Source organism: Halomonas sp. AOP30-A1-24 (genome assembly GCF_052378165.1).
Classification (GTDB): Bacteria; Pseudomonadota; Gammaproteobacteria; order Pseudomonadales; family Halomonadaceae; genus Vreelandella; species Vreelandella citrativorans.
The window spans coordinates 56,278-113,948 of the sequence record NZ_JBQSXL010000008.1 but is presented as its reverse complement, the minus strand read 5'-3'; the positions used below and the strand labels follow the sequence as shown (position 1 = coordinate 113,948).

The following is a 57,671-nucleotide window of genomic DNA, read 5'->3' as shown; positions in this document are numbered from 1 at the left end:
CGTAGATAAGGATCGTTCATGAAAGAAATCAGACTGCTATCATAACGCAGCCTGAGGTGACTTTCATCGCATCCGCGTCAGGTACTGCATGAATACCGTTCATCACGGGTTGCCCGATTTTGTGCGCTATAGACACCCCATAGCACAGCGAGCCAGAACGCATAGAACATGGCGCCACTGTTATGCGCAAAAAAAGTTTGTGAGAGGCCAAAATCTATATAAGCAACGGACAATAACGTGCCCGCTACGGCCAACGCCCGAATTTCAAGGTTGGAATGCTGCAAACCGGAGGCAAACATGCGCAGTGGCACTAAATACAAACATAGTAATGCGGCCACCCCGAATACCCCACGCTTAGCAAACGCATCAATAAGGTCATTGTGTGCATGATCAAACGTAGAAGCAGCTAATGAAATATCACCTTCCTCGCTCAGTTTGTGCATAGCGGCCTGGTACCCGGCCTCCCCCCAGCCTAATAAAGGACGCTCTGCGATCAACTGCGCTGCCCCTTGCCACATTTCAAAACGAAGCCCAAGCGAGGTATCCCTTTCTTCTCCCGTGACATAACTGCTGATATCACTGACAGCCTCGTGTACTCGCTTCTGCAAACCGGCCTCAGGCAACATATAAAGCGTTGCAAGAAGCAGTGTTACAAAACCGGCCACGCTGAGTTTAACGCGCACAGAAAAACAGTGGCCATAGCTGCGGTACAGCACCAGGCCTATAATGGGCAAGCCGACCCACCCTCCTCGGCTACCCGAAAATAACGACCCCAACATGCCGCAAAGCGCGCCGGTTAATAAGAGCGCCATCCACGTATAACGAAAGCGCTGCACAGTAGCCCAGCCCAGGCCTGCCAGGCACAACACTCCCATTAGCATACTTAGATTGCCAAACTGTATGGGATGCAGAAACCCATCCGCCCGCCCAACGCCTTCAATGAATTTTTGCCAAGCAGCCAATGCCCCGGCGCCCATTGCACCGACTGCAATACCCGACCATAGCCACGACAAGCGCGGAGGTACACGTAGAATCAACAGCAATACGGGGACCGCCAATAAAAAACGCACCGGGCGGTCAAGCTCGCGCATACTCAGCTCAAGCAGAGAAAACATGCCCACGACAAGGCCATAACCACTCAATGCAGCTATCACCCATAGGTCTCGCCGCGCAAGCTTGTATGGTAGAGGCTTAACCAACAGTAGCCCGCTGAGCAACAATAGCATTGCAGGGCCAATTGAATAGCCCGAGGGCACAATTAGCGCCAAAGCACCCATTAAAAACACGATGCCACTTGCCACTTGGTACAGAGGCTTTGTAACGACCATTTAACGCTTCCAGCAGACAATAAACAGCGAAGATAGTAGCACAACTCTCCAAGAGGGCTCGGAGGCGCCCATATTGCCCAAGCCCCATCTAATGCCTCCTTGTTGGGTAACTCTCCGACAGAAGCTGGGCCAGTGTGCACATACGCGGCAAGGTTCCAGGAATGAAAAACGCCCTCACTGTTCAATGAGGGCGTTTCAGTCAGGTAGAAGCTACAACACCTGCTATGCGGCTAGAAATTCCGATGATAGCGGCTCAGCAACGCCGGTCACCGGCACTGCGTCAAGGTCGAGCATGTTTTGCGTGTTATTGACAGCAGCGACATCGACTTCCCCCTCGACCTCTTCGGCATAAAGCTCATCAAAGGGCGTGCGCTCACCCCGCTCTGGGAGCAATAGCGCTAGCTCTGGGTCAATGGTTTCAAAACCATCCTTACCAAGCGCCTGCATGACGCCGACCATGCTCAGAACCCCCTCAAGGGTTAACGCGCTTGCTACGGCATCAAAATCAAGCGCTAATCCTTCCAGCGCTTTTAGCTCAAACTCTTCAAGCCCACGCTGTTCTATTAAAAGCGCCGGCGTACCATCCATCGCTATACCATTACGGCCTATATTCGCCGCATCGCCGCCAGGAAATAAAGAGAGATAGCCGTAATCGAACAGTTCAACGCCCTGGGAAAGTGCTATAGCCGCCTGCTGAGCGGTGCCCGTGACAGAAGGCTCGACACCGTCATTGGTTGGCCAAAGAATCGACATTGTCTCCAGCTCGCCCGTCTCATTGAGGTAGTTATTCTGGTTGTGATAATCAAGGATCAAGTCTGGCTGAAACGCTTCCAGTACGTTGCGTACGGCCAGGGTTTCAGGAATTAACGCCGGATCGAATGCTTCATCCGAATCCCAGGTACGGTTGAGATCAATATCCGCTGAGTTACGACGCGGGTCCAGGGTTGTCTCTGGGTCGCTGTTACCAGCAACCAACTGTTCCCAACGCTCAAAACCGTCGGGATTAACCCTGGGCATAACGGTCAATGTGACCTGCTCTCGCAACGATTGCGCTGCCTCACTGTCGCCACTCATCCACTCTAGCAGATGCATCGCCGACTCCGTTCCCACAGGCTCGTCACCGTGCTGCTGGGTCACAACCATTAACTTATGCGAGCCTTCGCCTACCGTTGCGCTATATAACGGACGCCCCTCTACAGACTCGCCTGCCTGCGCCAAGCTTAACGTATCATACGTCGCCGCCAACGCTTCCAGGTCCTGATAAAGCTGCTGGTTTGACCTGAAGCCCTCCTGGACTAACGTTTGCTGGGGGTCGTAGTCTTCACTTGAAACGCTTGAGGAGTAGAACTCTGCCACCGAGGCGTAGGCGTTTAATGCCTCGGCATCGGTGTCTTTCGCAAAGCTAATCATATCAAGCAAAATCGCCTGAGCAGAGTGACCATTTTGAGCCTGCTCAGACCAATAGGACACCCCTTCAGCTTCTGCCTCACGTGCGAACAAGCGCTGGTATACCTCATTGACCCAGCCGTTATCCTCAAGTTGAACAAGTACTTCACGCTGTGAAGCAAACTCTTCAGACTGCAGCATCTGCTCGGCGATGCCTTCAAGCGTTAACGTATCGGTATTCAACTTATCGAACCAGTAAGCAAACCCTTCCGGATCGGCGGCCCGGCCAAACATTGCCAAATAGTACGATTGCAACTGCTGTGATGGCGTTAGCATTTTTGTCTCCTGACATCATCCATTACATTCCCTGTCGCCTGTCAGCCACAACGCTACTTAAATGGCAGTCTCTTCGTACCGCTCACTCAAAGCCGTGCTTGCGTATCGTCGCTTAACCAACAGCTGATTCAGCTATAGCTTAGTTCTTGTGGCTGTGTCAATGAATTACCCCGTGGGCGCTACCAATATAGAAAGGTTATAACATTCCACTTGTCTCGCCATAAAAAGCACGGCTAAAAAGCCGTGCTCACATCAACCCTGCTGCTTCTTTACAAACACACTCACCTTTAGTGCGTTTTTTTCTCAGGCAGCTCATCCTTCAGCGCATTCGCATAAGCAGTGCGTGCTGTTTGAGCAATCGCTAACAGCTGGTTTAAACGCTGAATTTCCTGATCCGTTACACGAAGATTAATCAGTTGATTCCGCGCATTCTCAGATAGATCAGATAGAATATACTCATGCCCATCAATCGTGACATATTGAGTTTCATCTTTTGCCATACTAGGCTCCCTGTCAATTAATCATAAAATATCAGTTACATAGTGTAGCAGTTTTGGTGTCATCAAGCTGCCTTCACAACTATAATGCGCCCATACTACTTCGAGCTTCCAACGCACTTAACAAAGCTTCAACATTAGCATTTTCGGGTAAGCGCTGGGATGCCCGCGTAGGGTGACGTAATGCATATTCTTTTAACGTTTTGGCCGGTAACGCGTCAGATAATGCCTTGACCCTGCTCCGCCAGACAAACAGGTGTTGTGTCGAGTGGCTCTTCAAGCACACCTCTCCCCAGCCACAGAAGCCATAACCTTTTACATATATCAGTAGGCAGTCACCCTCGCGGCAACGTTCACTCGCGTCGAAGTCACGCATCAACAGTGGAACATTTTCGGCTGTCCATGACTGCTGCGCCCACTCAGGGGATGTCATCTGCCAGTAATAGCGCCGTACTGTGGGAGGCTGCCGAACTGGCAGTGCTTGGCTCAAACTACCCAGGCAATGCTTTCGAGCCACTGTGTAGTAGGCCAACTGATCTTTCAACTGCGCAATATGTGCATCCACCCGCTCTAAATTCATCAACTGCTGACGGGCCCCTGAGCTTAACGCCCAGGTAGGGTACCGGCGACCTCCCACTACAACGCTTTTGGGCAGCGTAGACATTATGCTCCACTCTCGTTGCGATAAATAAGCGCGCTATTCTACTGAATTCGCATCATGCGGTAAAAACTGTTTTGCTTAATTTGGCAGCTAACGCGAGCAACAGCTGAAGAATGCAACCTCATTCGCATGGGCTGAGTAGACAGCAATTAAAAATCAAACCGCAAATCATCGTCATTATCTGCAAATAGCTCATCAATAGACTCGGGCACACTTAGCTTGGCGTGTAACTCTGAACGTTGAGAAAGCTGCTCATGCTGAGCCATAGAAAACAGCTGTCCATACGCTAGAGCAAGAGGTACGCCCTGCAACTGATAAAAATCTGCCTCCGATAACTTATTCAGCATTTCTTCATTAATTTGATATAGGCCAATAGCGTTAGGCCCATCCTTACCAGTTTGCCACGGCTGCAAAACACCCGACTCGGCTAGCCGTTGGCATGCCTCATCTGTTTGCTGTCGGTTCTTTTCACACTCACCTAAAAAACTCAATTGTTGGGCTACCGCGTTATTAAGCTCGCCTGAATCATCAAATAAAGGCTCTCCTGCTTCATGCGACAAGTGATCGGTATGAACCTGTAAGACCATTTCTCCGGTTGTTTCTTGCTTGGCAAGCCCAAACGGATACCCACGAAACACGGCAGGAACATAGACCCCTAACCAGCGGCTGTCTTCAGGATGTATATAGTGATGTGAGGACTCACCTTGACCAAGCAGCGCAACCAAGGTAAACCGCTCCCCACGCTTGATAAAGCCCATCACGAACTGAGTGGCCGCTTGCCTCAGTTCGCCAGCCAGAATTGGCACAACTGCATGAGTGGCAGTAAAGCGATAGTTTTGGCGCGGCAAATAAAAGAGGTCTGAGTGCTGCTGGCGCGAAAGAGTAACCCATTTAGACATGCTGACTCCCCCTATTAAAAGAAAAACCCCAATCCGAAGATTGGGGTTTTGTTTTCCTAATAGACAATCTTAAAAAATCATCGATAGGAAGCTGGTTGTCAAAAAGAATCCAATGACAACCAGTATTTCTCAACGATTAAGCAAGGTCAACCGCAGATGCATCAACAGTGTTACCAAAATCAACGGTGCCAACCAGCTCTGCACCAGTGAACTCATTGGCGGTATTGGCGTCGTTGACACCAGAACCGGTCAGTTCGAACACTTTGTACTCACCAGCGTTGTTGTTATTTTCGATCATAACAATCGCATTGATGGAGTTACCAACAAGGCCAGTAATATCAGCAGAAACGTCGAGAGTGGTAGACTGCAGGCTACCGTAGTCAGCACTGTTTCCACCATTCTGGATAGCAGTCAGCAAGTTCTCAGCAGTCAGGTTACCCCAAGTCTGGCCAGAGTTATTACCAGTGCCGGCAACAAAGTCGTTCAGCGTAATCACGTTGTTAGCTGTAACAATACCGCCACCGTTAGAACCAACTGTTGCGAACGCGTCACGAGATTCAGCAGAAGTGCTGCCGCCTTGGAACTGCTCGTTAGTCAGGTAGGCAGTGAAGTCTAAAACATCAGCGCCAGCACTGGTGCCATCGGCGTCAAAGTTAACAATGGTGTTACGGCCAAAGTCATTTTCAAAAACAACGGTCTCATTGCTGTTAGCGTCGGTAGATAGAACGATGACATCCCGTCCAGCGCCCGCATTAACAATGTTGCCAGTGTTGTTGTTGGTAGAGGCCGAACCAGTCAGATCAGCACCATTGTCAGTAGCCAGAACACCACCACCTGTACCGATACCTTCAATAGTATCAACAGCGGTCCTGGAGCCAGTCAACACTGCTTGCAGATTGGCATCAGTACCGTCAAAGCTAGAGTCATTAGCTTCTTGGCGAATGGCAGTTTCCAGACGACCTTTATCGGAAGAGCTCATGCCACTTACACCGGCAGGAAGCATCGTGATTTGCAGGTCTTCAGCGGCAAACGTGCCATCAACCAGTGAGCGAATTACCAGACTGTTATCAGGACCGTTCTCAGCAACCAACAGTTTGCTCAGAACGTTGTGGTTGTTAACCACTTGCATGATGGCAGCATTAACGTCGTTCTGGTCACCGAAGATACGGTCTCCCAGAATGTCGTTCATGTTGATAACGCCTTCAAAACCATTTCCAAAGGCAGCAGCAGCACCACTAGTAACTTCACCACCGGTTTGTGCACCGGCTAAAGTAACAGTCAGCTGGGCACCAAACAGTACCGCAGGAATGTCATTACCAGCAGGCGTCGTTTGGCCGGAAGACAGGCCAGCGATAGTACCGCGCAGATCAGTGAACTCTGTATTAGCAGCATTCACCAGCCAAGTTGCGCCTAGATCACTATTCATCTGAGACAAGCCACTGTTATCAGTGTAGATAACGTCGTTGCCAGTACCGGTAGTGATAGATACACCACCTGCACCTTCAGTCCAGACAGTATTATTGTCGCTGCCTGCATTGATGGTAACGTTTGGCTGCAGATCTTGCTGGTTCAGCAAGTTGTTGCCTAAAGTGTTCTCGGAAATAGTGTGAATGGTGTCATCACCCGCACCCGTGTTAATTCCCAGCGAGAAACCGTTGAACTCAGCTGCTTTATCAAGTGAGTAGGTAACATTAATAGTATCGCTACTACCCGCTTCGTTAGCTGTGTTGTAAACGTGGGCACGCGCGTCAGCATTCGGTTCCCAGTCATCGCCAAAGTTATCGGAGCCAGCGTTATCGAGGCCAGCTAAACCGTTAACAGCCAAGTTGGCACCTTCAAATGCAGTCGCATCGAAGTTGTGGACATTGCCAACATTCGCGATGGATAGGTCGCCCTGGGCAGCGCCAGAAGTAACTTCAATTTGCTCGAAGGCAACTTTAGTTTCGGTGTTGTTAACGACTCCGTGGCCCATACCGTAGGCAGAGAACACATTGTCAACTTTGCTGCTACGGTCTACTTCCAGGTTCAGTTTTTCAATTACTGTGCCTGAATTAGACATACCACCAATGGTCACGTCACCAGCTTCGGAACCACGACCAGCGTTGTCAAGAACAAGGTTGGTTTCGATCAGGTTGCTGCTAACAGCAGGATCAACAGGCTGGGCATTACCTGCTACCAGGAAGCCGTCCGCTACCGGCTCAATAGCTGACTGAGTAAAGTTCACGTTACTGAACTCGTTACCGGCAGCATCAGTGATCAGGATTTCTTGTGCAGTGAACGGCAAGTTAACAGTGTTACCAGCCACCGTTACTTGCTCGTAAGGGGTTGACAAAGCAACTTCCACGTCGCTCTGGCCGGCTTCAGCTAACTCAGCGCGCAGCGCTTCTACCAGACCAGCATAAGTGCCGTCAGTAGAGCGAATGCCATCAAGTGTTACCGTCTCACCGCCAAGATCGAAGCTCAGGTTGAGGTCAACATTCGCTAGCGGCGTAGTGGGAGTTTCGGTGCTAACATCAGCAATACGAACCAGCAGCTGAGAGTTCAACTGGGTAGCCGGTGCACGAACCAGAGATTGGCTTTCGAACATGGCACGCAGGCCAGAGTCGAAATCCACGTCACGCATACCGAATGTCACGTCTTTGGTGATATTCAGATTGCTGCCGTTCAGATTGACGCCTGAGAACGTCATATCGCTGCGGCTAAAGTCGGACCAGTATTGCTCAACGTTTTCCATGCGAGTAACGTCGAGAGTGGCGTTACCACCATCGGTAGAGTTGCTTTGCAACGCCTCGATGTATACTTCCTGGATGTTTTGAGTAATAGGACGTGGGGCTTGTGTCGTACCGTCATCAACTTCATTGTCGTTGATCAAAGAAGCTTCAATCGTGTTGCGACCACCAGCACCGTCCAAACGGTCGCCAGTAGAAAGGGCGTTAGAAATCGCGCCGTTCTGGTTCTGGCCTACGTCACCTACGAAGGTGTCGTCGTTAGCAGTACCAGTCACGTTATCGCGACCTTCAGTCAGGACGAAAGTTTCGCCCGGAGTGGCCGGCACTTCAGGTTCAGTCGGCTCTTCGCCGCCCTGTGGGATACCCGCTACCGCGTCAGCAATCTGCTGTTCAGTAACGGCTGTTTCGCCAACGTTCGCCAAGAACTCAGCGGCATAATCAGCAGCATCGTTGCCTGCGTAATCGCTGCCAGCTGCTGCGGTAAACGCGTCAGCTGCCGCTACCTTATTGCTCAGTACAGTAGCGTCTTGAGCATCATCATTGGATGCATTTTCAACAATCGTTAATGCAATCGTCGCGAGGTCCAGCTCACCGCTTTCAAGCTTCTCGGCGTAGAAAACCAGACCGCCTTCATCGGCATCGCGATTGAATGCTTGCTGGTAAATGCTGTTAATCAGCTCTACCGAGCCAAGATCGCCAAAGCGAGCAACATACTCATCAGAGTTGCCGAATACGCTCACCACAGCTGCTGCGCCAGAAGCTTCAATTTCATCAGCCCAAAATTCGAGGCCTGCTTGATCGGCCGGACGACCGTAATAGGCTACGTAAAGCGTTTGAGCCAGATTTAAATTCTCTTGTGTTGCCATGGGACTATAGTCTCCTTGCTTAAAAAAGATACCACCCACAGTGGATGGTTCTTAGCGACCTTGAGCGCTCAAGGTAATCATTCTTGTTCCCTCGGTGCAATACAGTCGTTAGTTCGCATCAGGTGGCTAGCTAACAACACGTATTAACATTACCTAGCTGGAACAAGGGTAATGTAATAGCAGCGTTGATCATAAGTCAACATTCTTACCATCTATCAACATATTAAACATGATTAACAGAGGAAACAAAGAAGAATTGGCCTGTTTTTCTTCGCCCACTGCAATCCTTTTTTGAAGAAAACCTTTAAAAAACCTACAACTCAATGAGTTACAAAAAACGCCTTGTCAACCATGGCATGCTTTGTAAGAAATCTCTTACAAAGAAACGGGCGTTAACCATTATTCTATTGACCATAAATAAGCCGTTTTCCAAGACCAGAAATGGTTCGACCCAAGGGGGCATTTAAATAAGAACAACGCCGCAAAATGGAGCTTTTTACCCCTCATTACCCAGCCAGCCTGGCATCCATTGATTGACGTTCAGCCGCAGGTTGTGGCCAAAGCGTATAAAAGCCTTTACAGACTACTTGGCGCAAGCTTGCCCTCCTTGAGGGTTAGAAGGGGACCGTGTGATAAACGCCACTACCATTCATCGCTCTGGTTTACTACGCCATTTTGTCCTCAAACGCGCCCATGAGCTTTTCCACGACCCTGTTCCATGAGATATGTTGCTGCTGATAGTGTATACGGCCTGCCTGCCCCCACTGTTGTGCCTTTTTCCGGTTTGCATAAGCCGTATCCATTGCATCGGCCAATGCCTGTGCTTCTGGAGGTACGACCCATCCTGTTTGGTCTGGCTCAACAAAGGCCGTTGGACCGCCACTGTCGGTGCAGGTGATCACAGGTTTAGCCGCCAGCATCGCTTCCAAGGTAATATAACCGTAATCTTCATCAAAAGCAGGGAAAGCCACTGCAAGACTGTGAGCGTACAATGCCTGCTTCTCATTTTCGTTACAGTAGCCCAGCAGGCGCACACGGTCTTGCAAGCCATGCTGCTCAATTAGGGCAGCCAGCGCTTCGTGCTGGCTGCCCTCGCCAGCCAGCAGCAGGCTTACCGACGTGCGCGTGTAGCGCATTGCTTCAATCAGCAGTGCCTGGCGCTTTAGCGGCTCCAACCGGCTAGGGTAGAAAATGTATCCCCAATCATCGGCACAGGTAAAACACTCAGCCTGGTAAGGCGGATGATACAGCGGCTCGGCGTTTAGCTGATTATGGTGCTTCAGCCGCTCGGCTACCCGCGCAGAGTTGGCAAAGCACTTTTTTGCCTGGCGTAAATGCCGATTGTCGAAAGCCTCGATCTGGGCCTTCAACTCGGCTTGCGCGGGGCTGGCAGTGGCAGAGTCATATAGCTCATAGCTGGCGCGATGCTGGTGCATTAGCCACACAACATGCTCTGGGTGGGCGACGCCGTAAGTAGGAAACTGCAGACTGATAACTCGATCCACAGAAACATCATTAGGGTTTTGCACATTCAGCTGCTCAACGTAGCGCATTTGGTGAATAATATGCTGTTCGCCGTAATGGAAAGGCAAACGTATCAATTCAACCTGGTAGCCATGGTGACATAGCGCTTTCAATACCCCCTGCACATGATGGTCGGCCCCCCCCGCAATAAAGGGAGTTTGGTTGGCCGTTAGCAGTATTTTCATACCGCCACCTTCATGGGCGCTTTGGCCCCTATCACCGCGTAGTCCATGGGCGCGCATAGCATGTGGTTAAGACGCTCTGCAGTGGGTGTCTCCTCGGGGATGCGCGTTTCTTCAGGTGGTGGATTGAAGCGCTTTATTTCTACCGGCGCATACCCATGGAACTGGTATAGAAACTCAAGCGTGACCGGTGTCAGTGGGTTACGGTGGGTCAAATCGTGGTAGAAGCTATAGCTGGCCACAATCAGATTTTCCGGGTTTGGGGTTTCCAGTACTAAACGGCCACCGGGCGCCAATACTCGATAAGCTTCACCCACTAGCTCAAATAGAACGCTAAACGGTAGATGTTCAGCAATATGAAAGCCGGTAATCAGGGCATGGCTGTTATCAGGTTGTGCACGCAGCGCGGCCAGGGCATCCTGGTGGGTTACGTTAAACCCCTGCTCTTGGCAGTGCTCAACCATGGTAGAATTTAAGTCAATGCCGCAGGCTTGGTAGCCTGCTTGAGTCAGCATACGCAGCCATTCTCCTCGGCCGCAGCCCAAGTCCAGCGCTCTATCCCCCGCCTGACGCGCGCTTACCCACACTGAGCGGTAGCGTTCCAGATGAGCGCTAATTGTTGATTCCTCACCGCGAAAGGTGTCTTCAAATGCTAAATAATAAGCGTCCAACTGACCATGAATGGTCGATGTCATCGCTGGCAGAGCATCCCCTTGTTGCGCCAGCGATGACGCATCATTCACTGGGGCGCTAGCCGGTTGCGCTTGCTGGCGATGCAGATGGGCCAATTGCTGCCCTATACCTTGATGCCTAGTGAGCATCTGCTGTTGGCACTGTTGCAGCTGCATTTGCCGTTGGTCGAGTTCCGCCACGGCATCAATTAATAGGTGTTGGCGCATCGCCTGGCTGCGCTGTAGGGCAATAGCACGCCGGAATTCGGCATGGTGCGTGAATCGGTGCTGCCAACGGCGCTCCAATTTAGGAAGTAGTTTTTGCCATAGCCGGTTACACCACTTCATTCGATTAGCTCTTTTATGCAGGTTTGCCAATCGGTGCAGGCGCGGTGATATCTGAACCTTCTGCTCATTTAGATAGGCGCTAGCGGGTTCTGTGTTGAGCATATTAAGCAGCACAAAGAGACGCCCAAACTGCTGCGCTTCCTGAAGATAGTAGAGCTGCCCTTCGGGGTCGGCTTCGCGGCCTAGCAAGTGATGGTACAGCGCGGCTAGAAAGTGTTCGTCATCCTGGTCGTAGGCCAGCAGCTCAATCATACTGGGCGCACCAGGGTTTAAAAGTATGAGGTAGGGAGTATGCTGATACCTTACTTGATGCTTGAGCAGCCGGTGCCGCCAATCGCCCAGCGGTTCGCCTAACGGCTGTGAGCAGCCTTCGGCGGCCGCCTGGCGCAGCCGCGCTTCTAGTTCGGCAATATCACGCTCAGGGACATTATTCATGGGGTTTCCTTGCTTGCACTTGTTGGTACGCCAGGCTCGCATTGAATTGAATGAGGCGTAAGTGTGTAGGGAAGCTCGCAAATACCCGAGAACGTAGGCCCAATGAAACCAGCCACTTCAAACTGTAAAGCACCGTCCTGCCACCAATAGCAGGCATCAAGATGATCTTTGCCAGGGTGCATTGCTAACGTAACGGTATACTTTCCAGGTGCTATTACTGCATGAATAGCAACGTCAAATGTGCGGGTTTCCCCCTCATCCATTTGGATCGGGCCATGGCGTTCATAGGTATTAATGCCGAAAATATCTTGCCCGAACCGGTCGCGTATCAGCAGGCCTAGCGCCATGTCATCAACTGTTTCCTGGGCAGTTAACGTGATAGTGAGATACAGCATTTCGCCACTGGTAATCACTTCCGCTTGACTCAGCTCTCCTTTGGCCTGCGCATGAGCCACCACGACTTGATGCGTACCTGCAACATTGGCATGGCGGGCTAAATGACGGTTTTCTTCTTCTTCGGACTGCCTGGCCATGATGTGATTGTAAATGTTAACCGCATCTTCCGGTGAACCTTGTGTCACAACTTTACCACCGTCCAGTACGATGGCACGGTCACAGAGTATTTTCACAGCGTTAAGATCGTGGGAAACAAACAGGATTGCTCCACCCTGCTGTTTGAACTCGCGAATGCGCTGCATACATTTTTGCTGAAAGTAACCATCGCCTACCGACAGTGCTTCGTCTACCAGTAGGCAGGCGGGGTCTGCATGTATGGCAATGGCAAACCCCAAGCGCATCACCATTCCGGATGAGTAGGTACGCAGCGGTTCGTGAATATAATCGCCTAGCTCGGAAAACTCGATCATCGCCTTACGCCGCTGCTCGATTTCGGCGTGCGTCATGCCCAGCATCAGAGCATTGGCAGTTATGTTATCTGCGCCGCTTAGCTCAAGATTAAAACCAGTCCCGAGCTCCAGCAGCCCAGTGACCCGACCATTGATGACCATACTGCCGCTGTCAGGCATAATCACGCCTGTTAACAGCTTAAGCAGCGTGGATTTACCCGCTCCATTTTTACCCAGTACACCGAGCACTTCTCCTGGCGCAACGCTGAAACTGACATCACTTAATGCTTGGTAGGCCGTATGGCGATTTTTTCCGGTTAGGGCTTCACGTAGCCGATCAGCAGGCTTGGCAAAAAGCTTAAACGATTTACCAAGCCCCTGAACATCAATGGCAAGCGGCTGAGGCGACACAGCATCGCTACTTAATGCAGCAGGGTCCAACGCCGAAAGAGATGATGTAGATGCATTCGATTTCATTGGAAGCCTCCTTATAGCGCGTCACGCAGGTCTTTTTCAGTACGTAAAATTAACCAACGCGCTACCGCTAGCAGTATGACGCTGAGTAACATAACGCCAGCCAACCCTCCCAGGTCAGGCATACGCTGGTACAACACCAACTCACGGTATGCGTTGATGATCTGGAAGAGAGGGTTAAGCTGCATCCACGGGAGCACACTAGCTGGGATAATATCACTGACGTAGACTATTGGTGTTAACCAAAACCATACCGGCAACAACACTGCAACGCCCTCACGCACATCCTTGAGGTATACCGCTAATACGGCTAGCACCAATCCCAAGGCATAGGTAAACATCAGCTGTAGGGCAAAGATGAGGGGCAGAAATAGCCACCAGGTAGTAAGCGGAAACGCCACCAGTATTAGAAAAACGGCAAAAAACAGCATTCCAATGGCATAAATGACACCTTCAGCCAGCAATACCGAAAACGGCAATAGCGGCAGCGAAAGGCGTACTTTTGTTATTAACCAGGCGCGCTCAATAAACAGGTTAGTGATCGTACTGATGCTTTTTGCAAACGCTGTCCAGGCGAGTATGCCGCTGATAAGGTAAATGCTATAGGTATACTGATCGACCTCAACGCCGAAGCCCTCCAGACGGGCGCCCATGATGGTCGAGAAAATCAGCACAAACACCAGAATATTGATGAGCGGCGCTAACATGGTCCATAAGCGCCCCAGGATAGAGCCTTTATGCCGGTCAACCAGCTCTTGTCGGGTCAGTAGCAATATAAGCGGCAACTGTGCTTTGATTTTTTTTGGTAAATTACCCAACCTCATATAGTGTCCTTATCCATGGGGGCGTACGAATGGGCACCAGGCTGGTCTTCCAGTACACAGTTAAGCCATTGCTGAGCACTTTGCTGCCAGCTTAAATAAGGCATGCTGGCCGACGAGGCTATCTCTCCTTGCTCCCAAGCGGTCACCCACTCACGGATAGCAGTGGCGAGCTGTTCGGCCTTGTCGGCATGAAAGTAACGGGCATGTTGACCTGCCACTTCACGAAATACCGCCAAATCACGAGCCAGTATTGCTATTCCGTGATGTGCGGCTTCAATTAGCGGCAGTCCAAACCCTTCGCCTTGAGAAGCGGCGATTAACACATCACTATGCTGATAAAGCGTATTGAGTACTTCGTCACTAGCACCCTGCTTCCAAAACAGCTGCTTGCCAAACTGCGAGTGACGCTCTATTCGATGAGCCAGCTTCTCAACCTGCCACCCCTTCTTCCCAACGATCACCAATGTGATGCGTTCTCCGTTGGCCCAGCACTGTTCTAATGCATCAAGCACTTGCTGATGGCCTTTGCGGGGTTCTAGTGTGCCTACCATAAGTAGCGTTGGCGAAGCCTGCTTGACGATTTGCGGAGTACTATTATCCTTCGTGGGGGGGTGAGCACTCGCTGAATTGTCAGGTTTGAAATCAGCACCTAAATGAAAATGCTTTACCCAAGGGCGATGGGGCAAGCAAGCTTGCTGCGCCATGGCATCCAATTCGGCTTCTACTGTACTTGCGGTATAGCGTGATACGCAGGTAATCCCGTCCGCCAGAAGAGTGATGGCTTCAAACCATTCGCGCATGACCTGTGGTGTTTCCTGAGGAAAACACGCTGGTAAAGAAAGCGGCAATAAATCGTGTACCGTAAAGTAGAAGCGTACGCCTTGCGCCCGCATACGCTGCATAATATGGCCTGCTTGCTTCAGCAAGTTAGGTGCCCATTCAAGCGTTACATAGCAATCTCCTGCCCTTGCTTCTACTGGGCTGTCAGGCCCAGGAGAAGAAATATTCAGCTGCTGGCTAGCAAAGCCGCGCGCCAGATAGAAGTCATCACCTCCCCAACGAATCAACTCTACTCGCCACCCTTCAGGGGGATGACGTAATAAGTGGTCAGCAATACGTCTTGTCACTCTTTCAATGCCGGTTTTCAGGTCTTCCCAGGCGATCGTACTTACGTCTATTAGTAGCCTCGGAAGCTGCTCGGACGGAGTGTAGTCAGCATCAGCCAACGCCTTACTCAACGCATGGGATTGCGGCGTATCTTGCGCGGCCAAGATGTGCTTTAACGCAGGTATGCTGGCCAGCTGATCCAATAATCCTTCAAAGCGATAGCGCATTGACAGGGCTGGAGAGCGCGTAATTGCCTGAGCATACTGTTTTGCGATATGCGCAGGATTAAGCACCTGGCCGACATAATCGCGCCCCTCACGACTCAGTTTTTGACGACTGGCCGGGGAGCTGATGAGTTCACGCATTGCATCAAGCAGTTGCTCGTGAGTAAACCTGTCAGGTAGTAGCTGCAGCGTTTGCTTAGGTAGTTCAGCACTGCTGCCATGTGCATTGGCAATTACCGGTAAGCCGTAGGCCATCGTATCGAAAATAGCACCAGAGGTCTCCCCTCTGGATTGGGTGCGTAATTGCACTGCCAAGTCGGCAGCAGCCAGCCAATGTGTATAGGTGCTTCGATCAGCGTAGCCTGTAATAATAATGGCACGGCCATTTTGATGCTGTTTTATGTAGCGGTTTAGCTCACTCCCATAGTCACCTCCATGCTGAGCCCCCACTAAAACCAATTTGACATTTTGTGAGGCCAGCTCGCTTTCCAGAAAGGTTTCGACTAGCTTATGCGTCAGTTTTTTGGGGTTAATCCCACCAAAACTGGCCACAACATGGCTATGGGTATCCAGCTCTAGCGCATGACGTGCCACTTGTTTATTTGGCCATGGAGGCAATTCACGCAGGTGCGGAATAATACAGGTTGGTTCAAGCTTTCCCTTGTGCCACTGGCTAGCCAAGCTTCGTGCATACTCAGAATGATAAATGATCCCTCCGGCCAAGTCCGTTACCAAACCATTGACCGGATAGTACTCTGGTCCGCGCGAGTTTGGATCTGCATGTTCAAGCGCAATCAGCGCCGGGTAACCGTGGTCAGCATAAAGCCTTTTGGGTAGCGCTTCAGGCAGCAAGTTACTTTCCTGCAGCCACCAGACCGCGTCGAATAAGTAGTAATCATGCAGCACGACCGTGCCTGGGTAGCTGCGCAGTAGTGCGAACTGATAAGCATGATAAAGCGAATTACCAATTTGATAGAGCGTGAATTGGTATTGCTCAGCTTGCTGGCTAAACGTGGTGGCATCGATGACCTTAAAGTGCTCGGTAATGCCGGGCGCAACTATGGGCTGATCAACCACCACCGTAATATCAAAATATATGGCCAGATAAGGCAGCAACTCAGCGCTGTAACAGGCAATTCCAGTGGGCTGAGGCGGCATGGGCGATACAAAAGCAAGGGTGGGGCGCTCGCTTAAAACTACTTCTCTACATTCAATTTTTCGAGCCACCGAGCCATTACTTATTTCTACCATTGTGGCAGGTGCGTGAGCCTGGACAGCATGGTCAATAAGCAAGTCGACCAGTGTTGCATCGTACTCGGTCAACATTTGAGCAGTATGCGGCAGTACACTATAACAATGAGCTTCCGCTACTCCTTGCGTATGCAGAATGCGCCGCCACTCGATTAGTTCACATTCATTGAATCCAACCAATAGCACGTAGATATTGCTGAGCGCGTGTGACTTATCCTTCAATTGGTGAATTAGTCCCTCTCGCCATTGCTGTACGTCAGCAGGCAAGTGAGCATTACGCTTATCGATTAAATAAAGTGTGGTCATTGACTATCACGCTTCCAGCGTTGCTGGAGCCCATTCGTTATGCGCTGTTGGTGCTCACCATATCCCTCGACGGGGTTTTCAACGGTGAAATTGATGAACCGACCTGCCTGAAGCAAGCGGATAATACGCCCTTTGAGGTTTGGAAAAGGTGCCAGCACCTTATGCCCAAGCCGGCGAACGCTAGGGTAAACAACCAGTTTTTTAAGTACATAACGTAGCGTTTTTTTAATCAGGGCTTTGATCACCTTGCTTCTCCTTTACCAGTGGCTGGCCATCCTTGTTGAATTGCTTGTCTAGCTCATCAGCTAACGCGCACCAAAACTGTTGATAGCTAAACGTCTCAGCGTGTTGGCGACATGCCTCGGGTGAAAACGTGAGCAACTCGAAATGTTCGATAGCTGCTTGCAAGCTGGCGACAGTTTGCTCTTTAAACCATAGGCCTGTGGCATAAGGGCTGCCTGGATCGCCGCGCACAGTTTCAAGCGCACCGCCTTTTCCATAGGCAATGACGGGTGTTCCGCAGGCTTGGGCTTCCAAGGGAAGAATGCCGAAATCCTCATTGGCCGCAAATACAAAGCCTTTAGCTTTGGCCATTAGCTGCGTTAATTGAACATCAGTCTGGTAACCTAAAAGCTCAATATTGGGACATCCCACCGCCAGCTGGGCCAGCCGGGCTTTCTCAGGACCGTCACCAACGACTTTTAGCTTGCGCTGGGGCATGGCGGAAAAAGCGTTAATAATCAAGTCAAGGCGTTTGTAAGGCACAAGACGCGACGCTGCCAAATAGTAGTCTTCACGAGATTGTTTACTGAGCTGGTAGCGTTCTATATCCACGGGTGGATGAATAACACTGGCTTCACGCTGGTAATATTTCGCAATTCGTTTGGCCACATTATGCGAGTTAGCCATAAAGTGATCGACCTGAGTGGCGCTGAAATAATCCCATTGACGCAAGCGTTTGAGCATTACTCTGACACAGGTTTCCATGAACGGTATGCGAAAATTAGCATCTTCCAGGTATGACTCTTTCATGTCCCAGGCATAGCGCATCGGGGTGTGGCAGTAGCAAATATGTGTTTGATCTGGGTGTGTATGTACACCTTTGGCCACCGCATGACTTGAGGAAATTACCAGATCAAAACTACGCAGATCAAATTGCTCAATCGCGTAAGGCATCATCGGTAAATAGTGGCGATAATAACGACGCGCCCACGGCAAGCGCTGAAGAAAGCTGGTGTGTATGGGGTGCGATGTTAACCAGGGAGCTGCCTCCTTGGGCATAAAATTAACAGTCGTAAACAGCTCAGCCTGAGGAAACGCCTTTACCAGCGCATGCAGCACTTTCTCAGCGCCCCCGTTCACCACTAACCAGTCGTGAACAATGGCAACCCGCAGGGATTGATAGCGCGTGTGCAGCGCAGCAAGAGAATTTCCTGGCATCATCTTTTAAGACTCTAATAGAGAGCCAGCCGAAAGCATGATACACCTAATGATGTCCAGGCATTACGCACAGATACGTAAAATTATCTACCGGGCTTTTGGCTGGCACTTGTTGCATAAGACGGCATAGCTTAAAGCAACTGTTCCGCTGGCTCCAGTGAGTCAATCACCCGTGAATAAAGCCACGCGGGCACATCAACTGGCCTTACCTTGCTAACCATGCACGCTTACTGACGCCCATAATCGTCGCTATAACGGACAATATCGTCTTCGCCAAGATAGGCACCGGTTTGCACCTCAATTAGCTTAAGAGGGATAGCCCCGGGATTTTCCAAGCGGTGGATCGTGCCTAGCGGAATATAGGTCGATTGGTCTTCGGCTAGTATAAAACTGCGCAGATTGTCTGTATTGGCGTAACCGTCCCCTAGCGTTACCTGAGCCGTACCATTAACGACTACCCAATGTTCTGCACGATGGTGATGCATTTGCAGGGAGAGTTTACCGCCTGGCTTTACCACGATTTCTTTCACTTGAAAGCCATCGGTTAGCACCAGCGTACGATAGTGCCCCCAAGGGCGATAAACTTGCCGATGGCTCTGATACTCTTTGCGCCCCCCTGCTTTGAGGGCATTGACGATTTGCTTGGTAGCCTGCGCATGTTCCCGACTCGCAACCAGAACGGCATCCTCGGTTTCAATCACAACGAGATTTTCAACACCAACGGTAGCCACTAAACGCGATTCGCTATGGACAAGGCTATTATGCGTATCATGGAGAAGGACGTCGCCTCTTAACGCATTACCGTCGATGCTGGACCCTGCCGCCAGTTCGTGTAATGCGTCCCATGCACCAATGTCACTCCAACCTGGCGACATGGGAACCACTGCTGCTTGATCAGTATGCTCCATCACTGCATAGTCAATCGATTCGCTGCGACACCGACTGAAAGCCTCAACATCAACACGAATAAAATCAAGGTCTTCATTGCGATTGGCAAACGCTGTCTGGCACTCCTCTAGTATGTCGTTGGCATAGGTAGCTAACGCTTCCAGGTACACTTTTGCTTCTACTAGAAAAATACCGCTATTCCAGAGATACTGGCCAGTTGCCAGATACTCTTGGGCTTTGGTGAGGTCAGGCTTCTCGACAAAGCTATCTACGATAAACCCGGCAGCCAAAGGCTGGCCCCGTTTAATGTAACCGTAACCCGTATGCGCAACACCAGGCTCAATACCAAAAGTAACTAGCTTGCCTGAATCAGCCAGTTTGCTTCCATGAACAATGGCTTGAGAAAAGGCATAGGTATCTTTTATTACGTGATCAGCGGGCATAACGAGCAGTTGAGCGTTTGCACGACCATCCGCAACAGCAGCTAACGCTGCTAGAGCAAGGGCTGGCGCAGTATTACGACCGCAAGGCTCTAAAATAATACCAACCTTGTTAATGCCCACCTGCTGCATTTGCTCTGCAACGAGAAAGCGATGCTCTTCGTTGCAAATAATCAAAGGGGCCTGTACGTCAATATCAACATCAGATAACCTGAGCGCAGCCTCTTGAAGCAAGCTGAGTTTTTCATTATGCAAATTCAAAAATTGCTTTGGGTAGTGCTCACGAGATACCGGCCACAAACGCGAACCAGAACCTCCGGATAAAATAACCGGAATAATCATTCTTCCCCCAAAAGGGCTGCTAGATAAAAACTTATGCTCACTCATGCAGTGAACTTTTATTTGCTAAATACCCAAACGCGCGACAAAAGATAGCTGCTAGAAGCAGCCACCAGTACGGCTGGGATTATTGCCCACATACCGGCCAACCCACCCCATAATGCAATAACCAACACGCCATTATTCAGCGCGAAACCACACAAGGACATCGCCAAAAATCGTGACAATTGAGCACGACGGCGAAACGTAAAATACTGATGCCCCAGCAGTGAAGCTGTAAACGCTACACTATAGGCCGCTAAATTGGCCCAAAGTTCGGCTATTAATGGCCAAAATATGAGAAGTGCTGCTGCAGTGGCAATATGTAGCGCACTGGCTGCCACTCCAACGACCCCAAAACGTACGATTTGCCAAAACTCAGCGAACGTCAACATAGTCATCGCTAGTGTCAATGACAAAGTAGAGAGGCCTCTGTTTGCTTTCAATAAACAGCCGACCTACGTATTCTCCTAGAATGCCTATAGATAGCAACTGCATACCGCCAAAAAAAAGAATAGCGGACATCATAGAGGCGTAGCCTGGGGCATCGCGCCCAAAAAATATCACTTGAGCAATAATGACAATAATATATAGAAAGGAAATACCCGCAATAAGAGCACCAATATAGGACCAGACCCTCAGAGGCAAGGTGCTAAAGCTAAAAATGCCGTCTAGTGCGAAATTCCAGAGTCGCCAATAATTAAATTTTGAATCCCCTGCGACCCTGGCAGGCCGACTATAGGGAACGCTTAAGCTTGTGTAACCCACCCATGCGTACAGACCTTTCATAAAGCGATTTCTTTCGGGTAAGTGGCGCAGCGCTTCTATCATACGTCGGTCAATTAATCGAAAATCACCCGCATTTTCAGGAATAGGAGTTTCTGTAATTCGATTGAAAAGACGGTAAAACCAGCTGGCTGAACGGCGCTTGGCCGCCGTGTCCTCAGGGCGGGTAGTGCGCACACCATAGACCATATCAACCTGAGCCTCACGCCAACATTGAACAAAGGTCATGATTAGCTCTGGCGGGTCTTGCAAGTCCACATCCATGGGTACTGCTGCGTCTCCACGGGCATTTAGCAATCCTGCAGAGAGCGCCACCTCTTTACCAAAGTTACGGCTTAACGCTATATAGCCCACGCGGGGATAGCGCTCGACTATCTGCTTAAGGATCGTAAGCGTTTGGTCTGATGAACCATCGTCAACAAAAAGAATATTCCACTGCCATTCCACATCTGCCAACACTTGATGTACGTGCTGGACAAACAGTTCTATGGTCTGCTCTTCGTTGAACACCGGAACAACCAGTGCAAGCTCGACCTGAGCAATATCAGTTGGCGTTTTTTGTTTCACAGCTTACTCTCGTGAAGCGCGTTCAGATCATTCTGTGTATGGCTTTTCCCATCTTCTTGTGAGCTCGCCCCAATAAGGCTGCTATGCCAGACAATGGTGACGTCTTGGTGCCTCTTACATGACCACTCTTGCAATATACAGGCTTGCCGCCCCAATTCATTATCAGTAATTAAATAGGTATTACCTGGAAATAGCTGGCCTTGTTCGAGGGCGTGCTGATGTGCTGCCGTTACATTTTCAATCAACGCATCGTTAGCACGCGCTAAATATGCAACGTTCACCGGGATTTGATGCTTCGCAGCGATCCACAGGTAAGGCCTTAGCGGATTAAAATAATTTGCAGGAAATGCGATAAATCGTTGACTATCTTCCCAAACGGGTGTCAAAGCATCATCTCTAAGCACGCTGTAAGGAAGCGGCTCCTGATAGCTTATGGCCAGTCGGTCTGCCACCGTATCGTGTATAAATTCATACCATCCACGTAAATCTTCGCGCTGAAGTATCACGGTAAGCACTAACAGCGGCAACCAAACACCTGTCTTTAATCGTTTCGTGACTATTATTAAAGCGGCTATAATCAATACATATTGCAATGGCCAAACCATGCGTCCACTAGAGCGCAAGTAATCTCGAAATGGAGCAAATAGAATATCGTAATGTAGCGCTATCCCCTCACCTCCAAACGCTACCTGCCCTGCCAATGCAAATAGAAATAAACCTACTGATGCAATGACGACCGGGGTCCAATCAGGCCGTTGAACATTAGCATGAAATGGCCTTTCTGCCTGACGGGCCTCCTCAAACAGACCTTTGATATACAGCGCAGCGGCGACACTACAAAGCAGTAATAGACCTGCTCCCATGTAAGCCATGCCTTCATACTGCCCTTCAATAGCAGGCGCCCAACCGGCGAAAACTGATGACATCGAAGGGAAGTTATCGTCAAAAAACCATGCCGACGAACTGGGGTTCAAAAAGGTCAGTAGCTCAGCAGAATAATAACCGTATCCCCCCGATGCTGCACTTTGCTCGCCCAAGTGGAAATAACCGACACTCCACATACATAGCAGAACGATGCCTGGCGTAACTAGTGCATTTCCCCAGCCTAAAACATTTTCCTTTACGAGCAGCTCCAGACTGCTACTACGCTGCCATTGCCACCAGACCTGTCGCAACCACCATACCGCCCAAAACACCCCAACCATAAAAAACAGATAAAAATGCATTAAAACAGCAATTAGCAGTAGCGCAAGCCAGTTCAACGCCGAGCGAACGGTTGTATTTCTTATCAGTAAAGTATATTCAAGCGCGATAAAAATCAGCCAGTGGGCCGTTAGCGCTTCATGGCCATGAATCCCTAATCCTCTAGCGGTTATTATAGGTAAACAGCCCATTAGAACTGCGCCCATTACTGCTGCCACTGCAGGCACATTGAGCTTGAGCAGCAAACGGCATGCAAAATAACCGTTTAGGATATAGTTAATAAACAGCGCTAAGCCCAAGTACTGAAATAATGGAGGCAACCAACTATTAACTAACTTTAATGGTATCGCGTAAAGTGGAATTGAGTCTGTATAGACAATGCTGGTTGTCAGGTCTGTTGCCAGTGTGCTAATAGCGCCTAACGGCCACTGCCAAGCCTCTTGGCGATAAAAATGCCAACCTATAAAATGCTGAAAAGAATCACCCTCACGTAATAACCAATACGTGTTAAGTGGCTCAATCATTCCATTATGAAGATACCAGGCGAACCCTCCTAGCAATACTCCAGCGACAATCGCGGGAAAACACTCAGACACATGCGCCGAATGTTTCCAAGTCATCCTTTTCATATACTTCCTTTAGCGCTTGTCTTGTCAGGGCTGTGGATTCACGAAACCGCACACGACAGTCATCGCTAAAATTTTGAGATCAAACCCCAACGACCAGTTCTCAATATAATACAGGTCGTACTCAACACGCCTTTCCATCAGCTTGACTTCATCAGTAATGCCCCGCAGGCCATTTACCTGTGCCCAGCCTGTCATACCAGGCTTAACGCGATGTCGTTGCATATAGATATTGATATGGTCTTTATAATGGTCGTTATGATCCATAGCGTGTGGTCTTGGCCCTACCAGCGACATGCGGCCTTGAAGTACATTATAGAGCTGAGGCAGTTCATCCAGGCTAGTACGACGTAAAAAGCGGCCAACACGAGTCACACGGCTATCGAAGTGTGAAGCCTGCTTGGTGACCGAACTTTCATGCAGGTGCATCGTTCTAAATTTATAAATTCTAAAACGTTTACCATCCAGGCCATGACGCTCCTGCTTGAAAAGGATAGGCCCTCCCATGGTACAGCGAATAGCAATCGCCACAGCAAGCATGACAGGACTAAACATAATAAACAGCACGAACCCCAGCAAGCGGTCTTCCAGCGCTTTGAAAAGCCGCATGGGGCCGCTTAATGGAGTGTAGTTAAGCTCTAAGGAATAGAGTCCCGCGACTTGCGTGATCCGGTGATTTAATAATCGGATATCTGTTAAATCAGGAAAAAATCGTATACTGGCTGGGATCCCGGCAAGTAAACGCATTAGATGACGAACCCGATTGCTTTGAACCAGCGGATACCCAAGCCATATCTCATCAAATTCACGCTGAAAGATATTGGCCTTAGCAAACGCCGCTATTTTGTGAAAAAAGGCAGGGTCATTTTCGTCAACATAATGGCCCATTACGATGTATCCCGCATGAGGCGTTTTAACGATCATCTCTTCCAGCAGTGCAATATTGTCTTTTTTACCCACTAATAACACGCGCTTAAGGTTATGGCCCTTGGCACGCAGACGCTTTAAGTAGACGTAAAGCAAGGTACGCATTGTGCTGCCTACCGTGAGTATCGCCAAGGCCGAAACGCCCATCCATAACCGGGAGTAGCTTTGAGTTTCTTGAACAGCCACTAATAGCAGACTGAGCAGCCCTAAAGTGGCTACCCAAGCGGCCAAGTAAATACCCAGCATGTTGTAAAGACTGCGGCCGCGCCAAGGTTGATAGAGACCTATTAATTCCCCAACAGCGGGCAGCAGCAAGCTGCCCACCAGGATAAGAAACAGATAGTCGTTACCCTCTACAACAACATGCGGCATTAGCCGCAGAACGGCAAGAGCAACGCCTATAGCGATCGCAGCATCGAAGCAACGCATGGCACGTCGCAACCATTCGTTGCTTTGACTTGTTTTTATAACGGCCATAGTTGCTGACTACCGGGCTACCTGCACTGACGTAGACATCGAGGCCAGTAGCGCCATGATGCGATCCAGGTCTTGGCTCTCTAGACTGCCCACGGCTGATTGCAGCGCCAACATGTCCAGCGCATAATTACCTACCGTATCGACATACTGGATACGTTGGTCGTAGAAGCTTGCCCGTGCGTCTAGCACATCGACCAGGTCGCGCAGACCTAGTTGCTCGCCCCTTTCAGCCGCTTCCAGGAAGAGTTGACCTGAGGCAATTGCCTGATTCAGCGCCTCCAGCCGACGCTGCCCGCCGTTCAATGCTCGAATACGGCGGCGAACTTCCTGCATGGCCAGATTGCGTTCGTTATCAACCGTTGCCTGGCCTGCTTCGATGCGTCTTTCGCCTTGGCGCACGCTGGCATTGGTATAACCACCGCGATAAATAGGCACGCTTAGCTCAACACCGGCCCGGTAATCTTCACTTTCTCGCAAATCATCATCACTAATGCGGTCGGAGTAACTGAGGTTCAGGTTAAGCTCTGGGTAATAGCCCGCACGCCTGGCGCCAGTATCCGCTTGGGCAATTTTTTGCTGCTCGGTCGCCAGCAGGACATTAAGATTTTGCCCTGTACGCGCTAGCCATTGCTCTGCCTCACCCATCTCGTCATCCAACGTTACGTTGGATAACTCGCTCGGCGGGCTGCTTGCAAAGGAAGGCATCACTCCGGTCAGGCGCTCTAGCTCACTTAGCGCATTATCCAGCTCGTTTTCCGCTTCTACCGCGTCTGACACCGCCTGGTCGTAACGGGCTTGAGCCTCCAGTAAGTCAACGCGGTTCCCCACGCCCAAGTCAAAGGCGCGGCTTGCCTGGCGCACCTGCAAATCGAGCGACTCCTGCTGGGCTTCGAGCAAACCTGAGCGCTGGGCTGCCAGATAAGCTTTTATGTACGCTTCGCTAACTTGCATCGCAAGCTCTTGCTCAATAACGGCTAGCTGAAGTTCAGCGGCGCTTACCTGGGCGCCCGCAACATCGACGCTACGCCAGCGCTCAAGACTAAAGAGCGGCTGCTGTAGCTGGACCTGCCAATATGCTTCGTCTATTTCACCGGGACGCTGGGTGTTACCAAACTGATCTATCTCTTCAACGGTTTGAATATTGGTTGAGTCTTGCCACAAGTATCCGCCCGTAGCGGTTACCTGAGGCAGCAACCGTGAGCGCGCCATGGGAATTTCTTCCCGCGTGGCTTCAAGCTCAAACCGCTGGCGTGACAAATCAGAGTCGTGTTCCAGGGCACGAACGAACAAGCCCGGCAGCGAGGGCAGCGTTTGAGGCTCGCCAGTTGCATCGTTTAGCGCTTCAAATTCGTTCAGCGACTGCTGGTCAACAGGCACGTCGCTTTGTGAGAATGCCGCATGACTAAACAAGGCAACCGCAATGCTGAGCGCACTTAAGGTAAAGCGTGGCGTCCGTGTCATTAGTCCTCCCGGATAGCGCGAGCCAGCATATCGGTAACAGGCTTGGCGATGTAGCTGGCAAAGGTACGCTCACCAGTACGGATCATCACTTCGGCAGGCATGCCAGACAGCAACTGCATCTGCTCAGTCATATCTTCGCGGCCTTCGTCAGTAACACGTATACGCGTTTTATAATAGCGCTGCCCAGTCGCCTCATCTTCAAAGCTGTCGGCACTTATGTGGATGATTTCGCCATCAATAATGTTAGTGAGACGCTGGTTAAAAGCCGAGAAGCGAATTTCGGCGAGCTGCCCCAAAAACAGGTTATCGATATCGCGCGTGGGCACACGAGCCTCGACCACAAACCCGTCATTGGAAGGCACAACGTCCATGATAGAGTCGCCAGGACGAATAACGGCACCCACGGTATATACCTGTTGACCAACAATAGTGCCCGATACGGGCGCGCTTACCACAGTGCGATTTACCTGATCGGTCAGTGAGGTAATACGCTCTTCCGCTTCGGCGATCTGCGACTGAGCGTTACGCAACTGCTCACCCACTTCAGCCTGAAACTCCTGCTGAGTGGTCTCTTTCTGCATGCGGTTTTCACTTATTTGCGAACGCAGCTGAGCCATATTGGCTTGGAACTCGGCGTTGTCACCTTCGTATTGCAAGATCTGGCGTTCAAGCTCACGAAGGCGCTGATTATCACCCAGCCCCTCACGGTAGAGCGAACGGAAGTCTTCGGCTTCAGAGCGCAGCGAGCTGATGCGCTGATTATTAACCCGCGTGCGTGCTTCCAAGCCATCGATCTGCTCTTGCATCTGGACGATCTGCTCATCCATGGCTTCCAAGGTGCTGAGAAGCGACTGGCGACGTGCCTGAAAGAGACCTTGCTGCACGGCGGTCACCTGCTGAGCACGCTCGTTGTCGACAGAGCTGAGCTCTTCGGGCATTTCCAGCAACGAGGCGCCTTGCTGCTCTGCCAGTAAGCGCACTTCCATTGCCCGATTGATGTAATACTGGGATTGGGCAATTTCCAACTGTGAACGCACCTGGGTGTCGCTCAGCACCACCAGCGGCTGGCCGGCTTCTACCTTGTCGCCGTCAGACACCAGCAGCTCGCGCACGATGCCCCCTTCAAGGTGCTGAACGGTGCGCTTGAACGACTCCATTGATACATTACCTGGAGCAACCACGGCAACGGCCAGGGAGGCGGTCACCGACCACACTATGAAGCCACCTAGCGCAATACCCAAAATCGCGTAGCCCAGCTTGCGATAGCCTTTATCGCTGGTAGGCAACACTTCCTGGGCTTCACCGTCAATGGTGGCGGGGCCTTGCGGGGTCACATCTATTTCGTTTTTAGCCGGAAGCTGGTCTTTACGGTTGCTCATCTTACGACTCCTCACTGCCGCCGCTACGGCCACCGGAAATAGCGGAAAGGCGAGCTGCATTCTGCTGCGCGACTTGGGGGCGTTTCTTGGCAAACTGGGCGAGCACCTGGTCTCTAGGCCCGAACATGCTTACCTGGCCCTCTTTCATGACCAGTAGCTTATCCATGGATTTGAGGACACTGGTCCGGTGGCTAATCACAAACAGAGTTGTGCCTTCGGCTTTCAAATGAGAAATCGCTTGGCCTAATGCGCGCTCGCCTGCTTCATCCAGATTGGCATTGGGTTCATCCAGCACCACCAAGACAGGGCTGCCATAAAGCGCTCGAGCCAAACCAAGTCGCTGACGCTGCCCTCCAGAAAGTGCGCCACTAGTAGAAGAGATAATAGTGTCGTACCCGTTGGGAAGCTCCAGCACCATCTCATGCACGCCGGCTTTTTTCGCAGCTGCAACTACTTCCGCAGAATCAATATTGCCAAATCGAGCGATGTTCTCGCTGATAGAGCCATCAAACAATTCAATATCTTGAGGCAAGTAACCAATATAAGGACCTAATTCGTCTCGGTTATAGTGATTAATCTCAGCGCCATCAAGGCGTACATCGCCAACTTGAGTTGGCCAGATACCCAGCAGCACGCGAGCCAAGGTGGACTTACCGGCCGCACTAGGACCAATAATGCCAACATGCTCGCCTTTGGCTACACTGAAGTTGATACCACGAATAGTTGCCATACGCGTGCCCGGAGGCGCTGCAGCCACGTTTTCAATATCGATAATACCTTGAGGTGCCGGTAGCGACATGCGGCGTTGATCATCAGGTATTTGGGTAAGTAAATCATTCAGCCGACTATAGGCGCCTCGTGCGGCAACAAAGCCTTTCCAGCCACCAATCATCTGGTCGATAGGTGCCAGTGCACGGCCCATCAGGATAGAGCCTGCAATCATCATACCTGGCGTCATATCACCATTGAGCACCAGCAGTGCCCCCAGGCCAAGAATCAAGGACTGGAATAGAAGACGCATCACTTTAGATGTATTTGTTAATGCACCGGCGCGGTCGCTTGCCTGGGACTGCTTGGCAAGAAACTCATGGTGGCGCTTGGACCAGCGGCCCATGATGCCCGGCAACATGCCCATGGCATGCAGTACTTCTGCGTTTCTCAAGTTGGAGTTAGCCAGGTTTTGCGCCTGGATTTGCTCGCTATTAGCTTCTGCTAACAGGCCTTTTGTTGATTTTTCATTGACCAAGGCAAGTACGAATAAAATGATGCCAGCGCAGGTGGCAAATATGCCCAGCCATGGATGAAAAATGAACAAAATACCAAGATAGATAGGCACCCATGGAGCATCAAAAAAGGCAAACAGGCCGTTTCCCGTGAGAAACTGGCGTAAGTTTGTTAGATCATTTAATGGTTGGGCACTTTGCGTACCTGGAGCAACAATGCTGCGGCGAAACATTGCACTATACAGTCGTTGATTAATCGTGGTATCCAGCCGATTCCCAATCCTGACCAGCATCCGCGACCTTACAAGCTCTAGTCCGCCCATCACCATAAAAAGGAACACCACCACCAAGGTGAGCATGACAAGAGTGTCGAGGCTTTGGGTAGTAAGTACGCGGTCATATACTTGGAGCATATACATCGGGGGAACAAGCATCAGCAGGTTTACAAACATGCTGAAAAAACCCACCGATACAAACGAACCCTTACAGGCGCTCAATGCACGCTGCAGATCCGTTGCTTCCTGTTGCTTTGCCATGGAGGGATCACCGTTGAATCAAAGAAGTCACGCGAAGATTAATCGCGGCAGCATAACAGAAACGCCCCTGCCAAGGGTAGGGGCGTTACAAGAGCAGGATTTATATATTCAGAACGAAAATATCATCCAAATAGCAACATGCTTTCGTCAGACTCGGAAAAACCAACCATTACCGCACCTTTCTCGGCACCGTTGGCTATTTCATCAAGCCAATACTGTTTACCTGCCGCGTCTGCCGCTCGTTCGAGCACGTTGGAATACATTAGTTCAACAAAGGCGTCATCCTGTATGCCTGCATGGCGCTCGTTGAACTCATCAGAGGCAATAAAGCTGTTGGCAATAGTGTCAAGGCTTGCACTCTGGCTGACGTCCAGCCAGTAGCCCAGGCCCGCGCCATCGGCATCGCGTTCAAAGGCCGCATCATACAGTCGTAGGAGAGGATCAACCGCTTCGCTGAGCACAGCGTCATCGCGGAATGCCAGGTTCTGAATGCGCAGGTCTTCGCTACTCGACGTTTCAGCTTCGCTGAACGGTGTTTCGCTATACATGGCGCCCATGTATTCGGCGAAGGCGTCTTGCTCACTCCCCTTCTCAGCGAAGTCGAACTTGCCATCCAGCTCATAGGCTTCAAGCAGATCAACGCGTTCAAGATATTGGTCTTCTCCTAGCGGATAACCGTCGCCACCGTCAGCCATGAAGCCCAGGGTAACGACTTTTACGGTCGCGTCTGCATCGCCGACCAAGCGCCCGTTGGCCACCAGCACGTCATGAATTTGGCCGTCTTCGTTGAGAATAGCAGCACTTTGAATACGCTGCCCTGCGGGCTGCTCCCAATCGTAGCTGTACTGAACGCCGCCCACCTGGGCAAACTGGCCTGCACTGATATCAGGGGCGGCGGCCGCTACGGCGTGCTCTAACACGTCAAGCAGCGTGCTGCGGTTAACCGTCAGGATGGCCAGGTCATTATTGAAGCGCAGTGCCGAAGCGGCGTCCAACTGAGATACACCACCTGCTGGCTTGCCGATGGCATCATTGGCAGACGGTGCCTGATAGCTGGGCTCGCTATCGCCGCCTTGCACGACGACTTCGCCAATCGCTTCACGAATACCGCCGCCGTTCTTGAACGAGACCATGACATCGTCATCCAGCTGGCGGGCATACCAGAGGTTGGCGTCGGCAGTGAGGTTCCCGAGATTGGTCTCTTCGGTGCGCACCGAGCCGCGTTCTCCCACCAGATATACATCGGACAGGCCAAGAACATTGCCATCCTGGTCGGCCACGAACTCACCCACGGCACCGACAAGGTCCTGGGCAATCTGGCCTTTGGTTCCGTCAGCAAAAGCGTCTTCCAGGCTGCCCCACAGAGCTTCTACCTGCTCATCCGTCGAGGCGTAAACGCCTGAAGTGGTCTGCTCAATCGAGTCGGTGACGACGTGGCCATTTTCGTCAAATTCGACCACTAGCTGAGCGACATAGCGCCAACCGGCATCGGTGTTCACGATGACCACGTCATTACCGGAAACATCCTTGGTGAGAATCGGGTAGGTGTCATACGGCTCGCCCGCGCCAGGAAACAGACCGCGGTCAATGTCATTTTCATTGGCTAGCAGCGAGTCCGAACCACCGGCGATAACGATATCGACGCCGTCCAGCAGGGTCGCCAGTTCTTCTTCAAACTGAATTTGCTGCAAATGCGCACTCAGGATGATCTTATTGATGCCTTGCGCCTCCAGGTCATCAACCACCGGCTGAATGATAGCGGCCAGGGCCTGCATATCATTGCTGCCACCTGAGAGCACGTCTACACCGCCTATCGATGAAATACTCTCGAGAATCTGGGTGGTAACACCGATAATGCCAATCTTTTCACCGCCACGTTCAGCAATGACTGCCGGGGCAAGCTTAGGCTTGTTCGCATCAGCCAGCACTTCTTCAAGCGTCGACTGAAATGCATCGTGTGAAAATATCTCGTTGGTGGCCAAACCGCTAAGCGCTGAATCCTCTGAGAAGTCCAGGTTGGCAGATATATAGGGGAATTGGGCACCCAGCCACGCTACGTCGGCAGCACTTTCACCATTGACCACGGGCGCGAGCATGTCGGCAATCAGGTCGGTTCCCAAGTCGAACTCATGGTTGCCCAGCGCCACTGCTGCGGCATCGACCAGATCCATCAGCAGCGTTTCAACCCGCCCCGAGGCGGCTGTAATACCACTCATGGAGCCCGTTTCCAGTCCGTAAACATCCTCTACGGCGGTCTGGAACGCAGCTTGTAGGCTCTCTTCAGACGCAGCACTTAAATAGGGCCCAGGCAACACCAGATCACCCGAGCTCACAAACAATGAGTTGGCGTACTGGTTTTCCAGGTGGTCGACGATGGAAACGAAATTGGGTGCGTTCAGTAAGTCCCCGCCACCCCCTTCCATATCAGCGGCGTGCAGAAGCTGTAGCTGAAAGTTGCTCATTGAAATCCCCTTCTTTTTTGAGTATTCGCCCCTTCAAGCGATGAGGGATGTTACTGAGCTAACAGTGACGGCTATATGACACTTTGAATAAATTCGTGCAAAAAATCGTTTTATCCAAGAGTTCAATGCTTGGGCAACGGTTTGTATCACAGCGTCAATATGGATATCTAAAACGTCACAATCATGACATACCCAAGCGTTAGGTTAGGTAATCACGTGATATTGCGAACGATGGACGCCGCATATTGACAGGGTCTTGTCATGCATGTCGCTTGCAACATGTGCATACATGACCCAAACCACAAACGAATGACTGCTTACCTGGACGGAAAATGGACATGAATAACCAGATCATTGTTAGCTCGTTGTACCAGACGCTGCTGTTACGCCAACCCGATGATCAAGGACAGCGTTACTGGGCGGGTTTGCTGGATCGCCGTGAAATAGATGTCGAGGGTGTTGCACGCAACCTGTTGGCCAGCACCGAGTTTAACGAAGTGATTCAACCGATCACCCAGCTTTATACCACTTACCTGTTGCGATCAGCCGATACAGAGGGCCTCACCTACTGGGCCAACACGCTGCGTGAAGGATTAACGCTGCAGGAGGTAACTGAAAGCTTCAAGACTTCTGCCGAGTTCCAAACGATTGCTACGTATGACGATACAGCCTGGCTTACTCAGGCGTATCAGGGGGTGCTGGGACGCGTGCCGGAGCCCACTGGCGCTGACTACTGGTTGGAATTACTTTCTACTGGCGCTTCACGTGAAAACATTCTACAAGCCATCGAGGCGAGCAACGAAAGTCAACAGTTAGCGCCGTCCAGGATGCTGCAACCCCTCGCGGGTGAAGGTGACAATGCAACTGATACTAGTTTCGATACATTGCTAGGCCATCTGATTAACCAAATCGAGGACGAGGCAACCCAGCCTGAACCCGAAGAACCGGAACAGCCTGTAGAACCGGAGCCGCCCGAAGAACCGGAGCAGCCCCAAGAACCGGAACAGCCCCAAGAACCGGAACAGCCCCAAGAACCGGAACAGCCCGAAGAACCGGAACAGCCCGAAGAACCGGAACAGCCCGAAGAACCGGAACAGCCCGAAGAACCGGAACAGCCCGAAGAACCTGAGCCGGGAAAAACACCCCAACCCGATTTTCAGCTAGGCGAGCGCTACTACCAGGGCGCATCAGACGCATCAGCAGCCGTTGCCATTGACGAGCAACTAATGCTGGTCGCGGACGATGAAGATCAGACCCTACGCCTTTATGACCGCGAAACGGGCGGCGCGCCACTTGTGGCAATTAATCTGAACGATGCGCTGGGTCTCAGCGATAGCCAGGAAGTGGACCTCGAAGCCGTAGCCACCTACCAGGGGGTTCAATACTGGCTAGGCTCGCATCAAAGCGGCCAGCGCTCGATGATATTCACTACAGAAGTGTCCGGTGATAGCGCTGACACATTCGATATCAGCGTGACCGGCCAGTTTACCGATCTAGCCAAACAGCTCGCTGCCTGGGATGCGAACAACGAGCATGGTTTAGGGGATAACGCGCTGAAACTGGAGCTGGGAATAAATGTAGAAGGTGCGGTGTTTATCGACGAGACCCTTTACCTTGGCCTGCGGGCGCCGTTGGACGACGATTTCGCCCAACTGTTACCAGTCTCCAACGCTATCGACTTGGTAAATGGCAGCGCTACCCAAGCATCATTTGGCGAGCCGCTGCGGCTGGATCTTGATGGCCGGGCCGTGCGCGCCATTGAGCCTGCTGGAGAAGAAGGTTACTTGATTCTGGCAGGCCCTGTAGATGATGGCGATGACGCTGGTTTTGGACTCTATTTATGGGACGGACACCATGCTGTTCGCGAAATTGACGGCATCGATCTAAACACCATTCCTGAGGCGCTCACCGCAAAACCCGAAGCGCTTTTTGACGTAAAAATGAGCGATGCAGGTATTTCAGCCAGCGTGCTTTTTGATAGCGGTACGGTCGACTGGTTTGATGATGGTCGGTCTTCGAAAGACCTTCCAGATAGCCAGCAGCAGTTTATCGGTACGGATATTATGTTTGACGCGCTGCCGGATATGGCCCCGCGTGCAGGCGATATCGCCGTTACGGCCGTTAGCGGTAGTGACAAAGAGTTTCAGTTTGTTGCACTACACGGTATCGCCGAAGGGGCAGAAATTACCTTTACGGATTCCGGCTGGACGGGTGATGGCTTCCGAGCCAATGAAGGTGCAGTGAAATGGACAGCGCCAGCAGGCGGTGTTGCCCCGGGCACAGTGATTTCTCACACGCAAAATGCCGACCAGTTCTCTAATGCCAACAGCGCGGCGGTAGGTAATGGCAGTTTCAACCTTTCCGTGGGTGGCGACCAGGTTATTGCGTTTGTGGGTGAAGATACAAACCCTACCTTTATCTATGCCATTCAGACCAATAGCAGTGAGTGGCAAGAAACCGCCACAAACTCCAATAACTCGGCCCTACCGCCAGACCTGGAAAATGGCACTACGGCCATTGCCGTTGGCAGCGCGCGTAACGCGGCCTTTACCGCCGATGGTTACGGTACGGCAGACGCGCTTTTAGCAGCGATTGGTAATCCAGATAACTGGACCTTCGAGCGCAATGCCCTGCCCGATAACGCAACGATGGAATTTCGTATTGGCACGATGGAGGCGCCTTATGTGCCGGGTGAAAGTGACATTGGCCTAGTCATTACCGAGATCTGGCCAGGGCAAGCCGGTACGGATATCACCGAAGACTGGTTTGAAATCACCAACCGTTCTGGTGACACTCTGGACTTTGCTGAATCTCCGCTCTACTACGACGACGACAGCGCCAACCCGCAAGATGCCGTGCTTATCGAAGGCCTGACCACGCTGGCACCGGGCGAATCCTCCATTGTGATCGTCGATGGTGGCATTGATGCCGTGGCCCAGTTCCGTGAGGCCTGGAGCAACATCAGTAACATCGACAGCCTGAAAGTTGGCTTTGCCGACAATGCCGCCGGTTTGGGCAGTGGTGGCGATGCCGTCACCCTCTGGCAGGGCGACCCGCGTATTGATGGCAACAAAGTTGGCTTTGAAGCCTACCCCGACACGTCAAATAACGACGCCGCTTCGTGGAACGTGGACCGCCAAGCGTTCACGCAGACAGATGAAGAGGGTGCAGCTAGCTCTTCTGCCGCGGGGGGTAATAGTGGCGACGTACCCGCTCTCGCCTCTCCTGGCGTTGCCATCAAACCGGAGCCCGAAATTACGCTGATTTCGACGGTTCAGGGTGAAGGCGGTACCAGCGCGCTAAATGACGAGAATGTCACGCTAGAAGCGATCGTTACCATGGTGACGCCCGGTATGGATGGCTTCTTTCTGCAAGAAGAAGATGAGGACAACGACGATAACCCGCTGACCTCCGAAGGAATCTTCGTTTATGCAGGGAGTGGCAGCAGTGAATGGCTTGAGCAGCTCTCTGCGGGCGACCAGATCCGTATTGGTGGCACCGTTTCAGAATTTTATGACAAGACTCAGCTTACCGCTGACCGCTCCAGTCTCGACATTCTGGCTCGCGAGCAGCCTCTGCCCCAGAGCCAGGCCATCAAGCTACCTTTTGCCAACAAACAGGGCCTGGAAGCGTTTGAAGGCATGCGTGTCGCCATTAAAGCACTCGATGGCGAGCCGCTAGTGGTTACTGAGCTTTACGAGCTAGGCCGTTACGGTGAAGTTACGCTTTCTGCCAACGGCCGCCTGGAGCAGTTTACTGAGGTCAACGCGCCGAGCGTGGAAGGCTATAGCGCTTGGCTCGAGGACGCAGAAGCCCGCACGATCAAGATCGATGATGCCAACTCGTCGCAAAACCCGGACCCGATTATCTATGGTCGTAACGGTGAAGAGCTCTCTGCTACCAATCCGCTACGCGGGGGCGATATGCTGGACACCCTGGAAGGTGTACTGGACTTCAGCCATGGGGAGTGGAAAGTACAAAATGTAGATGGCTTGGATTTCTACGGCCCCGCCACACCGGATACCGATACTTTGGGCGATGCTGAAATCAAGGTGGCGTCATTCAACGTACTTAACTACTTCAATACGTTGGATGAAAACGGCAATAAAACAACCACCCTTGACGGCACTGAGCACTCACCGCGTGGCGCCAATAACGCTGAAGAGTTTTCCCGTCAGGAAGCCAAGATCGTTAACGCAATCAATACCAGCGGTGCCGATGTAGTGGGCCTGATGGAAGTTGAAAACAACGGCTTCGGGGAAGACAGTGCCATTGCGGCCCTTGTTAATGCCTTGAATGCCGATGCCCAGCTAAAAGGTCTTGACGGTGTCACATGGGACTATAGCACTCCCAAGGATGCCGAAGGTAGTATCGCAAGCCCTGGTACTGATGCTATAGCGGTGGGTGTGATTTATAACAGCCAAGCGGTGACACCTGCCGGTGACGCTGCCACCAAGACCGACGGCGCGTTTGCTTATGGAAGCCGCCCTCCGGTCATGCAGACCTTCACCGACGATAACGGCGAGCAGTTCTCCGTAGTCGTCAACCACTTCAAGTCAAAGGGCAGTGTGATCAATGGCGAGAATGCCATTGGTGACGGTCAAGGCAACAACAACCCGACACGCGTTGAAGCAGCCAAGGAGCTCCTTGAATGGCTGGAAAGCAATCCAACAGGCAGTGACGATCAAGACGTACTCATCCTGGGTGATTTGAACGCTTATGCCATGGAAGACCCTATCACGGCGCTGAAAGAAGCAGGGTTTGAGCTGCTCGATGACGACTATAGCTATGTCTTTGATGGCTTCTGGGGGTCGCTGGATCATGCATTGGCCAGCGAATCACTGACCCAGCAGGTTACCGGCACCACGACTTGGCATATCAATGCAGACGAAGCGACTGCCTTGGATTACAACACGGAGTACACCTATGAGCGCCAGGTCGAGAACTTGTACGCCCCGGACCCATTCCGCAGCTCAGATCATGACCCTATTTTGGTGGGCTTAAACCTAAGTGCGGCAGAAGCCTAAGAGTTTCGCGACAACCGTTCTTAAACGCTCATTATTGATGGCCTCCGCTTGCGGGGTCATTTTTTTTACGCCTTCGAATAGCTCCCCGACTACAGGTAATCCATGGCTCCGGCTTTACAGCGTGTTAAATTCATTGCGTAAACTTATTATGCTTACTATTTCACACCGGCTTTTAATTCTGGAGAAACACGTTGAGCTCAACACGTTTAGCAGCGGCCATTATTGCAGACAGCGGCATTGCCTTCGGTACCAGCGGCGCACGAGGGCTGGTAGAGCAATTTACTGACGAGGTATGTGCCGCATTTAGCGTGGCGTTCATTTCTGCCATGAAGTCGAGCTTTGACGTAAAACGGATTGCAATCGGCATGGACCTCCGCCCCAGCAGCCCAGCCATGGTAGCAGCGTGCACTGGCGCCGCCCACGCCATGGGTGTTGAAGTTGATGACTATGGCGTACTGCCCACCCCTGCACTTGCGTTGCAGGCCATGACAGATGGTATTCCCTGCATAATGATTACCGGTAGCCATATACCTTTTGATCGTAATGGGATTAAGTTCTATCGGCCTGATGGCGAAATTACCAAACAGGATGAGGATGCGATCTCTACCTCAACTGCGCGAATGCCAGCAGAGGTGCATCCAGTACGCAATGTCGTTTCTGATGCAGCCAGCGAGACATATACTCGGCACTTTACCTCGTGGTTTACCGGCGAGCCACTAAAAGGATGGCGCATAGGGCTATATCAGCACTCTGCTGCTGGGCGTGATTTAAACGTCCATATATTGGCCGAGCTAGGTGCCGATGTGGTTATACTCGGTCGTAGCGAAACCTTTGTTCCAGTGGATACCGAGGCAGTAAGCGAAGAAGATCAGGCAAAGGGCAGCGCATGGGCAAAACAGTACCAGCTGCATGCCCTGCTCTCTACTGATGGTGACGGCGATAGGCCTCTGGTCGGCGATGAGACAGGTACTTGGCAACGTGGTGATGTGGTGGGCTTACTGTGCGCACGAGCGCTGGGGATTGAAGCACTTGCTGTTCCAGTAAGCTGTAATACAGCCATTGAAGCATGCGGTGCGTTTAAAAAGGTTGAACGAACACGCATCGGTTCGCCCTATGTATTGGCCAATATGGCAACGCTCAGTAAGCAGTTTGATCGAGTCGCAGGCTTTGAAGCCAACGGTGGCTTTTTGCTAGGTAGTGAGCTGGAAGTAGACAACCGTGCACTAGCAGCACTCCCCACCCGCGATGCACTTTTACCCGCGTTAACCCTGATGATAACAGCTGCCCAACAAGGTATCAGGCTGTCGCAGTTATTTGCCAACCTTCCTTTACGATATACCGCAAGCGACCGACTTAAGGGCTTTCCTACCTGGCAGAGCAATGCTCTGTTAGCAACGTGGCGAGAAGCCCCTAAAGAGATGCAGGAAGCTTTAGGCTTCGCAGCGCCCATTAAAGATATAAATACAATTGATGGCTTACGCATAACGTTGGAAAACAACGATATTGTGCACTTGCGCCCTTCCGGCAATGCCCCAGAACTGCGCTGCTACTGTGAATCAGACTCACAGGCAAAAGCATCTGCCCTGGTTCAGAGAAGCCTGGCTAGCCTCGCTGCCCTTGCTTAAGCCAATCGATTTACAGTAAGAAAGCAAAACGTGAGAGGCTCTTTAGAGCCTCCCGCGCGTTGCGGCCATCCATAGCCGGAGAACCATTTATTCAGTATAGCGATTTATAAAACCGACAGCGACCACACCACTGTCACGTTCTTTATCGCCCATCATTATTCAGTTCATGAAAGAAATCAGGCCGCTATCATAACGCAATCGGACGCGACTTTCATCGCATCCGCGTCAGGTACTGCATGAATGCCGTTCATGGCGACTGGGATGGCTTTTCTGGCTTAAGTGAATGAAAAATGCCCGCGCGGTGGTTTTGAACCGCGCAGGCATTTTCAAATAGGTCCTTACGATAATAATATAACGATAACCATGCCCCACAATGTTAAAAACGTATTACTGACAGCGTAGGGCACCGTATACCCAAGCATGCGCACGTTGCTTTTGGCTTGTTCAGATACCATAGCGACAGATGCCGTGCTCGTTCTGGCCCCACCGCAGCAGCCAAGATTAATCGCAGGGTCGAAACGAAAAATATATTTACCAATCAATGGGCCGAGTACCATCGGGACAGCGGTTGCAAATAGCCCCCAGAAGAATATCTCGAAGCCGACCTGTTGAAGCCCAGCAACAAACGTGGGACCCGCCGTAATGCCCACCACAGCAATAAATATATTCAAACCTACCGAGTTCATAAACCAAAGCGTTGCGCTTGGCACTGTACCGAGCTTCGGTATGAAACTACGTAACCACCCAATAAGAATACCCGCAATCAACGCGCCGCCCGAAACAGAAAGCGTAATTGGAATCCCATCGACAGGAACCGATATCGCACCAATTAAACCACCCAAAACGATACCGGCACCCACTAACACCATATCCGTAACACTGGTAGGACGGTCAGCAAAGCCGTATTCGCCAATTATGTCGTCAATATGTTTCTTCGTACCGTTAATAGTTACGATATCACCACGATGTATTTTAGTTTGCGCGTATAAAGGGATATCTACGCCCATTGAGCCTCGCCGAACACGTGTAACGTAAACACCTCGAGACATAGGCTGCTGAGCAAGCTCAATGAGTTTTTTCCCATTTGCTTTTTTATTGGTAATAAAAACATCGACCGATTCAACAGGTATATTCAAAAGCTCTGGATCAGCGACTTCCTTAGCCCGATTGCTCCACTCTACTAACGCTTCATGATTACCTGAGACAGCAACAATATCGCCTACTTGTAAAACGGTATCGCCATCAAAGGGAATAATCTTTTCTCCACGGCGCAGGTTTTCCAGGAACAGGCGCCCATCAACACTGGCTTCTGCTTCTGATACCGTTTTACCGGCAATCAAGCCGGGCGTGGCAAGCTCATAAGCTCGAATGATGTATTTATGCCATGCGGAATGCATACCATCTTCGGAAGCGCCGACGGACATCTCTTTTTCGTAGCGCTTACACTCTTCCTGTAGGTTGATGCGTAAAAGCTTTGGCCCCAGAAAAGCGATGATCCACCCGGTGCCCACCGTTCCAATTGACGTCCTCCCCGCCCTAAAGGACGGGGATTTCAACTTCTTGAGGGCAACGTCCTGCCCCGAGGCTGAGGATATTCCGGGCCGCATTCACGTCCCGGTCGTGGAGTACACCACACTCCACGCACTCCCAGACCCTTACTCGCAACCCGTTGACGCCCTGCGGCCCGCTAAGCGAGCCGCACGACGAACAGGCGCGGGTGGTGTTGGTTTCGCGAACGACCTTGAAGACGATGCCTGCGTGAGCGCATTTATATTCCAGCATCGTTTTCAGTTGTGACCAGCCAGCGTCGTAGACGCTTTTGGCCATCTTGGTCTTCGCGAGCTTGGTTGAGGAAACATCGCCCACGACGATTTCGCCGTACTGGTTGACGAGTTTCCGGGAAAACTTGTGCTGCGCGTCCTGGCGACGGTTCTTGATCTTGGCGTGAATAGCCTTTACCCGCCGCTTGTTACGCGCACGTTGGGCTGTCGCCAACTGGTCTTCCATGCGGCGGTAGAAGCGGCTATTTTCCAGCCTTCCTCCATCGCTACAGGTGGCCACATCCTTGAGCCCAAGGTCGATGCCAACGGCGCCCTGCCCAAGCGTCGGCTGCACGTCCACCTCGACCGCAGCATTGAAATACCACCGGCCCCGGCTATCTTCATTGAAACTGCCGGCACGGAACTTGTATGTCGACAGGCCGTAGCTATCCCACACCTTGAAGTAGGTGCCGTTGTGAAATACCTGCCCGTTCTTCCACTTGGCCGCGCCGGTATTGACCGGAATCCAGCCAAGTGAGCGGCGTACACCGCCGGACTTGCGCCAATTCAGGCGGGGCTTTTTGAACTGCTTGCGGCGGGCAACGTATTCAGCAGCGATGCATTGCAGCGTTTGGCTGTGCAGGCCGAGGTCCTTGCCAGCACCCTTGGTATAGGGATGCATGTCGTAGGCAGACAGAAACAGACCTTTCTCCCGAATGGCTCGAGAAGACAGTTCGTTGAGGTAGTTCCAAACAAAATTCACGCTGCGGGCCATGCGGTTAAGCTCGGCGGCGTGTTTGTCCTTCACTCGAACCTTGAGGGTCTTGGTCTGCTTCATGGCTTCGAATATACTTGGTCTATGGAAACCAAACAAGCTATCAGAACAGGAAGACACTGCGTTTTTAAACTCCATGCCCATTTGGTCTTTGTCACCAAGTATCGGGGCAAGGTGTTCACCGGCGCGCATCTCAACTCCCTCGAATTGCTTTTCGACCGAGTGTGTCGGGACTTCGAGGCGGAGCTACAGGAGTTCAACGGTGAAACCGATCACGTCCATTTGCTTGTCAACTTTCCACCCAAAGTGGCGGTATCCAAGCTGGTGAATAGTTTGAAGGGGGTATCCAGCCGGCGGATGAAGTTACTACACCCTGAACTGGTGCAGCCCGCCTACCGGAAGAACTCGCTGTGGAGTCCAAGCTACTTTGCGGGAAGTGTCGGAGGCGCCCCCCTGAGCATGGTCAAACAGTATATTGAGCAACAATCGAGGCCGGACTAGGGACGCTCTCGCGCCCCTCGCTATCCATCCTCGCACTAGAAGTACGAGGTTTTTCGCGATGTTCGATAAAAATATAGAAACGTTAAGTATTCGCTAATGGATCGGAAACACTGCTTAGCAGTTGCCGCGTCAGGCACTGTATGAATGCCGCTCATGACGAGCGTCTTGGTAGGAATGAAGCCCTGCATCATTCAACTCCCACAGGCTGCAGGAGGCTATGACCAGCGCTTGGATAAAGCCGTGTTCTCTTAAGCTTTCAGAGCGTGAGCTTCCTTAAGAGCGTTTTAGCGTTAGAATCGCATAGCTCAATGGATCTTTCGGTTGGTGGCAGGACCGGCTATGTAAAAGCCAAACGCGTCTCAGCTATACCTCTTTTTCAACAAGCATTACGCGCTTGATAGGAATGATAATGGCTAGCGCATTTGGCTATTTGCATCTCGGTCTACAGCTTGCAGCCTAATCAGTAAATGACCGTCGTTTGGATAACTCACAACGGCTTCATATTGATCAGGTTTCTGTCCGATCTCCGCATGAAACCGCTCCATCACATCGACAAGCTCACGGATGAGTGCTTCTTTTTCTGGTATTGGCATCACATCCTCCCCAGCAAACGCTTGACGAACACCCGAAGGCATTGCTAGAAATTTTCTTTCGTTGTTAATTATAATTTAATGAAATTAACTTTAATCTTAAAAAAAGCTGTCAAAACCGCTTTATTTCCCATGATGGCAAACCTATCAAAATTTGCCCGGCCCAAGAGGTTTCAGCCAGCGATGGGGGTGAAGCTATCCCCATAACCTTCGATCAATAAACCAAGCTTCCAAGGTGGGTAAATTTACGACATCTGATCAAAGCCATACCGCATTCCAGTAGCTATATTGATTAACATCCCGCACTAAATTTGCCCTTAGCGGATTGCCTACGATGTATCTGGTTACCTCTTTTAATGATTCTTCTTGTCGAATCATTCGATCATGAAAACCTCGCTGCCAGATTCTCCTCCCCACTCCCAACGAGACATAGCTTTTGTAGCGTCGAACGGCTTCTGGAAGGCTGCCATTAAGCTGAATAAGCCAGTGAATGTGATCTGGCATGACGACAAACGAAAGTGTCGATGCAAGCTCCTGGACACGAGGATGATAAAAACACCTGGAGGCGCAGCAGGCCGCCTCAAACTGCGTGAAGACAGGATGGCGATTTTGTGTGGCAATCGTAATTAGATAATAGGCATTTTCTAGCGAATACCCTCCCTGCCTAAGCCGATGACTTTTTTGCATACCATGCCCGCCACTCATTTTAATTAGCTTCTAGCATTATGAATTGAAGTCGCTTATAAAATAAAGTTGTAAATGCAGGCTTTAAAATAAAATCTGAGTATTCAACTTCAGCCAGCGATGGGGTCGAGCCAACCCCGGGAGGCCTTCGGCCAGTGGAACTGGGCTCCCACAATGTTTAACCAAGCCCTGGGATTTGATGGACTGATTCCCACCGGTTTTGAGGCTTGATAAACGGGCTTCCACAGGGATGACAAAGCATTGAGAGTTGAGGAGCCAATGAACATTGTAGGAGCAGGCTTCAGCCAGCGAATGGGGTTGAGCCAACCCCGAAGGCCTGATAAACATTGTGGGAAATGGGATGGACCCGTCCCTCTGTGCCAGGATGAAGAAGCACTTCATCTCATGTGTGCAGAACACTGACGGCATCGTGAAAGAGGGTCCATCCATGAATAACATTAGCATTGTGGGTATCGATCTTGCCAAGCATGTTTTTCAGCTACATGCCATTGATGACAAGGGACACAAGGTGTTCAGCAAAAAGGTGACGCGTGATCAGCTTCGCCCCCTGCTGGCTCAACTGCCTTCGTGTATCGTCGCCATGGAGGCCTGTGGTTCTGCGCACTATTGGGCGCGCGAAATCAAACAACTGGGCCACGACACCCGCTTGTTGCCTCCTCAGGCCGTCAAGCCGTTTATTCAAGGTCACAAGAACGATGCACGGGATGCGGCGGGTATTGCAGAAGCGGCCGCACGGCCCGCTACCCCCGTGTGGCGGTGAAGACGCAGGAGCAGCAGACATTGCATCCGTAGCCGTCTCATTCGTGCGCGGACAGCGGTCGGCAATGAGCTACGTGGATTGCTCCATGAGAGGGGGATCATTGTGCCCCAGGGCCATCGCGTGATGCGCCAGGGGGATATACATCGATTGCTGGACGAGCGTCGAGAGCAGCTGGGTGCCGCCTTCAGCGAGGTGCTTGCTGACCTGGTGAACGAGTGGCAGTCACTGGATAGCCGCATCGCTGGCCATGACAAGCGGCTAAAGGCCTGTGTAAAAGCGGATACGCGCATGCAACAGTTGATGAGTGTGCCCGGCATTGGTCCTGTGAACGCGACGTTGCTGGTGAGTCATATGGGCGACCCCCATCGCTTCCCAAATGGGCGCCAGTTTAGCGCCTCTATCGGCCTCGTACCGCGGCAACATTCCAGTGGTGGTAAAGACATTCTGAAAAGTATTACCAAACGAGGTAACAGCGAAGTGCGTCGTCAGTTGGTACATGGCGCACGAGCCGCCTTGAGGCAATTTCAGCGCCAGGACCCTTCCGACCGCCTGGCGCAATGGATTATCCACCTGGCGGCGCGAGTAGGGCAACGCAAGGCCATTATTGCCCTGGCAAACAAAATGGCGCGTATCTGTTGGTCAGTACTCGCTTATCAGCGCGCCTATCAAGCATAGTTCCGATCAAGCATGGTTCCGAGTAGACGTATCGGTGGATGACGCCAGGCCAGGCAGTTATATGATGATATGAAATTATTCCCGAGGTTGCGTGAGTAAGCTACCCGATGGCACACAGGTAAGACCGACTCTCTGCCGCTCTGAAAAGCCTGATGGCCCATTATGAGGCCGCGTGGGAGATCAAGAGCAGAGAGTGCGCATTCCATCAGGGCCAGATAGCCGCATGCTATCACCAAGGGCCGGATATAAGCGTGCAGTCCTCCTCCTTGTCCATCCGTGCCTTACTTGCACAACGGGACGGGTCCATATAAGCAGGCTTCAGCCAGCGATGGGGTTGACTCAACCCCAGGAGGCCTTAAGCCTCCTGGGCTTTTCCTACAAGATTACGTCATGCCTCACCTAAAAGCCCCAGGCTCGCCGCAGGCGCTTGGCGGCGTAGCCCGCGCGATAGCGCATGGCCGATAAAACCAATCAGCAGCGCGCCGCCAAGGGGTAGCGCTAGCCATAGCGTAAGGTGAAAGCGCGGCGGTAGCTCTAGCCAGTAGAGATAGAGTGCGGCGGTCGCGACTTCGGCCAGTACAGCGCCCATTAAACCGCTGGTAAAACCCAACAGGGCATACTCAGCCCCTTGGACGCGGGAAATCATTCGCTGACCTGCTCCAAAGACACGCAGTAGGCCACTTTCATGGGCGCGTACCGGCTGGCTTGCGGTCAAGGCAGCATAGAGCACGCTGACACCCGCCAACAACACCAGTACCAGTACAAGCTCGATGGCACGCGTTACCTGAGTTAGCACATCACGTACCTGGCCTAAAATGGCATCAACGTTTATTAACGATACACCGGGGAAGTCGCTCACCAGTTGGCGAATTAGGCCTTGCTCCTCGTCAGGCAGATGAAACGCAGTGATATAGCTATGTCCAAACGACTCCAACACGCCCGGCGGGAAAATCAAAAAGAAGTTGGGCTTAAAAGTGTCCCAATTGAGGCTGCGCACGCTGGTGATACGCGTCATCAGCTCATCACCGCCCACAGAGAAGGTGAGCGTATCGTTGAGTGATAGTCCCAGCCGGTCCGCCAGGCCTTCTTCAATGGAAACAGGCACGGTATCGGCAGATACTGCATCAACCGCGCCTAGCCAGCCTTGTGGTTTATCAACAGGTAGCTCATCAGCGGGTGCTTCGTTGGAGAACCACTCTCCCGCCACTATCTGGTTATCTTCAGGCAGCTCGGCCTGCCAGGTCAGGTTTAGCTCGCGGCGCAGTGCGCCATCGCCTCTGGCATCCTCTGGCACAGCGTTCATTGGGGGCTGCTGATTAATAGCGGTAATACGCCCACGCACCATGGGATACAGCGTGCTTTGGATATCAACACGGGGCGCCACGGCTTGCTCAAAGGGGTCACGCTCATCAGGCTGGATATTAATGGCGAAGTAGTTGGGCATGTCATCGGGCAACTGGGCCTGCCAGGTTGAAAGCAGGTCACCACGCACCAGTACGATCATCGCCATGGCAAAGAACGTGACAGAGAATGCCAGCAGTTGGCCCACGCCTGCTTGGCGGCGACGCGCTAGTTGGCGCCCGCCCAGGCGCAATGCCTGCATCCACTCGCTTGTGCCCGTTAGTTTTTTTATGCCGTGAAGAATGCCATTGAGTAGCAGCGCGCTGATGCCCCAAAGCGCACTGAGCATGATGCTTCCCCCCAATAGCAGGGCGACCGCCAAAGGCGCACTACCGGAATAGAGCCATAGCAGGCCGCCAAATACGATAGCGGCAACACCGGCTACCCACCAGGCGGCAGGAGGCAAAGGGTCCAACTCTCGACGCAGCACTTTCAGCGCACTTACCTGTTTAATGCGTAATAGCGTTGGCCCGGCAAACCCTACAAGCACCGCCATCGCTGTTAATACGCCCAGCCATAGCGGCATAATGCCCGGCGGCGGTAGCGTAATAGGTAAAAAGCTGGCCAAAAGATGCAGCAACAGCGCCTGTCCCGCTACGCCGAGCAGTGCGCCAAGCAAGGACGCCGCCAACGCCAGCCCGATCAGCTGTAGGCTAAACAGCATGACAAGCTGTTGCTGGCTAGCGCCAAAGCAGCGGAGCAACGCTGCCGTGTCCAGATGGCGTTCAACATAGCGCTTTGCTGACATGGCGACCGCGACCCCGGCCAACAGTACAGCGGCAAGCCCTGCCAATCCCAAGTAGCTGTCTGCGCGTTGCAGTGCGTTACCTAATTGCGGCCGGTCCACTCGAACATCACGCACCTCGACCCCTTGCTGGCGCAACTCGGTGAGTAATCCTTGCACGTTGTCGATGGCTTGAGGAGGCCCGGCCGCCAATAATTCGAACTCGACACGCGAGCCTTCCTGAACAAGACCGGTTGCTTCCAGGTCCGCCGTATTGAGCATCAAGCGGGGGTTAAAATTACTAAAGCCAGCGGATTGATCCGCTTCCCGTTCGATAATGCCGCTGATGGTTAACTCGGTTCGCCCTACCTGTACACGGTCGCCAAGCTCTACCTCAATCAGCTGCGCCAAGCGCGGGTCTGCCCATGCCTGTCCCGCTGGTGGCCCCGAGGCTATCTGTTCGGTCCCCTCCCCTAAATCAACACGCGATACACCATAGTGCGGGTACACGTCATCCACGGCTTTGAGGCTAGCTGGTTGAAAACGGTCCCCTAAGCTGATCATGGAGACCAGTCCGACCTGGTCGCTTAGCGTAAAGCCAGCCTCTTCCAGCGTCGTGCGTAGCGCTTCTGAAAAAGGAGTGCGCTGCTCCAATACGATATCCCCTCCCAGCATTTGCCCAGCCTGACGCTCAAGGCCGCGTTCCAACCGGTCGAGAAAAAAAGCGATCATAGTGGAGGCGGCAACCGCCAGCACGAGGGCGACAAAGAGCGCACGAACATCCGCCGAGCGTAAGTCACGCCTTAAGCTTCTGGCGGCCAGCCGCCATGGCATATCGCTCATTGCCCCTCTCCTGCCACGCTGGATTCAGCAGGTACATCAGCAGGTACAAAGGGGATTAGTTGCCCTTGGGTTAATTGCAGGCATCGATCACAGCGGCGTGCCAAAGCGTGGTCGTGGGTGACCAGGATAAGCGTTGTTCCAACCTCATGATTCAAGGTAAACAGCAGGTCGATCACCTGAGCGCCGGTATCAGGGTCGAGGTTGCCGGTCGGCTCATCCGCAAACACCAGTTCAGGATCGGTGACAAACGCCCGGGCAATCGCCACTCGCTGCTGCTCGCCGCCCGAAAGCTGCTTGGGTAGATGGTCTACGCGTTCACCCAATCCCACTTTAGCAAGCCATGTTTGGGCAATATGGTCTTCTCCGGCGCGCGGTGAAAGCTCCAAAGGCAGTAACACATTCTCTAGCGCGCTTAAGGTGGGTAGTAGCTGAAAGTTCTGGAACACAAAGCCCACGCGCCCAGCTCTTAACGCCGCACGGCCATCCTCATCCAAACGACTAAGCGCCTTACCAAACAGCGTGAGTTCGCCATCGCTGGGGGTATCCAACCCGGCGAGCAGGCCCAACAGGGTTGATTTTCCAGCCCCGCTTTTACCTAAAATGGCGACGCTTTCCCCAGCTGCTACGCTTAACGACAGTTGATCCAGAATAGTTAGCGTGCGTTCGCCACTGGTCACTTTCTTCGATAGCATTTCTGCATGCAGCACAGGCCGACTCAACGGGGCATGGGGAACCTTGCCCTGTGCAGTGGCGTCGGTGATAGAGTGGCTGTCTGCTTGTGGCGATGCATCAGCGTTGGACGAGTATGCAGCTTTATCTGAGGAGTAAGGCATGAAGCGAGGCATCCCTGTGGCATGGCAAAAACGTAACGGTATGGTAACTGGCTACCTAGTGGTTCTGATAGTCACCTTAAGCGCTCCTGCGATCAACGCAAGCGAGCCCCCTACCGTACTCATTATGGGCGATAGCTTGAGTGCTGCTTATGGTATCGAACATGAGCAAGGCTGGGTCACCCTGCTGGAAGAGCGCTTGGACGACCAGGCAACGGTGGTAAACGCCAGTATTAGCGGCGAAACCACCTCAGGGGGATTACAGCGGTTTAGCGCCATTTTGGAGAAACAGCAGCCTGATATCGTGCTATTGGAGCTGGGTGGCAACGATGGTTTGCGTGGCCTTGCGCCCAATCAGATGCGTTCTAACCTGGCAAGTATGATTGAGCAAAGCCAGGAGGTTGATGCTCAGGTGCTGCTGTTAGGTATCGATATTCCCCCCAACTATGGCCAGGCCTACCGGGATGCCTTTACCGGCGTTTACTACTCCCTGGCCGAAGAGTATGACGTGCCGCTGTTGCCGTTTTTATTAGAGGGTGTGGCACTTAACGAACAGCTTATGCAGGAGGATGGCATCCACCCCACGGCCGAGGCACAGCCTATGATTCTGGATAACGTGTGGCCTGAGCTTGAACCGCTTTTGGCCGGTGGTTATCAGGCATCGGCCAACTGATCACAAATGGTCTTCGCCGCCCAAGGTTGAGGCAAGGAAAGCTACGCTGGCCACAGAGGCTCCGACACATAGAGCGGCTTGATGGCGCATCATGCTTTTCCTGTACCCAACCCATGCGCAGCGGGCGATAAAAATGGGACTTATTGCTCGACAGCAACAGGCTTCACCTGAAGCTGCTGAAGTGCCAACCCAAATAAAATCAGCCCCAATCCAATAAACGTAGAGAAAAGCAGAGGCTCATCAACCACTAAATAAAGCAGCATCAGCGAAACCGGAGGCGAAAGAAAAATCAGGGTCGAGACTTTCGCTGTGCGTGAAACCTTATGAACGGCCATTTGCCACAGGACAAACGCGATCCCCATTTCGAACAGCCCAACATAGACCCCGGCACCAAAACCTTTCCAGCCATGCCATTGAAGCCCAGGCCCCATAAGCAATAAAACGGTTAACACCGGTAGTCCAACGGTAAAGTTCTGCCACTGCCCGACGATAGGTTTTCGACGATCACGTGCATTAAACAACCAGTAAAGCGCCCATAACAGAGTCGATGAAAGCGCGAACAGCACGCCAACAGGGTCCGCAAACGACACATTGAGTACTGCGCCCCGTGTCGCAATTACCCATACGCCCGCATAAGCCACCACACCTGCCAAAATATCCACCCGGGTTAACCGCTGCCCCAGTATGGGAACCGCCAGGAATGCCATCGCTAGCGCCCATGTATAATTAAGCGCCATCGCTTCCTGGCCAGGCAGGCGATCATAAGCAGCAAACAGCACCAGGTAGTAAGCCACGGGATTCATGATCCCCGCCCATAAGGCGGTTTTCCATCCGCTAGTTAACGCCTGCCTCATAGCACCTTGTTTAAGCACCAGAGCGCCCATTAAAAGCCAGGAAACCAACGCCGCCAGCCACATTAATTCAACCGGCCCCATCAAACCCAGGCCAACTTTAAAAGCAGTCGCCACCGTTGACCACAGCGCCACAGCACCTAGCCCGTAAAGAATAGCCTGACGATCCTGGTTCATCGGTCGATATGCCCCAGGTCACGGTGCGGTTCGATCTGGTCGCGAACACGCTGTTTCAGCACTTTGCTGTCCGGAAAGCCACTATCACGCTTGCGTTCCCAAATTAAGGTGTCATCACACCAAATTTCAAAGGTACCGCCATGCGCAGGTGCAATGGCCACCTCATCTAAATCCTCCCCGAAAGTGGAGAGTAGCTCCTGAGCGTACCAGGCACTGCGTAAAAGCCATTGGCATTGCGTGCAATAGCGAATCTGGATCCGTGACACTTTCGGTCTCCTTACCCATATAATGGTGGCATTCTGTCGCTGCATTTTGTCATTCCAGGAGTATAACCGCCAAGGAGCTGTAATGGCTGGACCCAATATTTCTCAAGCGCGTGTTTTTGAGTGGCTAACGGGCGATGAGGACAGCCGACTCTGTGCTGATATTCCGGAGCAGGCCTGCGCCGAACAACCACGTAATTTTTTTCTGCACTTATGGGCCTCCCTGGGGAATAAGCTTGCTGACGAGCTATCCAGCGCACGCTTGGTGCTTCCCTGGCTAATGGGGATTATTGGCGCGCCCATCTGGATGGTGGGGCTGTTGGTGCCTATCCGTGAGTCTGGTGCCCTGTTACCCCAGATATTCGTGGCGGGCTTTATTCGTCTAAAACCCAAGCGTAAAGGCGTTTGGGTTTTAGGTGCGCTGTTCCAGGCACTTGCCGCATTTGCACTTGCTGTCTTGGCACTTGTGGGGAGCGGAAGCCTGGGTGGCGCTGCGGTGTTAGCTGTACTTGTGCTGCTCTCCTTGGCACGCGGGCTTTCATCAATTGCCAGCAAAGATGTCATGGGCAAAACCATTGCCAAACGCCGCCGAGGCGCCCTGATGGGGTGGAGCGGTAGCCTAGCGGGCGGCGCAACCCTGGCGGCGGGTGGCGTACTGATGTTGCTGGGTAATCAACCAGGCAACCTCTCCCTGGCGGTACTCTTAAGCGTTGCCGCCTTCAGTTGGCTACTAAACGCGTTCTGTGTTGCACGTATTAAAGAAGTACCAGGTGCAGTGGAAGGTGGAGAGAGCGCTTGGGACAGCATCAAGCTTGGCTTATCGCTCTTAAAAAAGGATCGCACGTTTCTACATTTCAATGTTGCCAGAGCATTGCTGCTCTCCAGCGCACTGGCGCTACCCTACATTGCGCTACTCGGCCAGCAGCAAAGCGGCTCTGATTTGGGTGGGCTTGGTCTGCTTGTCGTGGTATCAGGTCTTGCAGCAATGGTGGCAAGCCCTGTCTGGGGTAAATTAGCCGACCAATCCAGCCGCCGTGTAATGCGTAATGCGGCTATTGGCACCGTTACTTGCTGTTTACTAGGCGCTGGCTTGGCCTGGCTACCCGGTGCCTGGACTCAGAGTGTTTGGCCATATGCCTTGGTGTATGCGTTGCTGGTGATCGTCCATCACGGTGTCCGCCTGGGGCGCAAAACCTATATTGTGGATATGGCAAGCCAGGATGACAGGGCTCTGTATGTTGCTCTTTCCAATACCTTAACCGGCCTGCTCATGCTCGTCGTCGGCGGCATTATTGGCGGGCTGGCCCAATGGCTGGGTAGTGCGGCGTTGCTGTTGCTTTTGGCACTTACGGCGACTGGGGCGGTGCTTAGTGCGCTGAAACTGCCCGAGGTGGAATAACAGACATGATTGCAATGCAACGCTCTCCACAACACCCGTTTTTGATGAAACAGACCAGCTGATGTATTTCATCGGCGTACAAAAAGATGTTCCTGAGCGCGTGGAAGCACAACTGGCTTTAGCTGAAGCTGAATGACAACGCAGTGATAACACCGCCCATAAAGCACAGGACTCATTAATTAACGCCAACACTTGACCTTCAGCCCATGTAGCGCTATATAGCGGCTAGGCGCTTCTTTCAAACGAAGCCATCGTGACGCCGGCCTGCCGGCCTGGGTTGGAGGGCATACCATGAGCCGTGACCCCTTAAATCGTGAGAACTACTCAGCAGAAAACCTTGAAGCTGACGAATTCGATAATCTTGATGCCGTAAACGATGATCAATACGGCAAGCATAAACCAAGCAAAACCGACTCGTTACGCGCCCGCCGACAGGTGGAAGCGTGGCTTGAGGAGCGTCGTTTACAGCGTGCCATTGAAGATGATTGGGATGCGTAAATAGCTGCTTTAAGTGGGCAGCGAGCCAGTTGCCCTCTTCATCACCATCCAACACATCACAAAACCCACGCTTTCTTTTTATAGCCATTGGATGTTGCCCGGTGGCATCTTCTGGCCTTTCCAAGCACAGAGCACTATCATCTGAGGCTACTCAGCACGTTGCTGTCTCATTCATCAACCTAACGGATTTCCATGGCGCAATACGTATTCACCATGAACCGGGTTGGCAAAGTTGTGCCACCCAAAAAACAAATTCTCAAGGATATTTCGCTATCGTTTTTCCCGGGCGCCAAAATCGGCGTTTTGGGTTTAAACGGTGCCGGTAAATCCACACTGCTGCGCATTATGGCGGGTGTCGATAAAGAGTTTGAGGGTGAAGCTCGTCCGATGCCGGGTATCAATGTCGGTTATCTCCCCCAAGAACCGCAGCTTGATGATGAGAAAAATGTCCGCGACACCGTTGAAGAAGCACTAGGCGCTATCAAGGAAGCGCAGGAGAAGCTGGACGCTGTTTATGCTGCCTACGCTGAGCCTGATGCCGACTTCGATGCACTGGCAAGCGAGCAAGCACGCCTTGAAAACATCATTGAAGCCGCCGATGCCCATAACCTTGAGCGTAAGCTTGAGGTCGCTGCCGAAGCGCTTCGCTTGCCACCGTGGGATGCCAAAGTAGGCAACCTTTCAGGTGGTGAGCGACGGCGTGTCGCGCTTTGTCGCCTACTGCTTTCAAGCCCGGACATGCTGCTTCTGGATGAGCCAACCAACCACCTGGATGCCGAATCGGTTGCCTGGCTGGAGCGCTTCCTGCATGACTATAACGGTACCGTTGTGGCGATTACCCACGACCGTTACTTCCTGGACAACGTAGCGGGCTGGATTCTGGAGCTCGACCGTGGCCAAGGCATCCCGTTTGAAGGCAACTACTCTCAGTGGCTAGAGCAAAAAGAGCACCGCCTGACCCAGGAAGCCAAGCAGGAAGCATCGCGGCAAAAAGCCATCAAGCAAGAGCTTGAGTGGGTGCGTAGTAACGCTAAAGGTCGTCAGGCCAAAAGCAAAGCCCGCCTTAACCGCTTTGAAGAAATGCAGTCCGGCGACTTCCAGAAACGCAATGAAACCAATGAGATCTATATTCCGCCTGGCCCGCGCTTGGGTGATAAGGTCATCGAGTTTCATAATGTCTCCAAGCGCTTTGAAGACAAGCTGCTGTATGAAGATCTTTCCTTCACTATTCCCCAAGGTGCGATTGTTGGCATCGTCGGCGGAAACGGTGCGGGTAAATCGACCCTGTTTAAACTCATCACCGGTAAAGAGCAGCCAGACACGGGTGAAGTGGTCATCGGAGACACGGTTGAGATCGCTTACGTTGAGCAGCTACGTGATGCGCTTGATGACAAGCAGACGGTTTGGCAGGCGGTATCTGGCGAGCAGGACATTCTCAACATCAACGGCTACGAAGTGTCTTCACGTGCCTACGTTGGTCGCTTTAACTTTAAAGGTAATGACCAGCAGAAGCGCCTGGATGAACTGTCCGGCGGTGAGCGAGGACGCTTGCAGCTTGCTCAAACGCTCAAACAGGGCGCCAACGTACTCCTGCTGGATGAGCCATCTAACGACCTTGATATTGAGACACTGCGTGCGCTTGAAGAAGCCCTTCTTGCCTTCCCAGGCTGCGCCATGGTGATTTCTCATGACCGCTGGTTCCTGGACCGTATTGCCACGCACATTCTGGCGTTTGAAGGTGATTCTGAAGTCGTCTTCTTCGACGGTAACTATACCGACTATGAAGACGATCATAAAAAGCGGGTAGGTAACGATACGCCCAAGCGCATGAAGTACAAGCGTATTGATGCCTGATTTTTTAGCGTTCCATACCCGGTAACAGTACGGCTGCCCCGTATGCAAAAAGCCCCAAACGGGGCTTTTTGTTTAGCTGGTTCTATCAAAAGTCTTTATGAAAAGCCTTTATGAAAGGTCTCTATGAGTAGCCCTTATGCTAACGGCGTCGCCCTGTAAAGAGCGATACCACAAACAGGATGAGAAACAGAACGAATAGAATTTGCGCGATGGTCGATGCAACCCCCGCGATCCCCGAAAACCCAAGCACACCGGCGATAATCGCAATAATCAAAAACAGCATCGCATTGCCTAGCATCGTCTTTCTCCTTTTCCCTGGTGACGCTTTTCTGCTTTAGAAAACGCACGTTACCTTACGTACGATTAGCGTTGACATGATTAAGCGTTGGCGATAACTCGCCATTCGTCAAGAATTTAAGGATAACTTGCCTTCCTTGCTGATGCTTTTCATTCCCGATGCCGGTACTAAGCAATAGCACGTCAGAAATAGCACATCAGAAATAGTAGGCGCCTTTAGTGGCACCTTGAGCGATAAACCGTAGCCCCCATTTAATCGGCGCAGGGAAACGCAGGCCCCCCGCCTCTATCGCTAAATGCGCCTGGTGCACTTCATCCGCAGCCATCTGACGAAGCAGCGCATGCGAGCGCTGATCGTCTGCCATTAGCCTGGCCTGCTGCTCTTCAAAGTGTTTACCTGAAAGCTCGCAGGTAGCGGCAATCATACCAAGGCTTAGACGCTCGCTGGTTAACCCAGAGATAGCCCCAACCCCAAATGCAGCGGTATAGAAAAAGGGCGTAAAGTAGCTGGTGCGACTATTCAGTTGCGCCAGCCGCTCTTCACACCACGCCAAGTGATCAAACGCCTCCGCAGCGGATTGCACCATTTGCGTACGCGCGTGGGGAAGCGCTGCGGTAATACTCTGGCCCTGATACAGCGCCTGATTCGATACACCAATCACATGATTAACACGCATCAGGCCTGCGGTATGACGTCGTTGGTGGCCATCAAACACCCTATCTGCAAGTTTACTGGCGGGGTGGTTACGCTGTGATGTAGCGGCGCGAGGTATCAGCGACCGTAACGCTGTATCAAACTGATGAATTAAGCAATCAGACCGACTAAGCTGGCGCTTCATGGCTTACTCCGCTTAACAGCAAACTGTCTTAAAGGCTGTCTTAAAGATAGCTTGAAGGCCGTATGTTAGCCCGCAGGCCACGTAAACTGACGGCCACCTAATAAATGCATGTGCATGTGGTACACCGTCTGACCGCCCTTTTCGTTGCAATTCATCACAACACGATAACCGTCTTCGGCAAAGCCCTGCTGCTTGGCAAGCCTGGCAGCAGTGAACTGCAAACGGCCGACCAGCTCAAGATCACCTTCTTCAATGTCATTTAAGGTTGCGATGTGCTTTTTGGGAATAATCAGCTGATGAGTGGGCGCCATAGGGCTAATGTCGTTAAAGGCAAGAACGCGCTCGTCTTCATAAACGATATCAGCCGGGATCTCACGATTGATGATTTTGCAGAATAAACACTCCATACCCACTCCTTGTTATCGTTGCAGCTTGTCGCCCGGCATTTGCAAACGCGGTTAACGAAAGCGGCGCTGGGATAATAAATGGCGCACCAGGGGTGCCAAAATCAGCTCCATGGCTAATGACATGCGCGCGCCAGGCACGACCAGCGTATGTGGCCGCGTCATAAAGGCATCCTTGATCATTGCAAGAAGCCAAGGAAAATCAACGGTTGATGGATCACGAAACCGGATCACCACAAACGATTCGGCATCTGTGGGGATATCCTGCACTTCAAAGGGGTTGGACGTATCGACGGTAGGCACCCGTTGAAAGTTGATATGGGTGCGGGAAAATTGCGGCTGAATATAGCGCACGTAATCGTTCATGCGGCCCAGAATCGTATCGATCACCGCTTCCTGGGAGTAGCCACGCAGCTTGGTATCACGGTCAATCTTCTGAATCCATTCAAGATTCATGGTCGGCGCAACGCCTACCAACAGATCCACATGGCGAGCAATGTCATACTCTTGGGTTACCAACCCGCCATGTAAACCTTCATAGAACAACAGGTCGGTACCACATGGGAGCGACTGCCACTCCGTAAAGGTGCCTACGCGGTAGCCCGCTTCGATTTTCTGCTTGTCTTCCGCGTGAATATAGTGCCGAAACGTGCCCGTGCCATGCTCGCCATACTCGGCAAACACCCCTTCAAGGCGGTCAAGCAGGTTAGCTTCGACTGCAAAATGCGAGAGCTCATGCTTACGCTCAGGCTCTTCACGAAACATGCGGTGAAGATCGTCGCGTGTATAGCGGTGAAAAGCGTCACCGTCCACCATGGCCGCATGTACATCTTCGCGTAGAAACATGCGCTCAAAGCTTCGTCTTACGGTCGTGGTGCCCGCACCCGAAGAGCCTGTCACGGCGATAATGGGATATTCCCGCGACATTAAGCGCTCCTCGCTTGGGCCAAGGCCTGCTTGATGGGCTCAGGTATCGCAACCGGCCGCCCACTATTGGCGTCGATGAGCAACTGGTTAACGCGGGCGGTCGCCACGATATGTTCGCCGTCGCGCTGCAAAATACGCTGGTAAACGGTTAATGCCTTGCCCTGCGGCTCAGGCACCGCCGTTTCAATGATCAACGCATCAGGCCAACGCGCTTCACGTTGATACTGCACGGCCAGGTCGGCCACCACGCTTGGATAGCCGTGCATGTCCCATTCCGATAGCGCCAGGGCGGAAAAAGCGTGAACGCGGGCTTCATGTAGCAGCGAAACCACTGTGTCATGCCCCAAATGCCGACCGTAATTCATATCGGTTACCCGCACCGTTAAAGGGTGACGATGAATAACCGCGTTAGCGGGAAAATCCAGCGTGACACGCTCCATACCTGTTTCCTTTCGGTGGTGATAAGTGGCCCGCCCCTTGCGCTACGGTATCAACGCGCTTATTACGCTTTTTCTCGCGCAATAGCACGGTAAGCGATATCACGGCGATATTCAGCCCCCTCCCAGCGAATCTCCTTGACGCCTTTGTAAGCCTGCTGCTGTGCGCTAAATACACTCTCGCCCAGTGCCGTCACACACAGTACACGACCGCCAGAGGTCGTTACCTCGTTGTTCGCGTTCAGCGCGGTGCCCGCATGGAACACCTTGCTGTGCTGCTCGGCTTTTGCCAAACCATCAATGACATCGCCTTTACGGTAGCTGTCTGGATAACCGCCCGCCGCCATGACCACACCCACCGCGGCACGTGAATCCCAATGGCACGTTTTACCGGCCAACTTCCCTTGGGCACCGGCAAGGCAAAGCTCAGCAAGATCCGACGTCAGGCGCATCATGATGGGCTGAGTTTCGGGGTCACCAAAGCGGCAGTTATATTCAATCACTTTGGGCTGCCCGGTCTGGTCGATCATCAACCCGGCATACAAAAATCCGGTATAGGCATTGCCTTCAGCGGCCATCCCTTTAACCGTGGGCACGATGACCTGCTCCATGATGCGGGCATCAACGTCTGGCGTAACGACCGGCGCAGGTGAGTAAGCGCCCATGCCGCCGGTATTAGGGCCTGTGTCGCCATCGTAGGCACGCTTGTGGTCTTGGCTGGTGGCCATGGGAACGATGTTTTCACCATCGACCATGACGATAAAGCTCGCTTCTTCACCTTCCAGAAACTCTTCAATGACAACGCGAGCACCAGCATCGCCAAAGGCATTGGCTTCGAGCATATCGCGAATGGCGGCTTCAGCCTCCACTTCGCTCATGGCAACGATCACGCCCTTACCTGCCGCCAAGCCATCCGCCTTGATGACGATAGGCGCACCAACCGTGTGTAAATATGCCAGCGCAGGCGTTACCGCGGTAAACGTCTGATAAGCCGCCGTTGGAATAGCATGGCGTGCCAGGAAGTCCTTGGTAAACGACTTGGAGCCTTCAAGCTGGGCCGCGGCCTGGGTAGGGCCAAAGATGGTCAGGCCAGCCGCTTGGAAGCGGTCAACGACGCCTTCGACCAGAGGCGCTTCCGGACCGACGACGG

At 52.2% G+C, this 57,671-nt stretch carries 45 protein-coding genes (1 of these 45 running past the window's edge); 9 read left to right on the top strand and 36 right to left on the bottom strand.

Annotated features, from left to right (window positions below; genetic code table 11):
• Positions 1 to 77: 77 nt before the first annotated feature.
• The 22 genes from ACT3TJ_RS06605 to ACT3TJ_RS06500 all read right to left on the bottom strand — a co-directional run bounded on the left by ACT3TJ_RS06605 (position 78) and on the right by ACT3TJ_RS06500 (position 31,686).
• Positions 78 to 1,328 carry an O-antigen ligase family protein gene (locus tag ACT3TJ_RS06605; protein ID WP_193057247.1) on the bottom strand — a complete coding sequence of 417 codons (1,251 nt, stop codon included), beginning with the start codon at positions 1,326 to 1,328 and terminating at the stop codon, positions 78 to 80.
• Positions 1,329 to 1,550: 222 nt separating this feature from the next.
• Positions 1,551 to 3,050, bottom strand: a complete 1,500-nt coding sequence (locus ACT3TJ_RS06600) for a M14 family zinc carboxypeptidase (RefSeq protein WP_193057246.1) — start codon at positions 3,048 to 3,050, stop codon at positions 1,551 to 1,553.
• 287 nt (positions 3,051 to 3,337) lie between these two features.
• Positions 3,338 to 3,550 (bottom strand): DUF6447 family protein, encoded by a 213-nt coding sequence (locus tag ACT3TJ_RS06595; protein ID WP_193057245.1) that lies wholly within the window; start codon positions 3,548 to 3,550, stop codon positions 3,338 to 3,340.
• Positions 3,551 to 3,629: 79 nt separating this feature from the next.
• The gene (locus ACT3TJ_RS06590) at positions 3,630 to 4,211 is read right to left on the bottom strand and encodes a hypothetical protein (protein WP_193057244.1); all 582 of its coding nucleotides are present in this window, start codon (positions 4,209 to 4,211) and stop codon (positions 3,630 to 3,632) included.
• 146 nt (positions 4,212 to 4,357) lie between these two features.
• Complete coding sequence (locus ACT3TJ_RS06585) at positions 4,358 to 5,107, bottom strand: SapC family protein (protein WP_193057243.1); 750 nt, start codon at positions 5,105 to 5,107, stop codon at positions 4,358 to 4,360.
• 136 nt (positions 5,108 to 5,243) lie between these two features.
• Complete coding sequence (locus tag ACT3TJ_RS06580; RefSeq protein WP_193057242.1) at positions 5,244 to 8,702, bottom strand: DUF4214 domain-containing protein; 3,459 nt, start codon at positions 8,700 to 8,702, stop codon at positions 5,244 to 5,246.
• Between the two features lie 665 nt (positions 8,703 to 9,367).
• Positions 9,368 to 10,411 (bottom strand): glycosyltransferase family 4 protein, encoded by a 1,044-nt coding sequence (locus ACT3TJ_RS06575; RefSeq protein ID WP_193057241.1) that lies wholly within the window; start codon positions 10,409 to 10,411, stop codon positions 9,368 to 9,370.
• Entirely contained in the window at positions 10,408 to 11,862 is a 1,455-nt protein-coding gene (locus ACT3TJ_RS06570; RefSeq protein ID WP_193057240.1) for a methyltransferase domain-containing protein, read from the bottom strand. Before ACT3TJ_RS06570 ends, ACT3TJ_RS06575 begins: the two co-directional genes overlap by 4 nt.
• Positions 11,859 to 13,184 carry an ABC transporter ATP-binding protein gene (locus ACT3TJ_RS06565; RefSeq protein WP_193057239.1) on the bottom strand — a complete coding sequence of 442 codons (1,326 nt, stop codon included), beginning with the start codon at positions 13,182 to 13,184 and terminating at the stop codon, positions 11,859 to 11,861. The genes ACT3TJ_RS06570 and ACT3TJ_RS06565 overlap by 4 nt, the downstream gene beginning before the upstream one ends.
• Positions 13,185 to 13,195: 11 nt before the next feature.
• Positions 13,196 to 14,005 (bottom strand): ABC transporter permease, encoded by an 810-nt coding sequence (locus tag ACT3TJ_RS06560; RefSeq protein ID WP_444665515.1) that lies wholly within the window; start codon positions 14,003 to 14,005, stop codon positions 13,196 to 13,198.
• Positions 14,002 to 16,893, bottom strand: a complete 2,892-nt coding sequence (locus ACT3TJ_RS06555) for a glycosyltransferase (RefSeq protein ID WP_444665514.1) — start codon at positions 16,891 to 16,893, stop codon at positions 14,002 to 14,004. Before ACT3TJ_RS06555 ends, ACT3TJ_RS06560 begins: the two co-directional genes overlap by 4 nt.
• Positions 16,890 to 17,138: a hypothetical protein gene (locus tag ACT3TJ_RS06550; RefSeq protein ID WP_193057236.1), complete on the bottom strand. Its 249-nt coding sequence runs from the start codon at positions 17,136 to 17,138 to the stop codon at positions 16,890 to 16,892. Before ACT3TJ_RS06550 ends, ACT3TJ_RS06555 begins: the two co-directional genes overlap by 4 nt.
• Complete coding sequence (locus tag ACT3TJ_RS06545) at positions 17,119 to 18,336, bottom strand: glycosyltransferase (RefSeq protein WP_226912207.1); 1,218 nt, start codon at positions 18,334 to 18,336, stop codon at positions 17,119 to 17,121. Before ACT3TJ_RS06545 ends, ACT3TJ_RS06550 begins: the two co-directional genes overlap by 20 nt.
• A gap of 224 nt (positions 18,337 to 18,560) precedes the next feature.
• Entirely contained in the window at positions 18,561 to 20,003 is a 1,443-nt protein-coding gene (locus ACT3TJ_RS06540; protein WP_193057235.1) for a mannose-1-phosphate guanylyltransferase/mannose-6-phosphate isomerase, read from the bottom strand.
• Between the two features lie 56 nt (positions 20,004 to 20,059).
• Positions 20,060 to 20,434: a GtrA family protein gene (locus ACT3TJ_RS06535; protein WP_441674304.1), complete on the bottom strand. Its 375-nt coding sequence runs from the start codon at positions 20,432 to 20,434 to the stop codon at positions 20,060 to 20,062.
• The gene (locus tag ACT3TJ_RS06530; RefSeq protein ID WP_319643863.1) at positions 20,418 to 21,392 is read right to left on the bottom strand and encodes a glycosyltransferase family 2 protein; all 975 of its coding nucleotides are present in this window, start codon (positions 21,390 to 21,392) and stop codon (positions 20,418 to 20,420) included. The genes ACT3TJ_RS06535 and ACT3TJ_RS06530 overlap by 17 nt, the downstream gene beginning before the upstream one ends.
• Positions 21,389 to 23,224, bottom strand: coding sequence for a DUF6311 domain-containing protein (locus tag ACT3TJ_RS06525; RefSeq protein ID WP_193057233.1), 1,836 nt, complete (start codon positions 23,222 to 23,224; stop codon positions 21,389 to 21,391). Before ACT3TJ_RS06525 ends, ACT3TJ_RS06530 begins: the two co-directional genes overlap by 4 nt.
• Positions 23,225 to 23,248: 24 nt before the next feature.
• Positions 23,249 to 24,577 carry an undecaprenyl-phosphate glucose phosphotransferase gene (locus tag ACT3TJ_RS06520; RefSeq protein WP_444665513.1) on the bottom strand — a complete coding sequence of 443 codons (1,329 nt, stop codon included), beginning with the start codon at positions 24,575 to 24,577 and terminating at the stop codon, positions 23,249 to 23,251.
• A gap of 57 nt (positions 24,578 to 24,634) precedes the next feature.
• On the bottom strand, positions 24,635 to 26,086 hold the full coding sequence (locus ACT3TJ_RS06515; protein ID WP_444665512.1) for a TolC family outer membrane protein: 1,452 nt from the start codon (positions 26,084 to 26,086) through the stop codon (positions 24,635 to 24,637).
• Positions 26,086 to 27,465 carry an HlyD family type I secretion periplasmic adaptor subunit gene (locus ACT3TJ_RS06510; RefSeq protein WP_193057230.1) on the bottom strand — a complete coding sequence of 460 codons (1,380 nt, stop codon included), beginning with the start codon at positions 27,463 to 27,465 and terminating at the stop codon, positions 26,086 to 26,088. The genes ACT3TJ_RS06515 and ACT3TJ_RS06510 overlap by 1 nt, the downstream gene beginning before the upstream one ends.
• Before the next feature lies 1 nt (position 27,466).
• On the bottom strand, positions 27,467 to 29,224 hold the full coding sequence (locus ACT3TJ_RS06505; protein ID WP_193057229.1) for a type I secretion system permease/ATPase: 1,758 nt from the start codon (positions 29,222 to 29,224) through the stop codon (positions 27,467 to 27,469).
• A gap of 122 nt (positions 29,225 to 29,346) precedes the next feature.
• Entirely contained in the window at positions 29,347 to 31,686 is a 2,340-nt protein-coding gene (locus ACT3TJ_RS06500; protein ID WP_444665511.1) for a DUF4214 domain-containing protein, read from the bottom strand.
• A gap of 338 nt (positions 31,687 to 32,024) precedes the next feature.
• Here ACT3TJ_RS06500 and ACT3TJ_RS06495 point away from each other — a divergent pair, with 338 nt between their 5' ends.
• Positions 32,025 to 36,713, top strand: a complete 4,689-nt coding sequence (locus ACT3TJ_RS06495; RefSeq protein WP_444665510.1) for an ExeM/NucH family extracellular endonuclease — start codon at positions 32,025 to 32,027, stop codon at positions 36,711 to 36,713.
• Positions 36,714 to 36,904: 191 nt separating this feature from the next.
• Complete coding sequence (locus ACT3TJ_RS06490; protein ID WP_193057226.1) at positions 36,905 to 38,338, top strand: phosphomannomutase; 1,434 nt, start codon at positions 36,905 to 36,907, stop codon at positions 38,336 to 38,338.
• A 338-nt stretch (positions 38,339 to 38,676) separates the two neighbouring features.
• On the opposite strand, the gene ACT3TJ_RS06485 is transcribed toward ACT3TJ_RS06490, so the two are convergent.
• Positions 38,677 to 39,849: an aspartate:alanine exchanger family transporter gene (locus ACT3TJ_RS06485; protein WP_319643862.1), complete on the bottom strand. Its 1,173-nt coding sequence runs from the start codon at positions 39,847 to 39,849 to the stop codon at positions 38,677 to 38,679.
• Between the two features lie 25 nt (positions 39,850 to 39,874).
• Complete coding sequence (locus tag ACT3TJ_RS06480) at positions 39,875 to 41,065, bottom strand: RNA-guided endonuclease InsQ/TnpB family protein (RefSeq protein WP_444665509.1); 1,191 nt, start codon at positions 41,063 to 41,065, stop codon at positions 39,875 to 39,877.
• Here ACT3TJ_RS06480 and tnpA point away from each other — a divergent pair.
• Positions 40,958 to 41,374 (top strand): IS200/IS605 family transposase, encoded by a 417-nt coding sequence (gene tnpA / locus ACT3TJ_RS06475; RefSeq protein ID WP_084812773.1) that lies wholly within the window; start codon positions 40,958 to 40,960, stop codon positions 41,372 to 41,374. The two genes, ACT3TJ_RS06480 and tnpA, sit on opposite strands and share 108 nt — an antisense overlap.
• A 413-nt stretch (positions 41,375 to 41,787) precedes the next feature.
• Here the strand turns inward: tnpA and ACT3TJ_RS06470 are convergent, their stop codons facing one another.
• Both ACT3TJ_RS06470 and ACT3TJ_RS06465 read right to left on the bottom strand, forming a co-directional pair.
• The gene (locus ACT3TJ_RS06470; RefSeq protein ID WP_193057021.1) at positions 41,788 to 41,967 is read right to left on the bottom strand and encodes a hypothetical protein; all 180 of its coding nucleotides are present in this window, start codon (positions 41,965 to 41,967) and stop codon (positions 41,788 to 41,790) included.
• A 255-nt stretch (positions 41,968 to 42,222) separates the two neighbouring features.
• A complete protein-coding gene (locus ACT3TJ_RS06465) occupies positions 42,223 to 42,651 on the bottom strand; it encodes an REP-associated tyrosine transposase (RefSeq protein WP_193057022.1) in 429 nt (142 codons plus the stop codon).
• A gap of 445 nt (positions 42,652 to 43,096) precedes the next feature.
• Between ACT3TJ_RS06465 and ACT3TJ_RS06460 the strand changes: the two genes are divergently transcribed.
• Together ACT3TJ_RS06460 and ACT3TJ_RS06455 are read left to right on the top strand one after the other, a co-directional pair.
• Positions 43,097 to 43,429 carry an IS110 family transposase gene (locus tag ACT3TJ_RS06460; RefSeq protein WP_193057023.1) on the top strand — a complete coding sequence of 111 codons (333 nt, stop codon included), beginning with the start codon at positions 43,097 to 43,099 and terminating at the stop codon, positions 43,427 to 43,429.
• 24 nt (positions 43,430 to 43,453) lie between these two features.
• Positions 43,454 to 44,104 carry an IS110 family transposase gene (locus ACT3TJ_RS06455; RefSeq protein WP_193057067.1) on the top strand — a complete coding sequence of 217 codons (651 nt, stop codon included), beginning with the start codon at positions 43,454 to 43,456 and terminating at the stop codon, positions 44,102 to 44,104.
• 388 nt (positions 44,105 to 44,492) lie between these two features.
• On the opposite strand, the gene ACT3TJ_RS06450 is transcribed toward ACT3TJ_RS06455, so the two are convergent.
• Together ACT3TJ_RS06450 and ACT3TJ_RS06445 are read right to left on the bottom strand one after the other, a co-directional pair.
• Entirely contained in the window at positions 44,493 to 47,072 is a 2,580-nt protein-coding gene (locus tag ACT3TJ_RS06450) for an ABC transporter permease (protein ID WP_193057024.1), read from the bottom strand.
• Positions 47,069 to 47,905 (bottom strand): ABC transporter ATP-binding protein, encoded by an 837-nt coding sequence (locus ACT3TJ_RS06445; protein ID WP_407647903.1) that lies wholly within the window; start codon positions 47,903 to 47,905, stop codon positions 47,069 to 47,071. Before ACT3TJ_RS06445 ends, ACT3TJ_RS06450 begins: the two co-directional genes overlap by 4 nt.
• Between ACT3TJ_RS06445 and ACT3TJ_RS06440 the strand changes: the two genes are divergently transcribed.
• Positions 47,904 to 48,575 carry an arylesterase gene (locus tag ACT3TJ_RS06440; protein WP_193057025.1) on the top strand — a complete coding sequence of 224 codons (672 nt, stop codon included), beginning with the start codon at positions 47,904 to 47,906 and terminating at the stop codon, positions 48,573 to 48,575. The two genes, ACT3TJ_RS06445 and ACT3TJ_RS06440, sit on opposite strands and share 2 nt — an antisense overlap.
• Positions 48,576 to 48,715: 140 nt before the next feature.
• On the opposite strand, the gene ACT3TJ_RS06435 is transcribed toward ACT3TJ_RS06440, so the two are convergent.
• A complete protein-coding gene (locus ACT3TJ_RS06435; RefSeq protein ID WP_193057026.1) occupies positions 48,716 to 49,603 on the bottom strand; it encodes a DMT family transporter in 888 nt (295 codons plus the stop codon).
• Positions 49,600 to 49,869: a SelT/SelW/SelH family protein gene (locus ACT3TJ_RS06430; protein WP_328515367.1), complete on the bottom strand. Its 270-nt coding sequence runs from the start codon at positions 49,867 to 49,869 to the stop codon at positions 49,600 to 49,602. The genes ACT3TJ_RS06435 and ACT3TJ_RS06430 overlap by 4 nt, the downstream gene beginning before the upstream one ends.
• Before the next feature lie 82 nt (positions 49,870 to 49,951).
• Here ACT3TJ_RS06430 and ACT3TJ_RS06425 point away from each other — a divergent pair, with 82 nt between their 5' ends.
• From ACT3TJ_RS06425 to ettA, 3 genes are all read left to right on the top strand, one after another.
• Complete coding sequence (locus tag ACT3TJ_RS06425) at positions 49,952 to 51,265, top strand: MFS transporter (RefSeq protein WP_441678297.1); 1,314 nt, start codon at positions 49,952 to 49,954, stop codon at positions 51,263 to 51,265.
• Positions 51,266 to 51,556: 291 nt separating this feature from the next.
• Positions 51,557 to 51,763, top strand: a complete 207-nt coding sequence (locus ACT3TJ_RS06420; protein ID WP_172116110.1) for a PA3496 family putative envelope integrity protein — start codon at positions 51,557 to 51,559, stop codon at positions 51,761 to 51,763.
• A 192-nt stretch (positions 51,764 to 51,955) separates the two neighbouring features.
• Positions 51,956 to 53,617 carry an energy-dependent translational throttle protein EttA gene (gene ettA, locus ACT3TJ_RS06415; RefSeq protein WP_172116109.1) on the top strand — a complete coding sequence of 554 codons (1,662 nt, stop codon included), beginning with the start codon at positions 51,956 to 51,958 and terminating at the stop codon, positions 53,615 to 53,617.
• Between the two features lie 139 nt (positions 53,618 to 53,756).
• Here the strand turns inward: ettA and ACT3TJ_RS06410 are convergent, their stop codons facing one another.
• From ACT3TJ_RS06410 to purD, 6 genes are all read right to left on the bottom strand, one after another.
• Positions 53,757 to 53,915: a DUF1328 domain-containing protein gene (locus tag ACT3TJ_RS06410; protein WP_018918588.1), complete on the bottom strand. Its 159-nt coding sequence runs from the start codon at positions 53,913 to 53,915 to the stop codon at positions 53,757 to 53,759.
• A gap of 196 nt (positions 53,916 to 54,111) precedes the next feature.
• Entirely contained in the window at positions 54,112 to 54,753 is a 642-nt protein-coding gene (gene coq7, locus ACT3TJ_RS06405; protein WP_441678295.1) for a 2-polyprenyl-3-methyl-6-methoxy-1,4-benzoquinone monooxygenase, read from the bottom strand.
• A gap of 65 nt (positions 54,754 to 54,818) precedes the next feature.
• Positions 54,819 to 55,160 carry a histidine triad nucleotide-binding protein gene (locus tag ACT3TJ_RS06400; RefSeq protein WP_441678293.1) on the bottom strand — a complete coding sequence of 114 codons (342 nt, stop codon included), beginning with the start codon at positions 55,158 to 55,160 and terminating at the stop codon, positions 54,819 to 54,821.
• A gap of 51 nt (positions 55,161 to 55,211) precedes the next feature.
• Complete coding sequence (locus ACT3TJ_RS06395) at positions 55,212 to 56,084, bottom strand: phosphoribulokinase (RefSeq protein WP_172116106.1); 873 nt, start codon at positions 56,082 to 56,084, stop codon at positions 55,212 to 55,214.
• Positions 56,084 to 56,524, bottom strand: coding sequence for an acyl-CoA thioesterase (locus ACT3TJ_RS06390; protein WP_193057049.1), 441 nt, complete (start codon positions 56,522 to 56,524; stop codon positions 56,084 to 56,086). The genes ACT3TJ_RS06395 and ACT3TJ_RS06390 overlap by 1 nt, the downstream gene beginning before the upstream one ends.
• A gap of 62 nt (positions 56,525 to 56,586) precedes the next feature.
• On the bottom strand, positions 56,587 to 57,671 hold the 3' portion of the coding sequence (purD, locus tag ACT3TJ_RS06385; protein WP_193057050.1) for a phosphoribosylamine--glycine ligase. Its footprint extends 202 nt past the window's final position; only the last 1,085 of its 1,287 coding nucleotides appear in the window; the start codon falls outside the window, past its right edge — the gene reads right to left on this strand; the stop codon is at positions 56,587 to 56,589.

Coding starts and splice junctions, on each gene's coding strand:
- ACT3TJ_RS06605 (WP_193057247.1), bottom strand. CDS start 1,328: ATGGTCGTTACAAAGCCTCTGTACCAAGTGGCAAGTGGCATCGTGTTT.
- ACT3TJ_RS06600 (WP_193057246.1), bottom strand. CDS start 3,050: ATGCTAACGCCATCACAGCAGTTGCAATCGTACTATTTGGCAATGTTT.
- ACT3TJ_RS06595 (WP_193057245.1), bottom strand. CDS start 3,550: ATGGCAAAAGATGAAACTCAATATGTCACGATTGATGGGCATGAGTAT.
- ACT3TJ_RS06590 (WP_193057244.1), bottom strand. CDS start 4,211: ATGTCTACGCTGCCCAAAAGCGTTGTAGTGGGAGGTCGCCGGTACCCT.
- ACT3TJ_RS06585 (WP_193057243.1), bottom strand. CDS start 5,107: ATGTCTAAATGGGTTACTCTTTCGCGCCAGCAGCACTCAGACCTCTTT.
- ACT3TJ_RS06580 (WP_193057242.1), bottom strand. CDS start 8,702: ATGGCAACACAAGAGAATTTAAATCTGGCTCAAACGCTTTACGTAGCC.
- ACT3TJ_RS06575 (WP_193057241.1), bottom strand. CDS start 10,411: ATGAAAATACTGCTAACGGCCAACCAAACTCCCTTTATTGCGGGGGGG.
- ACT3TJ_RS06570 (WP_193057240.1), bottom strand. CDS start 11,862: ATGAATAATGTCCCTGAGCGTGATATTGCCGAACTAGAAGCGCGGCTG.
- ACT3TJ_RS06565 (WP_193057239.1), bottom strand. CDS start 13,184: ATGAAATCGAATGCATCTACATCATCTCTTTCGGCGTTGGACCCTGCT.
- ACT3TJ_RS06560 (WP_444665515.1), bottom strand. CDS start 14,005: ATGAGGTTGGGTAATTTACCAAAAAAAATCAAAGCACAGTTGCCGCTT.
- ACT3TJ_RS06555 (WP_444665514.1), bottom strand. CDS start 16,893: ATGACCACACTTTATTTAATCGATAAGCGTAATGCTCACTTGCCTGCT.
- ACT3TJ_RS06545 (WP_226912207.1), bottom strand. CDS start 18,336: ATGATGCCAGGAAATTCTCTTGCTGCGCTGCACACGCGCTATCAATCC.
- ACT3TJ_RS06540 (WP_193057235.1), bottom strand. CDS start 20,003: ATGATTATTCCGGTTATTTTATCCGGAGGTTCTGGTTCGCGTTTGTGG.
- ACT3TJ_RS06535 (WP_441674304.1), bottom strand. CDS start 20,434: ATGTTGACGTTCGCTGAGTTTTGGCAAATCGTACGTTTTGGGGTCGTT.
- ACT3TJ_RS06525 (WP_193057233.1), bottom strand. CDS start 23,224: ATGAAAAGGATGACTTGGAAACATTCGGCGCATGTGTCTGAGTGTTTT.
- ACT3TJ_RS06520 (WP_444665513.1), bottom strand. CDS start 24,577: ATGCGTTGCTTCGATGCTGCGATCGCTATAGGCGTTGCTCTTGCCGTT.
- ACT3TJ_RS06515 (WP_444665512.1), bottom strand. CDS start 26,086: ATGACACGGACGCCACGCTTTACCTTAAGTGCGCTCAGCATTGCGGTT.
- ACT3TJ_RS06510 (WP_193057230.1), bottom strand. CDS start 27,465: ATGAGCAACCGTAAAGACCAGCTTCCGGCTAAAAACGAAATAGATGTG.
- ACT3TJ_RS06505 (WP_193057229.1), bottom strand. CDS start 29,224: ATGGCAAAGCAACAGGAAGCAACGGATCTGCAGCGTGCATTGAGCGCC.
- ACT3TJ_RS06500 (WP_444665511.1), bottom strand. CDS start 31,686: ATGAGCAACTTTCAGCTACAGCTTCTGCACGCCGCTGATATGGAAGGG.
- ACT3TJ_RS06495 (WP_444665510.1), top strand. CDS start 32,025: ATGAATAACCAGATCATTGTTAGCTCGTTGTACCAGACGCTGCTGTTA.
- tnpA (WP_084812773.1), top strand. CDS start 40,958: ATGGAAACCAAACAAGCTATCAGAACAGGAAGACACTGCGTTTTTAAA.
- ACT3TJ_RS06480 (WP_444665509.1), bottom strand. CDS start 41,065: ATGCGCGCCGGTGAACACCTTGCCCCGATACTTGGTGACAAAGACCAA.
- ACT3TJ_RS06470 (WP_193057021.1), bottom strand. CDS start 41,967: ATGCCAATACCAGAAAAAGAAGCACTCATCCGTGAGCTTGTCGATGTG.
- ACT3TJ_RS06465 (WP_193057022.1), bottom strand. CDS start 42,651: ATGCAAAAAAGTCATCGGCTTAGGCAGGGAGGGTATTCGCTAGAAAAT.
- ACT3TJ_RS06460 (WP_193057023.1), top strand. CDS start 43,097: ATGAATAACATTAGCATTGTGGGTATCGATCTTGCCAAGCATGTTTTT.
- ACT3TJ_RS06450 (WP_193057024.1), bottom strand. CDS start 47,072: ATGAGCGATATGCCATGGCGGCTGGCCGCCAGAAGCTTAAGGCGTGAC.
- ACT3TJ_RS06440 (WP_193057025.1), top strand. CDS start 47,904: ATGAAGCGAGGCATCCCTGTGGCATGGCAAAAACGTAACGGTATGGTA.
- ACT3TJ_RS06445 (WP_407647903.1), bottom strand. CDS start 47,905: ATGCCTTACTCCTCAGATAAAGCTGCATACTCGTCCAACGCTGATGCA.
- ACT3TJ_RS06435 (WP_193057026.1), bottom strand. CDS start 49,603: ATGAACCAGGATCGTCAGGCTATTCTTTACGGGCTAGGTGCTGTGGCG.
- ACT3TJ_RS06425 (WP_441678297.1), top strand. CDS start 49,952: ATGGCTGGACCCAATATTTCTCAAGCGCGTGTTTTTGAGTGGCTAACG.
- ACT3TJ_RS06420 (WP_172116110.1), top strand. CDS start 51,557: ATGAGCCGTGACCCCTTAAATCGTGAGAACTACTCAGCAGAAAACCTT.
- ettA (WP_172116109.1), top strand. CDS start 51,956: ATGGCGCAATACGTATTCACCATGAACCGGGTTGGCAAAGTTGTGCCA.
- ACT3TJ_RS06410 (WP_018918588.1), bottom strand. CDS start 53,915: ATGCTAGGCAATGCGATGCTGTTTTTGATTATTGCGATTATCGCCGGT.
- coq7 (WP_441678295.1), bottom strand. CDS start 54,753: ATGAAGCGCCAGCTTAGTCGGTCTGATTGCTTAATTCATCAGTTTGAT.
- ACT3TJ_RS06400 (WP_441678293.1), bottom strand. CDS start 55,160: ATGGAGTGTTTATTCTGCAAAATCATCAATCGTGAGATCCCGGCTGAT.
- ACT3TJ_RS06395 (WP_172116106.1), bottom strand. CDS start 56,084: ATGTCGCGGGAATATCCCATTATCGCCGTGACAGGCTCTTCGGGTGCG.
- ACT3TJ_RS06390 (WP_193057049.1), bottom strand. CDS start 56,524: ATGGAGCGTGTCACGCTGGATTTTCCCGCTAACGCGGTTATTCATCGT.